52 protein-coding genes (2 of these 52 cut by a window edge) are annotated in these 57,671 nt (G+C 53.2%); 31 read left to right on the top strand and 21 right to left on the bottom strand.

Features of this window, described 5'->3' with window-relative positions; translation table 11 throughout:
- Together B0B12_RS07630 and B0B12_RS07625 are read right to left on the bottom strand one after the other, a co-directional pair.
- Positions 1 to 957: the 5' portion of a cellulose synthase family protein gene (locus B0B12_RS07630; RefSeq protein WP_076667122.1), read on the bottom strand. Its footprint begins 525 nt before the window's first position; 957 of the gene's 1,482 nt are visible here — the first part of the coding sequence; it begins with the start codon at positions 955 to 957; its stop codon lies beyond the left edge, outside the window.
- Between the two features lie 19 nt (positions 958 to 976).
- Positions 977 to 1,669, bottom strand: coding sequence for a glycosyltransferase family 2 protein (locus tag B0B12_RS07625; protein ID WP_076667119.1), 693 nt, complete (start codon positions 1,667 to 1,669; stop codon positions 977 to 979).
- Positions 1,670 to 1,804: 135 nt separating this feature from the next.
- On the opposite strand from B0B12_RS07625, the gene B0B12_RS07620 reads away from it, so the two are divergent.
- Positions 1,805 to 2,293 carry a peroxiredoxin gene (locus tag B0B12_RS07620; protein WP_076667117.1) on the top strand — a complete coding sequence of 163 codons (489 nt, stop codon included), beginning with the start codon at positions 1,805 to 1,807 and terminating at the stop codon, positions 2,291 to 2,293.
- Between the two features lie 63 nt (positions 2,294 to 2,356).
- Here B0B12_RS07620 and B0B12_RS07615 read toward each other — a convergent pair whose 3' ends face one another.
- The 4 genes from B0B12_RS07615 to B0B12_RS07600 form a co-directional block, all read right to left on the bottom strand.
- A complete protein-coding gene (locus tag B0B12_RS07615; RefSeq protein WP_244554627.1) occupies positions 2,357 to 2,944 on the bottom strand; it encodes a hypothetical protein in 588 nt (195 codons plus the stop codon).
- A gap of 143 nt (positions 2,945 to 3,087) precedes the next feature.
- Positions 3,088 to 3,663: a hypothetical protein gene (locus B0B12_RS07610; protein ID WP_244554626.1), complete on the bottom strand. Its 576-nt coding sequence runs from the start codon at positions 3,661 to 3,663 to the stop codon at positions 3,088 to 3,090.
- Between the two features lie 145 nt (positions 3,664 to 3,808).
- Complete coding sequence (locus B0B12_RS07605; protein ID WP_076667115.1) at positions 3,809 to 4,048, bottom strand: hypothetical protein; 240 nt, start codon at positions 4,046 to 4,048, stop codon at positions 3,809 to 3,811.
- A 219-nt stretch (positions 4,049 to 4,267) separates the two neighbouring features.
- Positions 4,268 to 5,611, bottom strand: a complete 1,344-nt coding sequence (locus B0B12_RS07600) for a neutral/alkaline non-lysosomal ceramidase N-terminal domain-containing protein (RefSeq protein WP_076667113.1) — start codon at positions 5,609 to 5,611, stop codon at positions 4,268 to 4,270.
- Positions 5,612 to 5,851: 240 nt separating this feature from the next.
- On the opposite strand from B0B12_RS07600, the gene B0B12_RS07595 reads away from it, so the two are divergent.
- From B0B12_RS07595 to B0B12_RS07540, 12 genes are all read left to right on the top strand, one after another.
- Positions 5,852 to 8,104: a Tex family protein gene (locus tag B0B12_RS07595; RefSeq protein WP_076667111.1), complete on the top strand. Its 2,253-nt coding sequence runs from the start codon at positions 5,852 to 5,854 to the stop codon at positions 8,102 to 8,104.
- Between the two features lie 205 nt (positions 8,105 to 8,309).
- Positions 8,310 to 8,948 carry a porin family protein gene (locus B0B12_RS07590; RefSeq protein WP_076667109.1) on the top strand — a complete coding sequence of 213 codons (639 nt, stop codon included), beginning with the start codon at positions 8,310 to 8,312 and terminating at the stop codon, positions 8,946 to 8,948.
- A 183-nt stretch (positions 8,949 to 9,131) separates the two neighbouring features.
- Entirely contained in the window at positions 9,132 to 9,881 is a 750-nt protein-coding gene (locus tag B0B12_RS07585; RefSeq protein ID WP_076667107.1) for a YgaP-like transmembrane domain, read from the top strand.
- A 141-nt stretch (positions 9,882 to 10,022) separates the two neighbouring features.
- Entirely contained in the window at positions 10,023 to 10,637 is a 615-nt protein-coding gene (locus B0B12_RS07580) for a hypothetical protein (protein ID WP_076667779.1), read from the top strand.
- Positions 10,638 to 10,788: 151 nt separating this feature from the next.
- A complete protein-coding gene (locus B0B12_RS07575; protein WP_076667776.1) occupies positions 10,789 to 11,700 on the top strand; it encodes a M48 family metalloprotease in 912 nt (303 codons plus the stop codon).
- A gap of 104 nt (positions 11,701 to 11,804) precedes the next feature.
- Positions 11,805 to 12,524 (top strand): head GIN domain-containing protein, encoded by a 720-nt coding sequence (locus B0B12_RS07570; protein ID WP_076667105.1) that lies wholly within the window; start codon positions 11,805 to 11,807, stop codon positions 12,522 to 12,524.
- 14 nt (positions 12,525 to 12,538) lie between these two features.
- Positions 12,539 to 13,132, top strand: coding sequence for a hypothetical protein (locus tag B0B12_RS07565; protein WP_076667103.1), 594 nt, complete (start codon positions 12,539 to 12,541; stop codon positions 13,130 to 13,132).
- Positions 13,133 to 13,351: 219 nt separating this feature from the next.
- Positions 13,352 to 13,558, top strand: coding sequence for a hypothetical protein (locus tag B0B12_RS07560; protein ID WP_076667101.1), 207 nt, complete (start codon positions 13,352 to 13,354; stop codon positions 13,556 to 13,558).
- Positions 13,559 to 13,613: 55 nt separating this feature from the next.
- Positions 13,614 to 14,552: a M28 family peptidase gene (locus B0B12_RS07555; RefSeq protein WP_076667100.1), complete on the top strand. Its 939-nt coding sequence runs from the start codon at positions 13,614 to 13,616 to the stop codon at positions 14,550 to 14,552.
- 198 nt (positions 14,553 to 14,750) lie between these two features.
- Positions 14,751 to 15,524 (top strand): outer membrane beta-barrel protein, encoded by a 774-nt coding sequence (locus tag B0B12_RS07550; RefSeq protein ID WP_076667098.1) that lies wholly within the window; start codon positions 14,751 to 14,753, stop codon positions 15,522 to 15,524.
- 125 nt (positions 15,525 to 15,649) lie between these two features.
- Positions 15,650 to 16,669, top strand: a complete 1,020-nt coding sequence (locus tag B0B12_RS07545) for an SDR family NAD(P)-dependent oxidoreductase (RefSeq protein WP_076667096.1) — start codon at positions 15,650 to 15,652, stop codon at positions 16,667 to 16,669.
- A 16-nt stretch (positions 16,670 to 16,685) separates the two neighbouring features.
- Positions 16,686 to 17,237, top strand: a complete 552-nt coding sequence (locus B0B12_RS07540; RefSeq protein WP_244554625.1) for an NUDIX domain-containing protein — start codon at positions 16,686 to 16,688, stop codon at positions 17,235 to 17,237.
- Positions 17,238 to 17,309: 72 nt separating this feature from the next.
- Here B0B12_RS07540 and msrA read toward each other — a convergent pair whose 3' ends face one another.
- From msrA to B0B12_RS07525, 3 genes are all read right to left on the bottom strand, one after another.
- Positions 17,310 to 17,852: a peptide-methionine (S)-S-oxide reductase MsrA gene (gene msrA, locus B0B12_RS07535; protein ID WP_076667095.1), complete on the bottom strand. Its 543-nt coding sequence runs from the start codon at positions 17,850 to 17,852 to the stop codon at positions 17,310 to 17,312.
- A gap of 98 nt (positions 17,853 to 17,950) precedes the next feature.
- The gene (locus B0B12_RS07530; protein WP_076667093.1) at positions 17,951 to 18,649 is read right to left on the bottom strand and encodes a DUF6565 domain-containing protein; all 699 of its coding nucleotides are present in this window, start codon (positions 18,647 to 18,649) and stop codon (positions 17,951 to 17,953) included.
- 84 nt (positions 18,650 to 18,733) lie between these two features.
- On the bottom strand, positions 18,734 to 20,623 hold the full coding sequence (locus B0B12_RS07525) for a glycoside hydrolase family 3 protein (protein ID WP_244554624.1): 1,890 nt from the start codon (positions 20,621 to 20,623) through the stop codon (positions 18,734 to 18,736).
- 225 nt (positions 20,624 to 20,848) lie between these two features.
- On the opposite strand from B0B12_RS07525, the gene B0B12_RS07520 reads away from it, so the two are divergent.
- The 4 genes from B0B12_RS07520 to B0B12_RS07505 all read left to right on the top strand — a co-directional run bounded on the left by B0B12_RS07520 (position 20,849) and on the right by B0B12_RS07505 (position 23,928).
- Entirely contained in the window at positions 20,849 to 21,622 is a 774-nt protein-coding gene (locus tag B0B12_RS07520) for a rhomboid family intramembrane serine protease (protein ID WP_076667092.1), read from the top strand.
- Between the two features lie 43 nt (positions 21,623 to 21,665).
- Entirely contained in the window at positions 21,666 to 22,388 is a 723-nt protein-coding gene (locus B0B12_RS07515; RefSeq protein ID WP_076667090.1) for a TVP38/TMEM64 family protein, read from the top strand.
- A 398-nt stretch (positions 22,389 to 22,786) separates the two neighbouring features.
- On the top strand, positions 22,787 to 23,299 hold the full coding sequence (locus tag B0B12_RS07510) for an RlpA-like double-psi beta-barrel domain-containing protein (protein ID WP_076667768.1): 513 nt from the start codon (positions 22,787 to 22,789) through the stop codon (positions 23,297 to 23,299).
- Between the two features lie 65 nt (positions 23,300 to 23,364).
- Positions 23,365 to 23,928 carry an HD domain-containing protein gene (locus B0B12_RS07505; RefSeq protein WP_076667088.1) on the top strand — a complete coding sequence of 188 codons (564 nt, stop codon included), beginning with the start codon at positions 23,365 to 23,367 and terminating at the stop codon, positions 23,926 to 23,928.
- A 61-nt stretch (positions 23,929 to 23,989) separates the two neighbouring features.
- Here B0B12_RS07505 and B0B12_RS07500 read toward each other — a convergent pair whose 3' ends face one another.
- A complete protein-coding gene (locus B0B12_RS07500) occupies positions 23,990 to 24,181 on the bottom strand; it encodes a hypothetical protein (RefSeq protein WP_076667087.1) in 192 nt (63 codons plus the stop codon).
- 187 nt (positions 24,182 to 24,368) lie between these two features.
- Between B0B12_RS07500 and B0B12_RS07495 the strand changes: the two genes are divergently transcribed.
- Positions 24,369 to 25,370, top strand: a complete 1,002-nt coding sequence (locus tag B0B12_RS07495) for a sterol desaturase family protein (RefSeq protein WP_076667085.1) — start codon at positions 24,369 to 24,371, stop codon at positions 25,368 to 25,370.
- Between the two features lie 54 nt (positions 25,371 to 25,424).
- Here the strand turns inward: B0B12_RS07495 and B0B12_RS07490 are convergent, their stop codons facing one another.
- Together B0B12_RS07490 and B0B12_RS07485 are read right to left on the bottom strand one after the other, a co-directional pair.
- Positions 25,425 to 25,859: a hypothetical protein gene (locus B0B12_RS07490; RefSeq protein ID WP_076667084.1), complete on the bottom strand. Its 435-nt coding sequence runs from the start codon at positions 25,857 to 25,859 to the stop codon at positions 25,425 to 25,427.
- 109 nt (positions 25,860 to 25,968) lie between these two features.
- A complete protein-coding gene (locus tag B0B12_RS07485; RefSeq protein ID WP_076667082.1) occupies positions 25,969 to 27,018 on the bottom strand; it encodes a nucleoid-associated protein in 1,050 nt (349 codons plus the stop codon).
- A 284-nt stretch (positions 27,019 to 27,302) separates the two neighbouring features.
- Here B0B12_RS07485 and B0B12_RS07480 point away from each other — a divergent pair, with 284 nt between their 5' ends.
- Complete coding sequence (locus B0B12_RS07480; RefSeq protein ID WP_076667080.1) at positions 27,303 to 27,983, top strand: porin family protein; 681 nt, start codon at positions 27,303 to 27,305, stop codon at positions 27,981 to 27,983.
- Between the two features lie 76 nt (positions 27,984 to 28,059).
- On the opposite strand, the gene B0B12_RS07475 is transcribed toward B0B12_RS07480, so the two are convergent.
- Together B0B12_RS07475 and B0B12_RS07470 are read right to left on the bottom strand one after the other, a co-directional pair.
- Positions 28,060 to 28,776 (bottom strand): response regulator transcription factor, encoded by a 717-nt coding sequence (locus tag B0B12_RS07475; protein ID WP_076667079.1) that lies wholly within the window; start codon positions 28,774 to 28,776, stop codon positions 28,060 to 28,062.
- Positions 28,777 to 28,852: 76 nt separating this feature from the next.
- Positions 28,853 to 31,024, bottom strand: coding sequence for a sensor histidine kinase (locus B0B12_RS07470; protein WP_076667077.1), 2,172 nt, complete (start codon positions 31,022 to 31,024; stop codon positions 28,853 to 28,855).
- 141 nt (positions 31,025 to 31,165) lie between these two features.
- Here B0B12_RS07470 and B0B12_RS07465 point away from each other — a divergent pair, with 141 nt between their 5' ends.
- A complete protein-coding gene (locus B0B12_RS07465; RefSeq protein WP_076667075.1) occupies positions 31,166 to 32,260 on the top strand; it encodes a T9SS type A sorting domain-containing protein in 1,095 nt (364 codons plus the stop codon).
- Between the two features lie 129 nt (positions 32,261 to 32,389).
- Positions 32,390 to 33,385: an alpha/beta fold hydrolase gene (locus tag B0B12_RS07460; RefSeq protein ID WP_076667073.1), complete on the top strand. Its 996-nt coding sequence runs from the start codon at positions 32,390 to 32,392 to the stop codon at positions 33,383 to 33,385.
- Between the two features lie 84 nt (positions 33,386 to 33,469).
- Here B0B12_RS07460 and B0B12_RS07455 read toward each other — a convergent pair whose 3' ends face one another.
- Positions 33,470 to 33,697 carry a hypothetical protein gene (locus tag B0B12_RS07455; RefSeq protein WP_076667071.1) on the bottom strand — a complete coding sequence of 76 codons (228 nt, stop codon included), beginning with the start codon at positions 33,695 to 33,697 and terminating at the stop codon, positions 33,470 to 33,472.
- 206 nt (positions 33,698 to 33,903) lie between these two features.
- On the opposite strand from B0B12_RS07455, the gene B0B12_RS07450 reads away from it, so the two are divergent.
- The gene (locus B0B12_RS07450) at positions 33,904 to 34,275 is read left to right on the top strand and encodes a hypothetical protein (protein ID WP_076667069.1); all 372 of its coding nucleotides are present in this window, start codon (positions 33,904 to 33,906) and stop codon (positions 34,273 to 34,275) included.
- An 84-nt stretch (positions 34,276 to 34,359) separates the two neighbouring features.
- Here the strand turns inward: B0B12_RS07450 and B0B12_RS07445 are convergent, their stop codons facing one another.
- A complete protein-coding gene (locus tag B0B12_RS07445) occupies positions 34,360 to 35,778 on the bottom strand; it encodes a DEAD/DEAH box helicase (RefSeq protein WP_076667068.1) in 1,419 nt (472 codons plus the stop codon).
- A gap of 279 nt (positions 35,779 to 36,057) precedes the next feature.
- Between B0B12_RS07445 and B0B12_RS07440 the strand changes: the two genes are divergently transcribed.
- Positions 36,058 to 36,636, top strand: coding sequence for a helix-turn-helix domain-containing protein (locus B0B12_RS07440; RefSeq protein ID WP_076667066.1), 579 nt, complete (start codon positions 36,058 to 36,060; stop codon positions 36,634 to 36,636).
- Positions 36,637 to 36,646: 10 nt separating this feature from the next.
- Positions 36,647 to 37,096, top strand: a complete 450-nt coding sequence (locus B0B12_RS07435) for a DUF305 domain-containing protein (RefSeq protein ID WP_076667065.1) — start codon at positions 36,647 to 36,649, stop codon at positions 37,094 to 37,096.
- An 83-nt stretch (positions 37,097 to 37,179) separates the two neighbouring features.
- Here the strand turns inward: B0B12_RS07435 and B0B12_RS07430 are convergent, their stop codons facing one another.
- A complete protein-coding gene (locus B0B12_RS07430; RefSeq protein ID WP_076667063.1) occupies positions 37,180 to 37,596 on the bottom strand; it encodes a response regulator in 417 nt (138 codons plus the stop codon).
- Positions 37,597 to 37,598: 2 nt separating this feature from the next.
- The gene (locus B0B12_RS07425; protein ID WP_076667061.1) at positions 37,599 to 40,946 is read right to left on the bottom strand and encodes a PAS domain S-box protein; all 3,348 of its coding nucleotides are present in this window, start codon (positions 40,944 to 40,946) and stop codon (positions 37,599 to 37,601) included.
- Positions 40,947 to 41,244: 298 nt separating this feature from the next.
- Between B0B12_RS07425 and B0B12_RS07420 the strand changes: the two genes are divergently transcribed.
- Both B0B12_RS07420 and B0B12_RS07415 read left to right on the top strand, forming a co-directional pair.
- Positions 41,245 to 43,479, top strand: a complete 2,235-nt coding sequence (locus B0B12_RS07420; protein WP_076667059.1) for a heavy metal translocating P-type ATPase — start codon at positions 41,245 to 41,247, stop codon at positions 43,477 to 43,479.
- Between the two features lie 34 nt (positions 43,480 to 43,513).
- Complete coding sequence (locus B0B12_RS07415; protein WP_076667058.1) at positions 43,514 to 43,723, top strand: heavy-metal-associated domain-containing protein; 210 nt, start codon at positions 43,514 to 43,516, stop codon at positions 43,721 to 43,723.
- Between the two features lie 65 nt (positions 43,724 to 43,788).
- Here the strand turns inward: B0B12_RS07415 and B0B12_RS07410 are convergent, their stop codons facing one another.
- The 3 genes from B0B12_RS07410 to B0B12_RS07400 form a co-directional block, all read right to left on the bottom strand.
- Positions 43,789 to 44,181: a transmembrane 220 family protein gene (locus B0B12_RS07410; RefSeq protein ID WP_076667056.1), complete on the bottom strand. Its 393-nt coding sequence runs from the start codon at positions 44,179 to 44,181 to the stop codon at positions 43,789 to 43,791.
- 131 nt (positions 44,182 to 44,312) lie between these two features.
- A complete protein-coding gene (locus tag B0B12_RS07405; protein WP_076667054.1) occupies positions 44,313 to 45,329 on the bottom strand; it encodes a PorP/SprF family type IX secretion system membrane protein in 1,017 nt (338 codons plus the stop codon).
- Positions 45,330 to 45,335: 6 nt separating this feature from the next.
- Complete coding sequence (locus B0B12_RS07400; protein WP_076667053.1) at positions 45,336 to 51,872, bottom strand: Ig-like domain-containing protein; 6,537 nt, start codon at positions 51,870 to 51,872, stop codon at positions 45,336 to 45,338.
- 990 nt (positions 51,873 to 52,862) lie between these two features.
- Here B0B12_RS07400 and B0B12_RS07395 point away from each other — a divergent pair.
- The 5 genes from B0B12_RS07395 to rfbC form a co-directional block, all read left to right on the top strand.
- Positions 52,863 to 54,257 (top strand): undecaprenyl-phosphate glucose phosphotransferase, encoded by a 1,395-nt coding sequence (locus tag B0B12_RS07395; RefSeq protein WP_244554623.1) that lies wholly within the window; start codon positions 52,863 to 52,865, stop codon positions 54,255 to 54,257.
- Positions 54,258 to 54,264: 7 nt separating this feature from the next.
- Positions 54,265 to 55,086, top strand: a complete 822-nt coding sequence (locus tag B0B12_RS07390) for a WecB/TagA/CpsF family glycosyltransferase (protein ID WP_244554622.1) — start codon at positions 54,265 to 54,267, stop codon at positions 55,084 to 55,086.
- Positions 55,087 to 55,376: 290 nt separating this feature from the next.
- Entirely contained in the window at positions 55,377 to 56,177 is an 801-nt protein-coding gene (rfbF, locus tag B0B12_RS07385) for a glucose-1-phosphate cytidylyltransferase (RefSeq protein ID WP_076667049.1), read from the top strand.
- Between the two features lie 79 nt (positions 56,178 to 56,256).
- Positions 56,257 to 57,342 carry a CDP-glucose 4,6-dehydratase gene (gene rfbG, locus B0B12_RS07380; RefSeq protein ID WP_076667048.1) on the top strand — a complete coding sequence of 362 codons (1,086 nt, stop codon included), beginning with the start codon at positions 56,257 to 56,259 and terminating at the stop codon, positions 57,340 to 57,342.
- Between the two features lie 82 nt (positions 57,343 to 57,424).
- A protein-coding gene (gene rfbC, locus B0B12_RS07375) for a dTDP-4-dehydrorhamnose 3,5-epimerase (RefSeq protein ID WP_076667762.1) crosses the window boundary here: on the top strand, positions 57,425 to 57,671 show its 5' end (the start). Its footprint extends 308 nt past the window's final position; the window shows 247 of its 555 coding nt (coding positions 1-247); it begins with the start codon at positions 57,425 to 57,427; its stop codon lies off the right edge, out of view.

The raw sequence follows: 57,671 nt of genomic DNA, 5'->3' as shown, positions 1-57,671 counted from the left end.
AAAAATGCCACTGTTGAGCAAGTGAAACACTGCGTGCAGCCGGGTAGAAAAGGGCATGTTTGCATGCAGCACCTTACCCAGATGCTTGCGGGCGGTCTCGGCGGCGCCTTTGGTCCAGCGGTACTGCTGCGACTTTAGCGCCCCCATGGCGGCGGGCAGCTCGGCGGGCGCCTCAACGGCCTGCAGGTACCGGAATTGCCAGCCTCGAAGCTGGGCGCGGTAGCTCAGGTCCAGGTCTTCAGTCAGCGTGTCAGACTGCCAGCCGCCGGCATCCTCGATGCAGCTTTTGCGCCATACCCCGGCCGTGCCGTTAAAATTGATAAAGTGCCCGCCCTTGTTGCGACCCGTTTGCTCCACCGTAAAGTGGGCATCGAGGCCGAAGGCCTGCAGACGGGTAAGGAGCGAATAACTCCGGTTCAGGTGGCCCCATCGGGTCTGCACCACGCCAATGCGTTCGTTTGTAAAAGCAGGAATCGTGCGTTTCAGAAAATCAGGCTGCGGCACGAAATCGGCATCGAATATGGCAATGAACGCGCCCGTGGCCTGCTGCAAACCGTACTGCAGGGCACCCGCTTTATAGCCGCTGCGGTCCGGGCGCCGCACATGCTCCAGTTGCAGACCGCTTCCAGTATAGCGTGCGATCTTCTGTTGAATCAATTCACTCGTATCGTCTGTCGAGTCGTCGAGTAGCTGGATCTGGAGCAGGTGGCGGGGGTAATCGAGGGAGGCCACGGCGTCGATGAGGCGCTCCACTACGTAGCGTTCGTTGTAGAGGGGGAGCTGCACGGTCACGGCTGGCCAGGTATAGCCTGGGTCAGGTATAGCCTCCGGTGCAGATATAGCTCTGCGGCGGGTCCAGTAGAGGTAGGTGAGGTGTAGTTGCACCAAACTGTAGCAACAGATAAAAGCCAGGCAGAAACCATACACGGCAACAAGAAGAAGCTGGAGAATCGTCATGCAGCGGCTCTGGTTAAAGCTAGAGGAGCTTAAATATAGTCAATATAATCTTATAGCCTGCCAGCACCGAGCCCTTTACCGTACCCGACACTTTCGACACGCCGATGCGCTTACGGTAGTTTACGGGCACTTCCGCATAGCGGATCTTTTGTTTCGCCGCCCGCGCCTGCATTTCCACCGTCCAACCGTAGTTGCGGTCGCGCATGCCCAGTTGCTGCAGCGTGCTGAGCCGGATGGCCCGGAATGGTCCGAGGTCTGTATACCGCACGTCGTAGAGCCATCGCAGCAGGGTGGTGGCCAGCCAGTTGCCAAAGATCTGCTGGGGCATCAGGGCGCCTGCCTCCCGCTGCCCCAGCACCCGCGACCCGATCACCAGATCCGCTTTTCCCTCCAGAATGGGCTGTACCACCTGCGGCAGCTCGCCGGGGTAGTCGGAGTAGTCGCCGTCCAGAAACACGATGATATCGGGCTGCTCCGCTGCGGGCTTGCCAGCGACATAGGCTATACCTTTCAGGCAGGCATTTCCGTAACCGGGTCGGGGTTCGTCGAGCACGGTGGCGCCAGCTGCATGGGCCACGGCAGGGGTGTTGTCCGATGAGTTGTTGTTCACCACAATCACTTCCTGTACCAAATAGGCTGGTATGTCGCTGATAACGTGAGCGATAGATTTTTCTTCGTTGTAGGCAGGTATAATAACGCTGATTCGGGGCATGCTGCAATTTGGGCAAAAATATTTTGCTAAGCTATTGAGCTTCAGGTATAGCTTTTGTGGTTATTCGTGTATTAACTTTGCAGATTGAACCTTTCATCAGACGAAAGACTTTAGAAGGTTAGCACTTTTTATATTATGAGCAGAGATGTAGTTAAGATTGGAGACAAGGCCCCTGATTTTGAATTGCAGCGATTGGATGGAGGCTTTTTCCGACTTTACGAGTTGTTGAAGAAGAAAAATGTGGTGTTGTACTTCTATCCGAAGGACAGTTCATCCGATTGTACCAAACAAGCCTGCGAGTTCAGGGATCACTACGATACGTTTCAGGACCTGGAAACTGAAATCGTGTGCATCAGCTACGACAAGGCCGACGCCCACAAGCGCTTCGAGCGGATGTACCGCCTGCCTTTTACGCTGCTGAGCGACTGCGATGCCCAGATCCGGAACCTGTACGGGGTGCCGCGCAAGTTCGGTATCATGCCGGGCCGCTCCATTTATGTGATCGACAAGAAAGGCGAAGTGCAGTATGTGTTCAACTCGCTCTCCAAGCCGGCTGAGCACGTGCAGCAGGTACTCGATGTGTTGTATGACCTCAACCACGACAGTGTAGCCGAGTACGCCTAAGATTTGTAAAAGCCCTATAAAATGAAAAGGCCCGGTGCGAACAACACCGGGCCTTTGCTATGCCTACTGTTTAGGAATCAGTTCCAGTTTCTTGTCGTTGTGAAACTCCAGACTCAGGAAACCATGCTGTTTGTTAAATAGGATGCGCTTCACGTTAGTCACCTTGCTGGCGTCGCTGCGCGACACTTCATACACATCGTTATAAAGCACGCCGTTTACCTCAACCGAGGGGTAAGCTGGCTGGGCAAGGTTCAATTTGTACTCCCCCCGCTGATCCACGGCCAGCGATACTTCCAAACTGTTTTCTCGCTTCAGGAAAAAGGTCATGATGCCTGGATTGCTGTTAGTGCCTGAGCTATTTCTGGCTACATCCTGCATCACACTGTAAGCCTGTACATCAAAATGGCCGATGCAGTTATCAGACACGTTGTAGCCCTCGCCCGGAACTTGCTCGGCTATCAGCGCTGTGTTGGTATACGCGACGGTGTCACCTGCCTCGTTCAAAAAGCGAACGGTGTCTCCCCGGTCGTAAACGAGCCATTCCACATCCTTTTCGTCGAACTGGGTGGTGGTCGTGTCGCAATCTTTGCAAGAGGTAAAGAGCAGGGTGGCCAGCATCACTACACCTGCCAGCTTCATACTGTGTTTCATTGGGTGAAATTTGATTGTAATGGTAAATTGTTCCTTTGACTTAGGTATAACCATACCTAATGGTAAGAGCCGTTTTGGGGGCAAAGCGTTGCAAGGGGTAATAAAAATTATTGTCGCAACTTAAATTTTCGTGCGATTTGAGATCAGAGATCGGTTCGTGTCAGGGTACGGCCATTGGCATAGGCCACCTGCAGAAAACCAAACTCGCGATTGAACAGGATGCGGCTCACGCCAGTCGCGCCGCTGTCTGGGTTCACGACTTTGTACACATCCTGGTAGGTTATTTCTCCTACAGGCAGCGAGGCATAGTCAGGCTTGTTGATGTCAGGTATAGGAAGATCGGCTTGACCGGCTACCACCAGGTTTACGCGGATGGAGTCGGGTGTGCGCACAGCCACTACCGTCAGGGCCGGATAACGTCTCTGAGGGTGCTGCATCACGCTGGTGCGGCGGGTATAGTATTGCTCAATGCAGACGTCGGCCGGGCCAAAGCCATCGCCAGGTATAGGATCGGAATTAATTCGGGTATTCCGAAACACGCGAGTGGTGTCTGTTGTTCTGCTGTCCACCATCAGGAGGGAGTCGCCGGAGTTGTACACGGTCCAGCTGCTGTCGTCGTTTTCAAACTGGGCTACCGTGGTTTCGCAGTCGTTGCAGGAACTCAGTAAAAGCGAGGCTCCGAACAGCGACAGGTATAGGAATAGGCGAATTGACTTCATGCGTTCATCAGGCTATACTGCAAATTAACGAACTTAATTTGGTTGCTAGTCTAAAAAACGCAGATTAGTGCCCGGAGGTATAGCTAAAATGAAAACAGCCGGGCGTATACCCGGCTGTTCTGGTTCAACATTATCATCACATCACCTACTCGCGCACCCTCACCATAACAGGTACTGGTTTCAACTCTGGTCTGAACATCAGCCAAAGCACAACCCCCAGAATGGTTCCGGTCATGAAAGCAGGTATAACCACCAACAGGCCTCTAACGCCGCGGCTTTCAGCGTCGTGGTAAGTCCACACCAGCATGAAGATGACAAGTGCGGCATAGAGGGTCAGGGTTGTAAAAAAGAGTAAACTAGCTATATCAGGCAAAAACGTTTCCATTTTCAATGATTTAAGTAACACATGGTGAGGTATAAAGGCCTCACACTATTTAAACACTTATACCTGAGCTTTTGTTTATAACTATTTCAATACAATCATAGGAATATGGGTGATATGAAATTAGTATATTGTATTTATTCGGCTGGTTTGGTGCTAAAACAGAAAAAGCTGCCAGGGAAGATTGGAAAATATTTGCTCATCTTTGCATGAATCGCCAGGCTACGGTCGCCTATACTGCTTCAGAATCCTGTTGAGGATCTCCGTTAGGTAACTTCCGCTTTGAGGGCCGTAAAAGTTCATGGCGCGGGTTTCGCTTTCGTCAAGATAGTAATGCCGGTCGGGCGTGATATAGCCAGCGTAGCCCCCGTTGAAGCTGGTCACCACGACAGACTGGCCTTGCGGCTTCAGTTCAGGTACCAACTCCCCGGAATAGTCGGCTGGCACGCCCAGCAGCATCACATTGCCAAGCTGCAAGCTGCTAATATAGGTAGGGTATTTGCCGAAGAGCCAATGAAAAAGGGAAGGGGCCAAGCGGTAATTGTCAGTCAGGCGCCATTGGGGCTCAGGTAGGAATAGCTTCTGTCGGGCATAGCCGAGGCGGACCTTATGCTGCATCTCAACAGCTGGCAATTTCCGCTTAATGGCGGCTGCCAACTGCTGTCCGACGGAAGCTGTGCTCTGGTAGGTATCGCCATGGAGCGCCACCACCGCCTGACTGCCAACCGCACCAGCCGAAAACGCAGCGAAGTCCACAGTTTTTTCCAACTGGTCCACCATCTCGCCCGGGTAGTCGCGCGAAAGCACCGGATCCATGGAAGGCAGGATGGTAGCATGCGCTGAAAAAGTAGCTAGCACAGCCGTTTTGCCAGAAGCCTGTGCCATCTTGAAAAACCGGACAGTGGTATCCCGGCCAGCCAGAGAGTCTGTGAGGCGGTTGCGAACCAGGCGGGAGGTATACGCCTCGCCGTAGCCGAGTCGGGCAGGTTGCTTGTTTTGCCGGGCCAGTTGAATGCTCCGCACAATGTGCGCTGCCGTTTGCTTTACAATTTGCTCACTATACCTGCCGGCCATCAGCCAGCCCACCAGGTTCTCCCCCCACCCGCCGAAACTGGTGTGCGTATGGGTGGCGCTCAGGTATACCTGCCCGGGCTGTAGCCCCAGCCCCGCATAGGCTTTCTCCAATTCGGCCGTCACGGTCATAGGCGCGATGAGCATGTCCAGCGAAACAAAAAAGACCTCAGTCTGGCCGTTGTCAAACGCGAAGGTGCGCACCCAGGCGGAGTCATGCACAGCACTATACCTGAGCCCCCTTCGCTTGCCGTAGCCGGCTAGTGGAGAGCCGGCAGGGGGTGTGATGTTCACCTTGGCCCAACCCACCTCCAGCGAGTCGCTCTCAGTGGCAACCGGTGGCTGCTGCCCGAGTTCCTGCAGGGTAGCGCGGTAATAATCGGTCTGCGTGTACGGGGTATGGTCTACGCGTTTCAGCAGGCAGCCCTGCATTGTGCAAAGCAGCAAACTGAGTAGGGTCAGCAGGGTAATATGGCTGTGTTTCCGGGATTTCAAGCATGCGAAGGTATAAAAATATTCAGCAAACAGCAGGCTGGCCTTTCGCCAGCACCGCCAATTTACCTGCGTAAGTTGTTTCGCTTTCAGGCAATATCGCTTAAATTTGACGTTCCTTATCCGAAAAGGGTGTCCCTTGCTGCGAGAGGAAAATAGTGGGGAAGGACTCCTAAAACTGTCTGTATACCTTGTGACCGCATCTTTCCCCACGGCTGTGTTGCTTATTTTTTACCAAAATACATGGAATTAAACGTTGACCACTTAATCAAGATTGCCACCGAGCTCTCTATCACCATCAAACAGGTGGAGGCCACGGCAACCTTGCTGGACGAAGGCGCTACTGTGCCTTTCATCTCCCGTTACCGAAAAGAGGCTACCGGCTCGCTCGACGAAGTGCAGGTAGCGGCCGTGCGCGACCGCCTGGAGCAGCTGCGCGAGCTCGACAAACGCCGCGAAAGCATCCTCAAGTCCATCCGTGATCAGGAAAAGCTTACCCCCGAGCTGGAGGCACAGATCATGGCCGCCGAGACCATGGCCGTACTCGAAGATATTTACCTGCCTTACAAACCAAAGCGCCGTACCCGCGCCACCATCGCACGCGAGAAAGGACTGGAGCCGTTGGCCCAGCGCCTGTTTGAGCAAGAGAACTTCGATGTGGCAGCTGAGGCTGCCAATTTCGTCTCAGAAGAGAAAGAGGTGAAGGATGCCGAAGAGGCCCTGGCCGGTGCCCGCGACATCATGGCCGAGTGGATGAACGAGAACGCGGAGGCACGTTCCACCATGCGCCAGCTTTTCGAGAAGAAGGGCACCTTCAAAAGCCGCGTGATGATGGGCAAGGAAGAGGAAGGCCAGAAGTTCAAGGACTACTTCGATTGGGAAGAGCCGATCGAGAAAGCCCCTTCGCACCGCATTCTGGCCATGCGCCGCGGCGAAACTGAGATGGTGCTGCTGCTAAGCGCCCAGCCGGACGAGGAAGAAGCGCTGGACAAACTCGAGCGCATGTTCGTGAAAGGCAACAACGCCGCCGCAGAGCAGGTGAAGCTCGCCGCTAAGGACTGCTACAAGCGCATGCTCAAGCTCAGCATGGAAACCGAAGTACGCCTTTCCTCCAAGAAACGCGCCGACGAAGAAGCTATCCGTGTGTTCGCCGACAACCTGCGTCAGCTGCTGCTTTCCTCGCCACTTGGTCAGAAAACTGTACTGGCGTTAGACCCGGGTTTCAGAACCGGCGTGAAGTCGGTGGTGCTTGACAAACAGGGCAAACTGCTGCACAACGAAACGATTTACCCGCATACCGGTGCGCACAAGGAAAGCGAAGCCGCGCAGGCCGTCAGGTATATGGTCACCCGCTTTGAGGTAGAGGCCATTGCGATCGGCAACGGCACCGCCAGCCGCGAGACGGAAGCTTTCGTGAAGAGCCTGAAATTGCCAGCTTCGGTGCAGGTGGTAATGGTGAACGAAAGCGGTGCCTCTATCTATTCTGCTTCGGATGTAGCCCGCGAGGAGTTCCCAGACCAGGATGTAACCGTGCGTGGCGCTGTGTCTATTGGCCGTCGTTTGATGGACCCGCTGGCCGAATTGGTGAAGATCGATCCGAAATCGATCGGCGTAGGCCAGTACCAGCACGACGTGGACCAGACGGCTCTGAAACATTCACTTGACGACGTGGTGATGAGCTGCGTGAACGCCGTGGGCGTGGAAGTGAACACCGCCAGCAAGCAGCTGCTGACCTATGTATCTGGTCTCGGACCAGCCCTGGCGCAAAACATCGTGGACTACAGAAACCAGAACGGACCTTTCAAAACCAGAACTGAGCTGAAGAAAGTAGCGCGCCTGGGCGATAAGGCTTTTGAGCAGGCGGCGGGCTTCTTAAGAATCCGTGATGCCAAAAACCCGCTTGACGCATCGGCGGTGCACCCGGAAAGCTACCCGATCGTGGAGCAGATGGCCAAAGACCTGGGCGTAACCGTGCTGGATTTGATGCAGAAAGAAGAGCTGCGCAAGCAGATCAACCTGAAAAGCTACGTGACGGATACTGTTGGTTTGCCGACACTCCAGGACATCCTGAGCGAACTCGCAAAACCAGGCCGTGACCCGCGCCAGACGTTTGAGGCTTTCAGCTTCACTGAAGGTGTGAACGAGATTAAAGACCTGCGCGAAGGCATGAAACTGCCGGGCATCGTGACCAACATCACGGCTTTCGGGGCCTTTGTGGACGTAGGGGTGCACCAGGACGGCTTGGTACACGTAAGCCACCTTTCCGACCGCTTTGTGACCAACCCGCACGACGTGGTGAAGGTAGGGCAGAAAGTGGACGTAACCGTGCTGGAAGTAGACGTGCCGCGCAAGCGCATCTCCCTGAGCATGAAAGGCGACCCAACTGCAGCCCGCCCAGCTGGTGGTGGCGGCAAAAAAGGCGGTGCCAAACGAGAAGAAGAGCCAGCCAACGATTTTGCAGCGAAACTGGCCATGCTGAAAGGTAAATTCAAATAAGCTATACCTGGTTCAGGTATAGAAAAGCCCCGGCGAACAGCCGGGGCTTTTTTTTGTATGAGCCACTTTTTGACGATCTGAAAGCTAGCTAGAACCAGTAAGAACTGAATGGGTTGCAGTCAGTGGATAAACATTGTTTCCTGGTATATTTTGTAAATTGAATATTTATAGTGTGGTTTGCGCATATTTTAACCAAACCACTTTTATGAAAATCAAATTTTTGCTTTCTCTGCTGTTTGTTGTAGGTATGATATCTACATCAATTGCACAATCTGTTTCATTTGGTCCACGTGTGGGCGCTACGTTCTCAAAGCTTAGCCTATCGGACGGTGAGGACGATGAGATGGAGGATGAATTAAAGTATAACCCTGGTTTGCAGTTTGGTGCAGTGGCCAACTTTACTGTAAGCGAATTAGTGTCAATTCAGCCAGAGCTCCTTTTTATACAGAAGGGTTTTAAAATGGGTGACAGCGACGCTTACATTAAGGGCAAAAGTAACTACATCGAAGTACCGGTGCTAGCAAAAGTTAGTTTTGGGTCGGAGCAAGTAAAGGGCTTCGTAACGGGCGGTCCTACAGCCGGCTACCTGGTTAGTGGCAGATCTTCGATCAAGTTTGGCGATAACGAAGTAAACACTGATTATGAGTTTGAAGACGAAGACAACAGAATGGAGTTTGGCGCTAGCTTTGGCGTAGGCTTAGCATATGGCCTTGGTGCAGGAGCACTTAACCTGGATGTGCGCTACGGATTTGGCCTCACTAACCTTTACGAAGTAGAATCAGGTGAGAGCAAATCTAAAAACCGTGTATTGGGAGTTTCTGTAGCTTATCTGTTCGGGAAATAATTATCCTACTGTTAAGATATTGTGAAGGGGCTGCCTTTTAGAGGCCGCCCCTTTTATTTTTAGGATTACCAACGGAGATGCTTGCTTATACCTGATTAGAAGGAGATATAAACTGCACACAGCAACTATAATAGCACCAACCCACGTATCCACTAATACAAAATAGAACAAAACCAATAAGCTATGGATACATACAACCCCAATTATTCGAAGATGCTCCAAACGGAGCATATATTTCCGCCTGCCTCGGGCTCCAGCCATATCAACGTGGGGCGGCCGGAGCGTGTACTCTCCGCCGTAGGCGGCGCAGCAATGGCCCTGGTCGGACTGCGGCGGGCTGATACTGTTGGCTGGCTGACCGCGCTGGCTGGGGGAGCGCTCATATTCAGGGGCATGACGGGCTTCTGCTTCGTGAACAATATGATTGGCCGTGACACGGCCGAGAACGAGGACATTTCAGTGGAAATCATCAAGACCATCACCGTGGAACGGCCCCGCACAGAGGTATACCAATTCTGGCGTATGCTCGAGAACCTACCGAAATTTATGGAACACCTGGAAAGCGTCCGGTCCAACGGTCCGCAGCGCTCGCATTGGGTAGCCAAAATTCCGGGCGGCATGGGCACCATTTCCTGGGATGCGGACATCATTCACGAAAAAGAAAACGAGCTGATCGCCTGGCGCTCCCTGCCTAACTCCGACATCGACAATGCCGGTGAGGTACGATTCTCGGATTCGCCGGATGGTCATGGCACCATTGTGCAGGCAGTAATCTCCTATAGCCCGCCAGTTGGTTCTGTGGGAGGGCTGGCCGCCAAAATGCTCAACCCGATGCTGAAGAGCATGGTAGAAAAAGACCTACGCTACTTTAAGCGCTATATGGAGACAGGCGAGGAGAAGCACAAACACCACCAGCCACTCGGCGCTACCTGATGCGCAGGTAAACAGCGTTAAGTCACATAAACGAAAGCAGGTATGGCGATTAACTATACCTGCTTTTTTTTGCCTCACCTGAACGGCATATAGTAACTATTGCGTTATTTGCATATCAGTATGTATGATAATCTGCTGAAGATGAAGAGACTATCTAACGTGGCTTTGCTCCTGATACTGCTGGTTGCTGGTTTGTCCTGCAGGCAGGCACAGGATATCAAGGCGTTTACCGAAGCAAAGTATAGCCTGCGGAGCGTAAAGGACATCAAACTGAATGGAATTGATGTAGAGGAACGCATCCAGCAGCGGCGCGGCTTTTCGAACGAGGAGCGCGACAGTCTGCTGACAGCCGTCACCAGCAACTCGCTGGAGCTAGGCGCTACGCTGGCATTGCACGTCACCCTGCAGGAGCAAAGCGAGGAAAAGCGAAACCTGACCATTACGCGCCTGAAATGGCTGCTGGAAGTGGAGGGCGAAGATGCGCTGACAGGCACCATCGAAGAAACCATGGTGCTGCAGGAAGGGCTGAATTCGTTGCCGATCTCCACACCAGTGGGGCTTCCCTCGCATGAAAACCTGCCAAAGTACACAGGCCTGTCCCGCCTTATCACCCTACTGGGCCAGCGAACGGACATCAGGGAGCACGTGACGCTCAAGATCAAGCCCACTATCAAAACACCGGTAGGGAACATCGAGTCACCGGCCTTTATCACGGTCAGTAAACCAAGCAGTCTGGTCGCTTTCTTTAAACAGTAACTCGGTCGATTTCTTCCGCTCAGGTATAAGCTCTCTGGAAAAACTAGAAGTGTAATTCTGGCAAAGTAGTTGCATAGCAAGCTATACCAGCCTCCACGCATTTTTCGTTTTGGATATGCTGTGTCTATCCATCACCAGAAAGGGAAAACATATGAACCGATTGAAGATAACGAGCCTGGCCCTGCTATTGGCCCTGTCGCCCTTCTTGGGGGTGCTAGCCGAGCAGCTGCCAGCTCCCGAGCCTTATACCTCCGCCAACGCGGCCCCCCGCGATGTGATCACTGAGATCATAGATGTGATCGGACTGAAGCCACGCTTTGAGGTGCGCTCCGCCAACATCGAAAACGCCGCTGCTGTGATCCACAACGGCAAGCGCTACATCCTTTACAACGAACATTTTCTGGATGCCATCAACAACGCCGTGCACACCGACTGGGCCGGCGTTAGCATCCTGGCCCACGAAATCGGGCATCACCTCAACGGCCATACCTTGTCGCGGCAGGGAAGCAACCATGCCGATGAACTGGAGGCAGACGAGTTTTCGGGCTTCGTGCTCCGCAAAATGGGTGCAAGTTTGGAGGAGGCGCAGGCTGCCATGCAGGTGCTGTCTGATGAAAGGAGCTCTGCCACGCACCCGGGGCGCAGCTACCGGCTGGCGGCAATCAGCAGGGGCTGGGGCAATGCCGATGCCCAACTGCTGGCCAGCGCAAACGGACAGCAGCAACAGCCGGCAGTAACCAGAAGCCGGCCGCCACAGCAGGCAAGAGAGCAAGTACAGCCACCGTCGGCCAGAGCCAACACCGTATCGCAAGGGCTGGATAGCCGGCTAGTGCTGCGGAGGGTCGTGTTCAACAATGCACCCGACGAGCAGTTTTTCCTGACCACAAGATTGCAACTGGTACACATGACCGAGCGCGGTGCCCGCATCATCGGCAAACTGGCCCGCACCAACAACCGCGACTACCCTTTCTATTTCGAGAGCGATTACCTGCAAGGCCTGTTCGTGACAGACAGTGGCGTGCTGGTTAACCAGCGTGGCCAGCGAGTGGGGCATTTCAGCTAAAAAATTAGTGATGGCGGCCAATTATTGAGTAGACAGCGCAGGCGGCTTTGTGCAGCGGTAGCAGGATTCGCTAACTTGCCGGTGTAACCAAGATGCCTAAAACTATGAAATCTATTAACTTTGGCTGTCGGGTGCTCCTGCTGCTCCTGCCAGTGCTGCTGTTCTCTTCCTGCGATGACGAGGATTGTATCCGGGGAAGGGGCGATGTGGAGACCCGGGAGTTTAACCTGGATGCGGTCAGCGGACTGCGCGTGAACGGGGATGCCCGCGTGTTTGTTAGGAGGGGAGCTACGCAGCGAATTGAGGTGCGGGCGCAACCGAATGTGCTGGACGCGATTAACACCAGTGTCTCGAATGGCCTCTGGTATCTCAGTTTCGACAGGTGCCTGCGCAGCCACAAAACCATGGAGGTACACATGACCGTGCAGGAGTTGAACAGTGCCGAAATGATCGGGTCTGGTCGCATAGAGCTGCTGGACGAGTTTGAGACAAACGACTTCCGCGCTGTGCTGGATGGCTCAGGCTCCCTCCGCATAAACGTATCGGCGGATAGAGTCAACAGCAGGCTGACTGGTTCTGGCAACATCGAGCTGATAGGGGAGACGGACGGACAGGAAATCAGCCTGACCGGCTCCGGAAACGTAAAGTCCTTTGGACTGCGCAGCGAAAGCGCCGGCGTGGCGCTGAGCGGCTCCGGCAATGTGGAAGTTCATGCGGCCAATGAGCTGGCTGTTACAATCTCCGGAAGCGGAAATGTGTACTATCAGGGTAGCCCCAATATTAACTCAACTATTTCAGGCTCAGGCAAGGTAATCAAGCGCTGAGCAGCACAAAACAAATGATCAGAAAGACAAATCTCTTACATATCGCCCTACTGCTGGGCATCGTCTTATTTGCCTTTTCGTGCGGCACTAAGAGCGACGTAGATGCTTTTAAGGAAGCAAAGTATAGCCTGTCAGGTATAAACGAAGTGAAGCTGAACGGCGTGAATGTGCTGAACAAGAAAAGGCCTGAGGATTTTTCCTTTACGGAGGCAGCCCTACTGCTTTCAGCCTTCTCAGACAATAACCTGTCCGCCTTCTCGAGCCTGGGGCTAAACGTGGAACTGGGCGAGGGTAACCAGGACCGCAGCATGACGGTGACCAAACTGAAGTGGCAGTTGCTGCTGGATGGCAAGCAAACCCTGAGCGGCATCGTGGACGAACCAGTAGAACTTCGACATGGCCTGAACACCATCAACGTGCGCACGCCCATTAAACTGGCGGAGGAAAACGGCAGCTCCGGACTGAATAACCTGTTGCGGCTCGTTACGATGTTTTCTGAGAAAGATAAGGGCAGCCGACCGGATATTTTACTGCAGATCAAACCCACCATCCAAACCTCTGTAGGGCCGGTAGAGGTACCTGCCTTTATTGATGTGAAGAAAATGTAAAAAACTAGAATACAATTAGTTGCTATACCTGAACGGGCCGGTCTGCAGATCGGCCCGTTCTGTTTTCAGGACTTCAAAAGCCATCCGGGAGCATCTGAGAGGGGTTCTGTAATTTGTTTTAAAATAATTGTAACATTTGTATTTGATGAACGTATGTGGCACGCTCCTTGTTTAAATCACATCTGACAACCATTTGTAAGACCAAAAACAGGAACGAACATGGAATTCGACGTAATTGTGGCAAACGACTTGAAGGCACTTGTATACAGAGTACAGGACTACGTGAAAACTGGATGGGTGCTGAAGGGCGAGGTATTTGAGAAAGACGGAAGCTATACCCAGGAGGTGGAGCGTCGTGTGGCGGACAAGAAGAAGCCTGCTGCACGTCAGAAAAGCTGGGTTTCCTGGCCTGTGCTGGACAACTAATTTTTTGTAAAGGCGTGCTTGCGATTTTGTAGTAAATTCGCTCAAAATAAAACTTATGAAACGCCGTCTCTCTTTTGTCTTCTTACTAATTTGTACTCTTCAGCTGTCAGCACTCGCTCAGAAAGCAGTGCTCAATCCGCAGACCCTGCTGCGCGACGTGAAGGTGCTGTCCGCCGACTCGATGGCCGGCCGGCTGAGCGGCACAGAGGGCAACCGGATGGCGCAGGAGTACATTGAAAAGCGTTTCAGCGAGATCGGGCTGCAAGCCTATAACAACAGCTACCGCCATACCTTCCGCCTCGAAAGTAGGGGCATCGTAGTGGAAGAGGCCATCAACCTGATCGGCTTTATACCTGGCAAAACAGACAAAACCATCGTGCTGACGGCGCACTACGACCACGTAGGCGTGCGAAAGGACGAGATCTATAACGGCGCCGACGACAATGCCTCCGGTGTAGGCGCGCTGCTGGCCGCTGCAACCTATTTCAAAAAGAACAAACCTTATTATACCCTGGTCTTTGCCGCGCTCGACGGTGAGGAGCTGGGTTTGCAGGGCGCTAATGCCTTTCTCGAAAACCCTCCGCTCGCACTGGACCTGATTCAGCTGAATGTGAACATGGACATGCTCAGCCTAAACGACAAAGGGGAGCTCTATGCCAGCGGCGCTTACCACTATCCGGTGCTGTTGCCGTTGCTGCAACAGATCAAACCAAGACCGCAGGCCAGGCTGCTAACAGGGCACGACCGTCCTGAGCAGGGCAAAGATGACTGGACGCGTCAGTCAGACCATTATCAGTTCCACAAGCGCCAGATCCCTTTCATTTACTTCGGCGTAGAAGACCATCCGCACTACCACAAACCAACGGATGTGTACGAAAATATCAACCCCACTTTTTATCCGGATGCAGCCGCACTCGTAATCGATTTTGTGCAGTTGCTGAACAAGAAGCGTCCTGCTTTGCGCGCAACTGCCTCAGCCGTTGAGTCTTATTAAAAGCGACTGCCGTTAGCAGAGCCTATTCCAAATTATAATATGGTATAGCTAAGTTTATCTTATCATGGCTATATTATAATGTATTTATAAATTTTCATGATCCTTTCCGGTGGCCTTGCGTAGATAGGGGAGCAAGCCCGCCATTCCGATACCTGGGCTGCCAACCACACAAACCCTAAAGAGAAACCTGTCTGAAGCATGAACAGGAGCAGATACTTCCTACTACTATTAGTTTTGGTCACCCTTTCTGTTTGCACTACCGCCCAGGCGCAGGATAATGCCATTCGCCGTATGGGTATGAGCAAGATCCCGGAGCGTGGTCTGGTCATTCAAGCTAGCGCAGGTCTGGCCGCTGTGAAAAGCGACATTTGCGGAAGCTACGATTGCAACGATATTGGCCCGGGCTTCGGCATTGGCGCCTTGTTCAAGTATAACCCCTTTTGGTCCATCAGCGGCGAGGTGGAGTACATTAAACTGGGTGCCTCCGAGAAGACTTTTCAGGACAATATCACGTTTGAGTCGAGGGTGATCGAGGTGTCCGGGATGCTGGTGTATAACCTGATGGACAGCTACGCCGGATCCAACAACTACCGCTCGACGCGCAAGCGCTTTGCAGTGCCTTTCGTAAAAGGCGGCGTAGGCTTCGTTTACTACACGCCCAGTTCCTATCCCACTAACAGGGCTCCTAATTCTGACATTACCTACGACCGTCTGCGCTCCTATCCGGCCATTGCCGGAGTTATTCCGTTTGGCGGCGGTATACGCTTCCGCTTTTCCGACCAGATCAGCGTAGCGCCTGAGGCCACCTACCACCTGACCACTACTGATTACCTCGATAATGTTACCCGCGTAGAGAACACCAAAGATCACTATGCGACAGTGTCGGTTAAGCTGCTCTATACCCCGATGCCTAAAAACGAAGTGTTCACAAGCAAACGACAGGGGGTGAGCCCTTTCAAGAAGAAGAAATAAGCGGCGCGTTATACCTGTCCTTTACCGGTTTACGAACCCAGCCCGCACTCCTTCCCGTAGACCCAATAACCGGAACAGTTGCCTGTACGCTGCATCCGGTTATACCTGCTATACCTGTGTAAACTATGAAATCAGAACAGAGAAGAAACCTGTGGTGGCTGGCCGCCGGAGCGGGCGCCTTGCTTGCGGCACGTGCCATCAACCGTAAACTGAATGCCTATAGCTTCCGAAACAAGACAGTGCTGATAACGGGCGGCGCCCGCGGACTGGGCTTCGTGATGGCGCGCCAATTGGCCAATGAGGGCGCCCGGCTGGTGCTATGCTCCCGCGATGAAAGGCAGCTCGAAGACGCCCGCATGGAACTGGCTGGCAATGGTGCCGATGTGATGGTGTTTCCCTGCGACGTGACCCAGCAGGCGCAGGTAGAGGAAATGATTGGGCGGGTGCAGCAGGAATTCGGACAGATCAATGTGCTGATCAACAATGCAGGCATCATCACGGCGGGTCCACTGGAGGAGATGACCGTGAAAGACTTCGAAGAGGCCATGCAGACCCATTTTTGGGGACCCCTCTATACCACGCTGGCCGTATTGCCTTCCATGAAAGCCCGCGGCGGCGGTCGCATCCTCAACATCGCCTCCATTGGCGGAAAGCTAGGTGTTCCGCACCTGGTACCTTATAGTGCCAGTAAGTTTGCCTTGGTGGGTCTATCCGAAGGTTTGCGCGCTGAGCTGAAGCAGTATAATATCACCGTGACCTGCGCCTCTCCGGGCCTGATGCAGACCGGCAGTCCACGGCATGCCAACGTTAAGGGACAGCATGAAGAGGAGTATACCTTGTTCAAGATTGTCGACTCGAGCCCGCTGACATCCATCAGCGCTGAAAGCTCTGCCAAGTCTATCCTGGATGCTTGCCGCCACGGGGATGCTGAAGTGGTGACGTCTATACCTGCTAAGATCGGTGCATTCGTACACGGCATCTCCCCGGAAACCACGACCGATATTTTTGAGCTGCTCAACCGCATGCTACCCGGCCCAACTGGCGAGCAGCGGGCCAAGAAAGGCTACGAGAGCGAAACGCCGCTTTCCATGTCGGGCCTGACGGAGCGCACGCAAAAGGCGGCTTTCCGAAACAACGAACTCTAACTTATACCTATACCTGATGGCAGGCCATACCCTGGCTTTGCCTATATTCGCCCTTATGGAAATCAAGAAAAGAGAAACGGCCTACGACGGCTACTTCAAAATCTATAAACTGACCGTGGCCCAGAACGGCCATACCTTTACGCGGGAGCAATTTGACCGCGGCACCGCAGTAGCTTCCATGGTATACGACACAGAGAAACAACGCTACATCCTGACCCGGCAGTTTCGGGTGGGCTCTGAATCGGAACTGGTGGAAGTGGTGGCCGGTATGGTAGACGAAGGCGAAAACCCCGAAACCAGCATTGCCCGCGAGATAGAGGAAGAAATTGGCTACCGTGTGGACAGCCTGAAGCATCTGCACACCTTTTATTCATCTCCGGGCGGCACCACCGAGAAAGTGCTGCTCTACTACGCTGAGGTATCGCACCAGCATGCCGAAGGGGGTGGCAAGGACGACGAGCACGAACACATTGAGCTGGTGAGCTATACCCGGGAAGAGCTGCTGAAAGAAAGCTTTACCGATGCCAAGACGATCATCGCCCAGCAATGGGTGCAGCTGCAAGGCTAAAGGCAAGGTATACAGGTATAAAAAAGCCTCAGTCACCGTTTTTGGTAGCTGAGGCTTTTAGTTTTAGCAGAATCACCGTGCCACTCCGGGCTTCAGTTTGTCTGCAAACACTTTTTTGAACTTCTCTACTTTCGGTCGGATCACAAAACTGCAGTAAGGCTCGTGCCCGTGCGTGTTGAAGTAGTTTTGATGATAGTCCTCGGCCGGGTAAAATTCCTGCAAAGGTTCAATCGTGGTCACGATTGGGCTGTCATAGGCGCCTGACGCATCAAGCTCCTTTAGGTATCTTTCCGCTTTTTCGCGCTGTTCGTCGTTGTGATAGAGCACGATAGAGCGGTACTGTGGCCCGATGTCGTTGCCCTGTCTGTTCAGGGTGGTCGGGTCGTGGGTGCTCCAGAACACTTCCAGCAGCTCGTCATAGCTGATAGTGTCCGGGTCGTAGGTAATTTGCAGCACCTCAGCGTGGCCGGTGGTGCCGGAGGTAACCTGTTTGTAGGTCGGGTTCTCCATGTGCCCCCCTGCGTAGCCCGACTCCACTTTCTGAACGCCCGCCAGTTCCTGAAACACCGCTTCGGTGCACCAGAAGCATCCTCCTCCAAATGTTGCTTTTTCCATCTTTCTCGCTTTAAAATACGTACAGGCTTTCAGCTAAAAGCCATCGGCTATACCTGTGCAAAGGTATAGGGACTAAACAGAAAAGCCTGCCATAAGTTTTAATTACGCATATTTCGCATTGTGCTTTGGGCGTCGGCGGCCCCCTCCAGCGTCAGGTATTCAGCCTGCAAGGCCCTGATCTTGAGCTTGTCGCTGTTCGAAAGCTGGTTCTCCACTTGCCCGCGGCGCTGGTTAAGTTGGCCGTATACATTGTCTACGTAGTCCCAGTCGTGCTGTGTCCAGTTGCGGCGCTTGGCCCGGATTACGCCCATAAAAGTCAGGTAGGCTTCGCGCATGTCCTGCGGGGCGATGCTTTCGGTGTCTTTGAACTCACGGAGCAGCTGCTCTTCCCACTGGTCGAGCTCGGCGCGGTCGAGCGGTGTGCTCAGACGGCGCTCCTGGCGGTTCTCCCAGCGTTCGTAGCGCTCCTTCAGGCGGGCGTACTCTGCTTTGGAGTCGGCGGAGAGACTATCGAGATTTTCCTCTATCTCCGCGCTTCGCTTCCTGAAATCTTCTTTAATGCCGGGCATTTCGCGCTGTATGGCCGTGTCGCCCCGCTCCACTTTCTCGTTCATCCAGCCCCGCAGCGATTCCAGTCGTTCGCCTACGGTGCGGCCGGTGCGCTCCACGCGGGCCGTGTCGGCAGGCACTTCTACTGTTATTTCTTCGGTTTCCTGGGCGGTGCGGTTTCCTTCGCAGCTCCAAAGCAGCAAAACTGCGAGTAAACCAGTCAGGTATTTGGGTTTGAGGTTAAGCATTTATTTTTCAAATTTTTAGGGTTGGTGCGCTATGGCGATGTCTATACTTGCCATCATACGCAAAGCAACCCGACAAGATGCTTTCTAGGGATTCACGGCCAAAAGGGGCTTGTCTTTGCTGATGCCGTGGCCGTAGGGGTAGTGCCTGTTAACGGTAACGGGTAGCTTGCCGCGCGCCGGTATCTTCCCGAAAAGCAGCTTGGCCGCCGCCACCTGCGCGTGCATGTGGGCCTGATAAGCCATGACGAGCGCGCGACTCTTATGTATGTCCGGGAACTGGTTTAAGGTATAGGGGTTGTCAAAAAGCGTCATGACGGTCCGGTTAGAGCGGGCCAGGTCTGACACAAAGTCGACTGCTTCTTTGGAATAGCCCAGGCGGTTGCTTGGCGCTACACTCGGCCCGTAAAGCCCCACCACCACCAGGTCGTAGCCCCTGAGCTTCTGCTTCATTTTCTTTACCTCTTTGGCATTGGCCTTCCGTGATAGCACAAAGTTGGCATCGATGCGGGCATACTTGTTTACCTCGCGCTGGAAAATGCTGGGACGCACCACACCGAACGAGAGCGTGGCAATGGTTTTTCGCTTCTTCTGGCGGATGGGCAGCAGGTTCTTCCGGTTGTTGAGCAACGTCATGGCGGCCTCGGCCAGTGCGTGATTGGTGCTGTCGGCTATACCTGGGTTCAGGTCTTCATACAGATTCTCCAGTTCGATGGGCTTATACCTGTCCAGCCCCACCCAGGCTTTGGCAGCCAGCATTTTTTTGCAGCGCGCGTCAATCTCTTCTTGTGTGATATAGCCCAGGGCGATAGCTTGCTTGATGGCCTGTATGGCTTTGGGCACGCTGTTGAGGCGCTCCAGTACATCATTTCCCGCAATAAGGGCGCGTGCCTCCGCCTCTCCGGGAGGAAAATACTTGGTCACGCCCTTCATCACCATGGCATCTGTGAAGACCAGTCCTTTGAACTCCAGTTTTTTCTTGAGTAGGTTGGTCACAATGGGCCTGGATAGGGTAGAGGGCAGGTTCATGGTAGTGTCGAGCTCGGGCATGTGCATGTGCGCCACCATGATGCCGCCAATGCCGTGCTTGATTAGTTCCCGGAAAGGGTATAGCTCCAGCGAGTCGAGGCGAGCTCGGTCATGGGGGATGATGGGCAGGTCGTAGTGGGAGTCCACGTCGGTGTCGCCGTGGCCCGGAAAGTGCTTGGCCACCGCAATGATACCGTTCTCCTGCATGCCGCGCATGTAGGCCAGGCTTTTGGCGGTCACGTCCAGTTTGTCCTCCCCAAAGGCCCTGTAGCTGATGATAGGGTTCTGGGGGTTATTGTTGATGTCGGCCACCGGCGCGAAATTGACGTGCATGCCCAGCCGCTTGAACTCCTCGGCCACCTCTGCCCCCATGCGGTAAATCAGGCCATTGTCCTCGATGGCGCCCATCATCATCTGAAACGGATACTGCACGGTGCTGTCAAGTCGCATGCCCACACCCGTCTCGGCGTCCATCGAGATCAGGAGCGGCACTTTGGAGGCGGCCTGCAGGCGGTTGTTCAGAATAGCCTGCCGCACGGGTCCGCCCTGAAAATAGATGATGCCGCCCACTTTATACTTTCTTACCAGGTTCATCACGTCCGCCTCGTACTTTGGGCCTTTGTTGGAGAATGCCTCAATGATGATGAGCTGTGCGATGCGCTCCTCCGGGCTCAGCGTCCGGAAGACAGAGTCCACCCAGGGCGAAGGGCGCTCGATGGCCTCTATCAGGGAACCCGGCCGCGTATAGGGAGCCTCCTTGGGGAAAAACTCCGGATTGTCCTTCTCATCACGCGCATAGGCCTTGCTCGTGTCGGAGCTTTCGCAGGCACTCAACAGCAGGATACTGCAGAGCAACCAGATGCAAAGTGCTGGCAGACGGCTGGCTATCGGGTGAGGCAGGTTGGCGTGCATGGTACTCTTGGTGAAATCACCTCTGTTACTTCTCAATTTTATTCGGTTTAGGACGACAGGCCTTATACGCTACAGTGCATGGCCGAAATGGAACTGATACGATATAGAACGTGAAAAGTACGGATTACGCATGCGAATTGTGACCGGTAGCCCTTATCTTGCTGCTGTGCGGGTGTAATTGGTGCACGACCAGACACCACCCCGCTACGTATAGCCTGACCACGACTAAAAGAGGAATCGCCTTCTCTCCGACAAAGCCCAATGATACAAGCAACGCCCACGCAGATGAAAGCCGAACACGAGCGCTTTGCCTACAGTTTTCTGCCGGGCACCTTGTTTGTAGGACTCATCTGGCTGGTGGCCTTGCTTTCGTACCTAAACGATGTGAATCTGGCTTGGCTGGGCATCCACCCCCGCGACTTCCTGGGACTGATCGGGGTATTCCTGGGGCCACTTATCCATTCTGGTCTCATTCACCTGCTCTCCAACTCATTTCCGTTGGTGCTGCTTTCGGGCTTTATCCTGTTTCTGCACCGGCCAGTGGCGCTGCGCGTGTTCGTGCTCGTATACCTGCTAAGCGGACTTTTTACCTGGTTCATAGGTCGGGATGCCTACCATGTGGGGGCAAGCGGCGTGGTATACGGCCTGGCCGGCTACCTGCTGTTCAACGGGGTTATGCGTCGCGACAGGGCAGGCTTGGCTGTTTCGCTGGCCATTCTGTTTTTGTACAGCGGCCTGTTTTATGGCTTGTTTCCTTCTGAGGAACGTATCTCTTGGGAAGGCCACTTGGGCGGGCTGCTCACAGGGCTAGTGGCAGCCCTGTTTTACGGGGAGCACGTCGATATAAAACAGCCTGCTATACCTGTTGCACCGCCGCTCAGTCAGGCAGAGCAGAGGGCACAGCAGCTTCACCAGAGCAGCACGCTTATGGGCCAGCAATATACATGGCGCTATACCTTGGTGAGCGATGAACCGCCCAAAAAGTTTGATCAGAAAGCCAGCCTGAATGCCAAATCAGGTATGCTGGAAACCTAACCCAAAGGTTAAAACCTGCGTCTAATCACGAAAACAGATACTTATGTCTCAAAACACCGCCGCAGAACAGCAGGATATAAAACAAAGCAAATGGCCCTTGGCCGTCACAGCCGGTATTATTGGCCTGTTGGTCCTCTCTTATTTTGTATTCCCCGCTTTTCAGGCTACTATCAAAGAAGGCTGGGATGTGCTGACGAGCGAGGATGAAGCGCGTATTTCCAGCTGGGTAGAGCAATTTGGTTTTTGGGGACCGATCTTCATTATACTGGCCATGGTCGCGCAGATGTTCCTGGTGGTGGTGAATGTAGTGGCCCTGATGCTGGTGGCCATTATCGCGTACGGTCCTGTTTGGGGTTCAATTATAGCGCTGGTTGCCGTGTTGGTCGCCTCTACCGTGGGCTATTTTATAGGTAGGGGATTGGGGGAAGCTGGCGTGAGTAAGATCATTGGACACAAGGCCGAAAAGAAGGTATGCGGCTTTGTGTCGGACTACGGGATCTGGGCTGTGATCGTGGCACGTATCTCTCCCTTTTTGTCTAACGACGCGGTTAGCTTTGTAGCCGGCCTCACCAGAATGAGCTATTTTAAATTCATCGGCGCCACTTTAGCAGGTATTACGCCGCTCACCGTACTGTTGGCTTGGCTAGGCGAAGAAAATGACCGCCTCATGAATGGTTTGATCTGGGTAGGAGGGCTGAGTTTGTTGCTCTTCATAGGCTATGTGGTGTATGACAAATACATCAAGAAGACGCATAGCGGACACTAGGTAATTGCCATCAAAAGTGCCTGGTTTGGTCAGCTTTATAAATTACAATTTGAGGGGCGTTTAGACAGTGAAAAGTCGAAATTGCTAAGACATATTTCTGATATGTTTTTAATTTTAATTATTGTTTTTTAGTGAAAATTTTAAATTTATATATAGACTGAGCTGTTCGGCCAGAACGTCAAATTTTAAATACCTGGCCTTTATATAGCGCTTTTGGTAAGCTTAATTTACACTTTTTATCGGTCCTAATTTCGTCTGGGTTGCAAAACCTAATTTCTATAGCCGCCGTTTAAGCGGTTTGTTATTATAGAAATGATGTTTCACGAAATGGACTGAATATGTTTAGAGTCAAAATGCTCGCAGTAGTGATTTCCATTTTTGTAACTTTTTTCGATGAAATGGCTGTCACAGAACCTGAAAATTCAAACCCTCCAAATGAGGTAAAGCAGCAAGAACTGATCTCTCCCCGAATCATAGAAAAAGTACAAAAATACCCTGATTACCCTCCTTACCCGGAAACTTTTACCGTAACGGCCACCGTCTATTACCCTGAGAAAAACCAGACGGACAGAAACCCGCTCATCACGGCCGACGGCTCCCGCATCAACCCCAAAAACCCGAAACAACACCGCTGGATTGCCCTCTCACGCGACATGCTGGCACGCTGGGGCGGTGATATTCAATATGGCGATACCGTGTGGTTGCGCGGTGTCTCAGACGACCTGGACGGACAGTACATTGTCCGCGATACCATGAACCGCCGCTTCACAAACCGTGTCGATATACTCGTAGGCCGCAAAGACAACATTTACGGCAGGTGGGACAATGTCAAAATTGCCAGATCTGAGTTCCCAGATGAAAGCGAGTTCGACTTCCAACCAAGCTATTACGGCTTTGCGATGCGGGATTAAGTTTGCCTGATGTGCAGGTATGGGTTGAATTTGCTACATTCGGTTTGTAAAATCCTGAACTAGCTATGACAAGACAAGAAGCCCGCACGATATTGGAGCAAATGACTACCAGCGAGAGCCTGCTGCGCCACGCCCGCACCGTAGAATTGGTAATGGAGGCCTACGCCAACAAACTGGGAGAGAACACGGACGAATGGGCCATTGCCGGCCTGCTGCACGATGCCGACTACCAGGCCTACCCCGATCAACACCCGAACGTGATCGTAGACCTGCTGCACGAGAAAGGGGAGGAGCGCATCGCACACGCCATCTCGGCGCATTACACTCACTGGGGCGTCCCCTACGAAACCACCCTCGACAAAGCCCTGATCGCCTGCGATGAGATAACCGGCTTTATTGTAGCCTGCGCGCAGGTGCGGCCACAGCGCCTGGAGGGGCTGGAGGCAAAGTCGGTCATGAAAAAGCTGAAGACCAGCGGATTTGCCGCCTCCGTGGACCGGGAAGAAGTGCGCAAGGGCGCTGAGCTTTTCGGCGTGGATATCAAAGAGCACATCGACTTTATCATCAGCGTGCTGCAACAGCACCAGGCTGAACTGCAGCTCGAGCCCATCGCCCAGGGCGAGGTATAGAACATACTCCAACTATTATGAAAGCCGTGTGGGTGCATTCGCTGTGCCTGCACGGCTTTTTTTACGCCAGGTAATATTGCAGCGCCTCCAGTCCTTTGGCGTTGTCGTCAGCCTCTACCACTTCGTCTATCACAAACTGAATTTCCTGTTCGCTCCAGTTCTCCTTCTCGGCGGCTTTCACAAAGAGGTCGATGGCAGCGTAACGGTTAGTGCCAGTAGGGATGTTCATTCTTACTTTCTTGCGGATGTTCATGTCGTTTATCTTTTAGGCAAGATTACGCAGGTATTTTCATAAAACCAATGTCGGCGACCTCCCACTTCTCCAGCAACTCTTAGCCCTTCTGGATAATATAATAGGATATTGGTTATATTTTCTTGCTCAACCCTTTGCTAAAAGCCTCCGTTACTTAAGGCTATACCTCTGCACGAACTGGAAGCTTATGGAGAAGGAAGTCTTTACGATAGATCACATCGCTGAGCTGGATAACCTGACCATCATGCATCTGGCAGCGCCCATTATTGTAGCCTCCGTCCTGATTGAGTGGTACGTGGGTGTGCGAAAGAAGCGCCATTATTATGAAAAAAGGGACTTTATGGCGGCGCTCTGGATCGGAGCAGGAAGCGCCCTGGTGGGAGCAAGTTTAAAAATCGTGTTCTTCACCGCTTCCATGATGGTGTACAACGCCGTTCCCTGGGCTATACCTAGGTCCTGGTGGGGTTTTGTAGTCGGGTTTGTGGCGGTTGACTTCTGCAGGTACTGGGCGCACCGCATCTCGCACGAGCAGCGGTTCTGGTGGGCAACGCACGTGACGCATCACTCATCCGAAAAAATGAATTTCGCGATCTCGCTCCGCACCGGCTGGACCTCACCCATCAAGTTTTTGTTTTTCCTTCCAGTGCCTTTCCTTGGCTTTGACCCGTTCACGTTTTTTGTCTGCCACCAACTGGCGGTGCTCTACCAGTTCTGGGTTCACACGGAGCTTATCCGAAAGTTGCCGGCACCGGTAGAGTATCTGTTCGTGACTCCCTCGCACCACCGCGTGCACCATGGCTCCAACCCCAAGTACATTGATAAAAACTACGGCTCTACCTTCATTATCTGGGACAGGATGTTCGGCACTTTCCAGAAAGAAGAGGAAAAACCCACCTACGGCCTTACCACACCGGTCAGCTCCTATAATCCAATCTACCTGGTCTTTCACGAATGGGTGGACATTGGCAAAGATCTGAGGCACGCGCGGTCATTCAGGGAAGCCTGGGATATCCTGTTTAAACCGCCTGGAACGGTTGTGACAGCCCATCAGCGGGAGCAGGAGACTGTGGACGAGCAGGAAGAGACGCTGTTACAAGTAACGCCTTCCCTGCAAATGGGCACGGCTATACCTGCCGAAATGGAGTTGGAAGAGCAGGTAAGCGAACCCGGCGACCGGCAGGCGGGTTAACGAAAAAGCATGGCGACTACCATGCTTTTCTGATTTTATTCTCTCTTCTATTGCCTAGTAGTTGTTATCGTATTGTTGGGACTGACTCTGGGCTGGGTTGCTTCTGGCTTCGCGCGGCACCCCCATCTTCTCTTCGCGACGGGACTGGTATTGGGCAAACTGTTGCTCGGTCAGGATGTCCTTGATCTGCGAAAGCCTTGTCTGGCTGATCATGTCCATCTGCTGAGCTAGTTTAGGCGGGTTGTCGCGGTGCTTTTTGCGGGCCTCCTCGGCAAACTTCATGCTGCTGCGGTTCACTTCTTTCAACTCAGCGGCCTGCTTCGGGCTCAGGCGCAGGTTCTTCACCATGCCGGCCGTTATCTCGTCAGCACGCTGCTCTACGGTAGGCGGGGCACTTTGCGTGGTACGGGCCTTTTGAGCGGGTGCTTGTGCCAACGCTGCGGTGGTGGCAAAGGCAAAAAGTAAGGCGGCAAGAACTGATTTTTTCATATCTCTTTTAAAGCTTATCATCGGTGCTTTCTTCTCTATCAAATACTGTTCCGGTCTTTCTGCAACATGGCCGGGTCAGGTATAGTTTCTATACCTCAGCTAGCTAACGCTACGACTCCGAGTGGAAGTATACCTTATAGAAGTGCATGCCGCGCTCCTGGTCGAAGCCACGCTCCACGTATTGCTCGCTCTGCTCCGGGTTATACCCACTGAACTTGATCTCGATCTGGGTGTCGAGCTTGATGAAGTTGCGGAACTTACGCTTCATGTTCTTCACCGTGTTTTTGTTGATGGCAAAATCCGTGAAGCCCTCGATGTCGCGCTCCTCGGCAAAGGCCTGGGTATAGTTCTTAAAGCGCTCGGCCGTCTCCGGCTCGTCGATCACGCTGCTGGTGAATTCTTCCAGGTCAAAAGTTTCGCTTTTAGAAAAGTAGTCCACGGAGCGGCTGATGAAGTCCACTTGCGCTTTTTTGCTGTCGGTTTGGGCGAACACTTCTTCCGAGAAATCCTTGCAGAGGTTGAGGGCCGTCTTGGTGTTGAAGTTGGTGTCCTTCAGCTCGGTCACGTGCAGGAAATCCTCTTTCCAGAACACGGCGTCGGTGCTGTTGGCGTCCACTAGCTTCACCCGGAAACCGTCTTCAGCCTCGGTGTTGAAGATCAGGCAACCTTTGTCCACGCTCTTGATGTTCACCCCAAAGTGGTAGTTCATGCTCAGGTCGTCGTCCTCTTCCTGAAAGGTCAGGAACGTGTCCTTGTTCTCAGACTTGAAAATACCGATCGCATCCACAATGTCGTCCTCCATCAGGCAGCCCGACAAATGCACCACGTACAGTTCGCCGCTCTTCACTTTGGGGTGGTCCGACTGTTCATACAAGTGGTTGAGCACGTGCACGGAGTACTCCAGAAATTTCTGGGGCTCTGTAAACATCAGCGCCGCGTAAGCGAACATCTCGTTCAGGGCGAGGTCGGAGGTATGGTGGAAGCGGAAGAACTCCTCCTGCTTAAAGGGGGCCAGGAAATAATTCGTCAGCAAATCCATCAGCTGTTCGTCGCGCAAGTCGACCAGTTCTTTCGACGCGATCACGCCTTCTTCCTTCGCCTTGTTGCCTACCCGGTGCACGGCCAGCCTGTTCAGCCGTACCTGTCTTTTGTCGTTCATCTGGCTATACCTTATACCTGACCCAGTTGCGGGCCAGGGGCTGCAAAGGTAGGCGCAAGGATGCCTATGGGCAAATAAGAAACATGAATTAGCGAGCTTTATTTTGTGGCAATTTCAGCCTTTATAAAATATTTTACAGGTATAAAATATTGATTATTAATTATTTGTACCTAAGCGTGAACTTTTTTAGATATTCTCGATCATAATTTGGCACGGTTCTTTCATTTCACCCATCAAGCAGCGCAGCTTAGAGTTTTAGTTTTCAATATTTAAGGATAGGTGAGATGAAAAAGGTATTTCTACTACTGGCCGTCGTTCTGGGAATGGCGGTAACTCAGGCAAGTGCGCAGCAAAAAAGTCCCGTGCGCATCGGTATTAAAGCGGGTGTGAACATGGCCGAATGGCAGGGGCAAACCATCAACAGTGCCCAGGATTTAATGGATATGACCAATGGCTCTCTGAACCGCAAGATGCGCGAGGGTTTCCATGTGGGCGGGGTGGTGTCTATACCTGTACTCCCGGGCTTCGAGATTGAGCCGGGCCTGTTGTACTCTCAGAAAGGGATGCGCCTGACAGGCAAGATCCCGATGGAGCAATTTGACTTTCTCAACGCCGGCGTGACAGTCACCAACAAGGCAGAGTACCTTGACATGCCGATTCTGGCGAAGATCTTTATAGGCGACGGCTTCCATATTTTTGCAGGTCCTCAGTTCTCATACCTGCTCTCCAACAAGGTACAGGTACAGGCAGGAGCCCTGGGCTTCAACGCCCTGAACCGCGAGTGGGACGTGAACAATGGCTTCCGCGAACTGGATGTGGCGGCCACCGGAGGTATAGGCTATCGTTTTGCCAGTGGCTTTAACGTAAGCGCCGGCTACGACTACGGCCTGACCACCGTAGATGCCAACCGCAACTTCGACACCTTCAACCGGGTGATCAAGGCCTCTGTAGGATTTACCTTCTAAGAAAAGAGTTTAAAGTTTGTAATAGTGTTTTGGTGAAGCACACAGGCCGCTACTTTTGGTAGCGGCCTGTTTCGTTTCAGAGCATGACGCCGTTGTGGGCACACAGCCGGTAGCCTTGCCCGTGTATGTTGATGATCTCGACTGCAGGGTCGTGGCGCAGGTATTTGCGGAGTTTGGCGATGTAGACGTCCATGCTGCGGCCTGTAAAGTAACTGTCTTCGTGCCAGATGCGCAGCAGCGCCTCCTCGCGCGGCATCACATCGTTCAGGTGCTGGCAGAGCAGGCGCAGCAGGTCGGCCTCCTTCGGCGAGAGCTTCTGGATGTCGCCATTGTAGTGCAGCAGGCGCAGCTTGTACTGAAAGCGATACTGCCCGATGTTATACTCAGTCACTTCCGGCTTTTCCGCGGCTGCGTTGCCGCCTTTGCGGTGCATGATCGCCTTTATCTTGTAAAGCAGCACCTCCGAGTCGAAGGGCTTGGTGATGTAGTCGTCAGCGCCGATCTTAAAGCCTTCCAGCATGTCCTCGCGCATGGCTTTGGCCGTCAGGAAAATCAGGGGCATCTCAGGCTGCAGCTTCTTGATTTCGCGGGCCAGCGTGAAACCGTCCTTTTGCGGCATCATCACATCGAGGATGCACAGGTCAAAATCCTGTTTCCGGAAAGCCGTAATCGCCTGGCAGCCGTCGGGGCAGAGCGTCACCTCGTAGTCATGCAGCTCCAAATAGTCTTTCAGCACGATTCCGAAATTGGGGTCGTCTTCGGCAAGCAGTATGTTCAGTCCTTTGTCGCTCATGTGGTGACGGATTTTAGGTATAGCCTTTTGGTTAAAGATGCCGGGTGAGGCACTTGGGTTGCATGGCGGGGCGCAATTAGGCGCGGGCCGGTAAAAGAATCTCGAATCGACTGCCCTTGCCCGGTTCGCTCTGCAGTTTAATGGTTCCATCGTGGGCTTTTACGATGGCTTTCACGTAGCTGAGGCCCAGGCCGAAACCCTTCACATTGTGCAGGTTGCCTGTCGGCACCCGGTAAAATTTATCGAACACGCGCAACTGTGCATCGCGCGTCATGCCCATCCCTTTGTCCTCCACTGCCAACACGATGCCGCCCGCCGTGTTGTACGTTTGTATGCGAATAACCGGGCGGTCCGGGGAATATTTGTTCGCATTGTCCAGCAGGTTGCAGATCACATTGTAAAAGTGCACTTCGTCCAGTTCGAGGTCGGGGGCTGTGGCATGCAAATCGGTCGTGATAGTGCCCTCTCTCTCCGCCACCTGCAGGTATACGCTCTCAACGGCCTTGCACACCAGGGCATGCAGGTCGGTGCGGGTCAGGTTCATCTGGTAGTCGTCCTTTTCGAGGCGGGCTATCTGCAGCACATTTTCTACCTGTGCGTTCATGCGTTTGTTTTCCTGCCGGATGATGCCTGTGTAGTACTGCACCTTTTCCGGGCGGGCGTATACCTTGGGGTTGGAGATGGCGTCGGTGGCAAGCGAAATGGTCGCGATCGGCGTCTTGAACTCGTGCGTCATGTTGTTGATGAAGTCGTTCTTCATGTCGGAGAGCTTCTTCTGCCGGAATATAATGTGGATCGTCGTGCCAAAGGTGGCGACCATGATCAGGGTGAAGAGCGCCGAAAAGGCCAGCATCATCCACAGCGATTGGATGGCATAGGCCCGGCTGTCAGGGAAATACACAGCCAGGTAATCGGACTTGTCGAAAATATCGTTGGGGAACAGGCTGGCTTTGTAGGTGGCAAAATTGCGGGTGCTGTTGGTTGCCAAGTGGGCTGCTGCAATGGTGTCCTGCTGATTCGAAAGCACCCAGTAACCAAAGTCCAGGCAAATGCCTCTGTCCTGCAGCTCGCCTTGCAGCAAGGGCTTTATTTCCTCCAGGTTGAGTCGCTGCTCTAAAGGAAGATCCTTGGCCACATACTCCACCACCATCTTTTCCACCACATGGTTCAGTTTTTCCTTCTTCGCCTCTATCTTGGCAGGGTCCGGGGTGCTGGCTGCTGCCACTTGTGCGACGCTGCGCTTTTCGGCTTTTTCAGGTATAGCAAGGGACGATGTACTGGCTTTTTGTACTGTAGCTGTTGGCGGTGTGTGCTGTGGCGACCTTGGCTCTTCCGGCCGTTTTATGCTCCGTACAGAAAATTTACTGCCAGCCACCACCGTCACAGGTTCTGCCGCCATCGCCTCTGAAAGGTTTTTGCGGGTTGCGTTCGCTTTCTTGTAAATGAAAACGCTGTCTTGAAGCACGTTGATGGAGGCGATTTCAGCGGCACTGATGGCCCGGTCTATGAAATTGCTGCGACGCAGGCTATCCAAGTGCAGGGCGATGTACTGCAGCGTGTCCACTGAAAAGTGCAGGCTGCGGCCGTTTACTTGTCGGCTATACCTGACGGTGCTCTCCGGGAGGCGGTGAATGCGGAACGTGTTGTTTTGGCTCATGCGTTGCGCACGGGCCTGCATAGAGTCAGCCTGCGCCTGCCAGGCCGCCATGTATCGGATGTGTTCAGCCGGTAGCGCGGGCATCCGTACGCCTGTGGCAATTAAGTGCTGCATGGCAGAGTCCAGGGCATGGAACTCCACCTGAAAATTTTGAAGCCCGGGATTCAGGAAGGCGTGTCCTTTTGGAGTTCGGGAAAGTGAAGGCCTTTCTAACTGTCTTTCTGTAATAGCTATACCTGGTGGAGCTGGTGGAGCCTGGGGGGCAGGAGGGTTGCTGGCGCGGGCTTGTTCCTTTGCCGCCGGTTGGGTGTTGCTGGTAAAAGACATGGCAGCAGGGGGCTGCAGTTCCTCAACGTGTTCGGGCTCAGGTGAGGGCTGCTGCAGCGTGGCCATGCCGTTGGCCACGGCCGATACGGCCTCCTGCGTCTCCAGCTTTTCGACCACGCGGGCCAGGGCCTCGTGCACGCTGCGGTCAAACTGCTCCTGCTTCACCTGTATGGCATCAGAAATCCAATACAGCTGAAGTCCGACCATACCGAGTAACGATATGCTCATCAGCACGATAACACCTATGATAGTCAGCTTGCTCACATAACAAATTTACGTAATTCGCCGGGCATGTCCATTACTTTAACTTTTCCTTAACAGACTTTAACCTGGCTTTAACGCTTGGGGCCTCTGCGATAGCGTACATTTGTAGAAACGATCCTCTAACCTCTATACCTTATCACTATGAACCTCTTCATCAATCTTCAAACCTTGCTCCGACTGGCCCTGGCCTTGCTGATGGGGCTTCTCCCCCTGTACGGTGCCCTGGCGCAGGAATCAGGCAAGCAAAAGCACAAAGCCCACATCAAGATGGTGCGCACCGTGGATGGCAAGACGGTGGTGGTTGATACCACTTTCTCGGCCGAAACAGAAGAGGCCATTGCCAAAGCCCTGAAAGCCGCCAGGCTGGACACGGGCCACATGCGCCTGCTGGATGGGAAAATAAGGGCCTATACCTTTAGCAAAGAAGGAGAGGCGGCGCTCAAGGCAGGAGTGCACAGCCTGAAGGCCGACAGCGCGATGAGGCGGGCCATGAAAGAAGTGCGTGTGCTCAGCATTCAGGCCGATAGCCTGAGCAAAGATATGGTGAAGCGCTTCAAAATAGTGCAGGGTGACTCGCTGCTGATAGGCGAGGGACCACGGGTGTTTGTGCGCACCCTCGTCGATTCTTCCATTGTCCATCTTGGCGAACCTGGCAAGGCCTTCTCCATCAACCCGAAAGAAATCGAGCGCATCATCGTGAAAGCGATGCCCAGCCACGAGCGCATGGACTCGCTGATGAGGCTGCACGAGCAGATGAACTTTAAAGTCATCGTAAAAGACGGCGACAAGAAGGTATACCGCATACACGAAGATGGCCGGGAAGAAGAAATACCCCACACTGATTTTAATTTCGGGGAAGGGAAAAGAGGCCGCGCCATCTTTATCGCACGCAAAGTGAAAGTGGAGGAGATCACAAAGGCCGACAAAGAACAGCTAAAGGCTACCGGCGCTCCTGTTGAAATGAAGTCCCGCGAGGAGCTGAAAATGGAAGAGATCAATTTCCATCCGAACCCGAACAATGGACGCTTCAAACTGAATTTTTCACTTAAGAACAAAGGCACCACGGTAGTGCGCGTGATGGATGACAAGGGCCAGGAAGTGTTTGTGGACACCGTTGAGGACCTATCGGGTAGCTATGAACGCAACATCGACCTGTCGCCTTTTGGCCGTGGCCTTTACTTCCTGCAAGTAGCGCAGGGAAACCGCTATCACACCAAAAAGATACTGGTACAATAAATCAGCAGGTTTGCGTTTAAATAATATGGTTCAGTAAAGAAAAGCCCGGTGCCTGCAGCGCCGGGCTTTCTGCATCATAACTCTTCGTGCCCGCTGCAAGTAAAAAGAGCAGCACCTATACCTGAACCAATGAAAAGACTCCTCTACCCCCTTCTGATTCTGTTGCTTTTTGAGATTCCTGCCACAGCACAGTCGCAGCGGGTTTACAACGCCACGCTGAGCGACTATGCCTACCGCTACCCGGTAAACTACCTGGAGGTGGAGCAGGAGGGGCAGCAATACAAAATGGCCTACATGGATGTGTCGCCGCCTGCTACTTTCAAGAATCCGCAAACGGTGGTACTGCTGCACGGGAAAAACTTTCTGGGAGCTTACTGGCAGCAGACGATCAACTTTCTGGCAGGGCAAGGCTACCGGGTGGTGGTGCCCGATCAGTTGGGCTTTGGCAAGTCGGACAAGGCGGAAGTACATTACAGCTTCCATCAGCTGGCGCAGCACACGCGGAACTTGCTGGAGCATCTCAAAATAAACCAGGCCGTGGTGGTGGGGCATTCCATGGGCGGGATGCTGGCCACGCGCTTTGCCCTCATGTACCCGGAAACCACTACCAAACTGGTACTCGAAAACCCGATCGGGCTGGAGGACTACCGCCGCATCGTGCCCTACAAGAGCCTGGAGGAGCTGTACCAGGAAGAGCTGAAGCGAACCGAGACCGGCATCCGGGACTATCACAAGACCTACTATACCTCATGGAAGCCTGCCTACGACGAGTGGGTGCGTATACCTGCCGCGCAACTCCGCAGTCCCGATTACCCGCTGGTGGCACGCGTGTCGGCGTATACCTATGCCATGATCTATGAACAGCCGGTGGTGTATGAGTTCAGCGACCTGAAGATGCCTGCCTTGCTGGTCATCGGGCTGGAGGACCGCACGGTGGTGGGCAAGGCTTACATTAAAAGTGAGGAGGAAAGGAAAAAATACGGGCAATACCCGCTGTTGGGTCAGCAGACGGCAGGTGCTATACCTAACGCAAAATTGGTGGAGTTAACCGGCGTAGGGCATATTCCGCACATCGAAGCGCCGGACCAGTTTCACAAAGCCCTGCTGGAGTTTCTGAAGCAATAAGTTATACCTGATGCAGGCCAATTACATATGCCAGGGTGGCTGCTGGATTTTAATAAAACAGTGCGCTACACCTGATGGGTGGGATTAATGATGGTGGTGATGGTCGTGGTCGTCGGGTTTGCTGTTGAAATTGGCGATGGTGCCTAACCCAAAGAAAACGAACCAGCACAGGTAGAGCGCATTGAAGTTCTCCACCGTTTTACCGATGAACAGGAGAATCACGTTCGCCAGAATGGTCATCACCAGACCCGTCATGGCCACAAACTGGTAGGAGTTCATCTCCCGCGGGTCGTATATTTTTGATAGTTTCATAAGCGTTTTAGCTGCCGGTTCTTTCTGTAACGCAATCGGGGCGCCATGCGTGCCATCCACTCACCTAAATTTCGCTCAAAGATAATTGAAAGAAACGGGAGATGTGTAAAAGTGTATGGTTGTTAAATTATGTTAAGTAATAAAGGCTATACCTAACTGAACTCCTGACGGAGCGTATACACTCAGGTAAACAAACGAATTGAATTATGGCAACCAGAGATGAAGATATACAGAACACGCCCAACAGGCCGAAGAATATAAACGAAGAGCACCGCAAAGGCCAGACCATGGGCAACAAACCCGACCCAAGCGCCAAGCGCAATGTGGGGCAGGGGGGAGCGCTGGAGCGCGGCGACCAGAAGGACAGCCTGGAAAACCTGCACATCCGGGGCAATGAAACGACCGGCTATGGGGCCAACAACCCGAAGAGCACCGAAGAATTCGCACAGGGGCCGGGTTTTGAGTACGAAGGCAGCGATACTGCCATGGACGATGATGTGAACGGCATCCGCAGCCGCCAACAGCCTTTCGGCGGTGATGACACGGAGCAGAACGACAGCGACCAAAGCCGTATTTAAGGTATAGCCTCTATACCTGACACTAAGTAAAAAGCCCTGCTACTCAACTGAGTGGCAGGGCTTTTTTTTAGGTATAGTTACAGGTTAAGCTTCGCGTTTGGCAGACGAGTTGCTCTGGCCGCTCCCTTTCTTGTTACGCCAGTTTCTGCGGCCTCCGCCGTTTGATGAGCGACCCGAATTGCCGTTGCTAGCTGCAGTGCGGTTGCTTCCTTCGTTTCCGCCAGCACGGCTATTGCCATTGCGGTTGCCAGATGGTCTGTTGCCAGCAGAAGCTGAGCGGTTGCCGTTGTTGGCTGCATCGCGGTTGCGGGGCTCTCTGCCGGCTGGTCCTTTCGGCTTTTTGGCCAGTTCCAGGTTCACCGACAAGTGCTCGGGCAGGGCGAATGGATGGTCCGCATTGACTTTGATCTTCTTGTTGATCAGCTTCTGGATGTCGTTCAGGTAGTAGCGTTCTTCCACGTCGCAGAACGACAGGGCTATACCTGCGTTGCCGGCTCGGCCAGTACGGCCAATGCGGTGAACGTACGTCTCAGGCTCGTTTGGCAGTTCGTAGTTGATCACGTGCGATAGTTCCTCCACGTCAATGCCGCGTGCGGCGATGTCCGTTGCCACCAGCACACGGGTGCTGCCAGCCTTAAAGTTACTCAGCGCACGCTGACGCGCGTTCTGCGATTTGTTGCCATGGATGGCCTCGGCCTGGATGTTCGCTTTGTTGAGGTCCTTCACCACCCGGTCGGCACCGTGCTTGGTTCTCGTAAACACCAGCACGCGCTCAATATCCCGATCAGATAGCAGGTGGCGCAGCAAGTCGCGCTTGTCGTTTTTCTCCACAAAGTACACGGCCTGGCCCACTTTCTCGGCCGTAGACGACACGGGTGTCACCTCCACCTTCACCGGGTTAACCAAAATGGTATCGGCCAGTGCCTGGATAACGGGAGGCATGGTAGCGGAGAAGAACAGCGACTGCCGCTGCTTCGGCAACATGGGTATAATGCGCTTGATGTCGTGGATAAAACCCATGTCGAGCATGCGGTCTGCTTCGTCGAGCACAAAAAACTCCACGTGCTTCAGGGAGATGAATCCCTGTCCGATCAGATCGAGCAGGCGGCCCGGCGTTGCGATAAGCACGTCAATGCCGCGCTTTAGCTCCTGCACCTGGGCATGCTGCGACACACCGCCGAAAATAACGGTATGGCGCACGTCGGTGTTTTTGCCGTAGGCGGCAAAGCTTTCGTTGATCTGTATAGCCAGCTCCCGGGTAGGAGTCAGGATAAGCGTCTTGATAGTTCTTGGGGCTCTGTTTTTCTGGTTGTGCAGCATTTGCAACACAGGTATGGCAAAGGCTGCTGTCTTGCCTGTGCCCGTCTGAGCGCAGCCAAGCACGTCGGTGCCTGCCAAAAGGTGTGGTATAGCACGTTCCTGTATAGGCGTAGGTTGTGTATAGCCCTCCGCCTGAAGCGCCTTCAGGATCGGTTCAATTAAATTTAATTCGCTAAATGTCATGTATGATTGGTTATTGCAAGCTACAAAGGTAAGTCTATTATTCGGGCTTGCTCTTATTTATTTAATACCCTCTGTACTGCCTCGCAGCAGGTATAGGAAGGCTGAATATGGGTACAACAGGAAGCTTATCGGAATAATTCAAAGAGCGCAAGGTGCTGTAAAAAGTGCCGGGAGCGTTTGGGCGAAATGTTTTGTTAGATTTGCATAGGTATAGGCGTGCATGCAAAGGATTATCTTGATGCACAACCGCCGTAAACCACGACCCTCCATATATTGAACATGAAAAAGCCCCATACATTGCATATCCGCAACATGGTATGCCCCCGCTGCCTGAAGGTGGTGAACCAGGAACTTGACAAACTTGATCTACAGCCGCTGGCCATCCAGCTGGGCGAGGTGAAGCTAGAGCAGGAGCCCACAGCCGTCCAACTTCAGCAACTGCGGGAATCACTGCAGGAAAATGGCTTTGAGCTGATCGAAGACAAGAAGGCCGAGCTGGTCGAGAAGATCAAGATCGCCCTCATTGGCCTCATCCGCTCAGGGGAGGTGGAGCACCTGAACGTCAACGTGTCGGATTACCTGGCGCAGGAACTTGGCCGCGACTACCATACCTTAAGTACGCTCTTCTCGGCGGAGGAAGGCCTGACGATAGCGCGCTATGTGGTGCTGCAGAAAGTGGAACGGGCGAAGGAGCTGTTGGCTTACAATGAGCTAAGCCTGAGTGAGATCAGTTTTAAGCTAGGGTATAGCAGCGTGGCGCACCTGTCGGCACAGTTCAAGCAGGTAACCGGCATGTCGCCATCCGAGTATAAGAAAGCGGCGGCTCCGTTGCGCAAGCCGCTCGATAACGTTAACTGAAAAAGTGCTTATGGAGAAGGGGAACTATGGAAAGTTTATGCTGATGTTAGGCCTTTCCTTTGTGGTAATGTATGCCGTCATGTTCAGCAACATAGCCGAAATCAGCCACTTTGACCTCAACCTTAACCGCCTGTACATGACCATCCTGATGGTAGCACCCATGGCTTTGATCATGTTGCTGGTAATGCGGCCGATGTACAGGGATAAAAAGCTCAACGCCATTATCACCGTCATGAGTATTATCGCAATCGTTGGTTCATTCATTACGCTGCGCAACCAGTCCTTTGTCGGTGACAAGGCTTTCATCAACTCCATGATCCCACACCACTCTTCGGCCATACTGGTAAGCGAAGAAGCCAGAATCCATGATCCGGAGCTGAAGAAGCTGGCAGAGGAGATCATCCGGTCGCAGAAAGAAGAGATAGCAGAGATGGAGAAGATACGCCAGCGAATGGACTAGGTAACCAGGGCCTCAAAAAGCCAGGAGCGCATGCTACGTCGGTACAGACGGGGCATGCGCTCCTGGCTTTTTGAGAGGCAGGGTTACTCTACCCGCACCAGATATTCTTCTTTGATGAATTCGAGGATTTCAGGGGAAAGCGGCTTCGAGAAGAATTCTTTTACTTCTTTGTGGCTACGGGCGTACTGAATGTCTTTGCGGTCCACGGCCGAGGACAGCATGAACAGGCTGCACTTCTGCGTGGCATACTCCGGCAGTTTGCGGTACTCCTCAATAAAATTCCAGCCGTCCATACCTGGCATGTTGATGTCCAGGAAGATCAGGTCAGGAAACTTCTCGCCGGATGGCTCTACAGAAGACTTCAGAAAATCAAGCGCCTCTTCCGCTCCCTGGAAGCTGTAAACGTCTTCGGCAAAGTTCTCATTTCGTATGATGCTCTCGCAAACGAAATTATTCACTTCATCATCATCAATCAAAACTACTCTTCTCAATGTATTCATTACTACAGGGTGTGTCTAAAATAAATAATAAAAGTAGTGCCTACGTTCACCTGGCTTTCCACTTCCACTTTGCCGCCGAGCAGCTCAGCCTGGGTTTTGACAAGGTGCAGCCCCAAACCCCGGCCTTCTCCGTGGGAGTGGAATCTCTTGTATAACCCAAAGACTTTTTCTTTCTCTTTTTTCAGATCGATCCCGAGACCATTGTCTGATATGCTGAGACAAATATAATTAGGAATAGTGAAAGTTTTAAGCCGCAGATGCAAATTTCTGTCCGGCGATCTGTATTTCAACGCATTTGTAATAAGATTATGCATAATACTATGCACGTAACTCCGAACCCCGTTTACCTCGGGCGCCTCCTCAAAGTCACAGTCAAGCTCTATGTGCTCATACAGCCACTCTGAAGGCAGGTTGTCGTATATTTCCTTGAACACGTCCTCGAACTTAATCTGTTCCCGCACATTGTTAAGCTCGCTCCGGATAGTGAGGATGTCATTCAGGTCGCGGATCGTCGTGTCGAGGAGCTTTGCCGACTTGAACAGGTTCTCAATCACGCGCGGGTTCATGGGCGAGTCCGGCTTGTGCTTGTTGTATATGGTGGTCAGGCCCAGGATGTTCGCAATAGGAGCCCTGAGGTTGTGCGACACGATATAGGCAAACTGCTGCAGGTTCTGGTTCTGCTTCAGCAACTGGTCGGTGAGCTCATCGCGTTTCTGCTGCGCAACTTTGTAAGACGTCATATCGGAGGCAGAGCCGTCAAAGCGGTACACAACCCCGTTTTCATCTTTTCGGGGCGAAACCCGGAACATCAGCCACCTGCACTGTCCATCTTTTGTTAGAAACCGGACTTCGTAATGCTGCCGCTCCCCTCTCTTCAGGGCGGGCAGAATATGCTGGTCCAGGTATTCCCGGTCTTCCGGATGGGTGATGTTGTACCAGAGGTTGTGCTGGCTTGTAAATTCCTCTTCGGTATAGCCCGTCAGTTCGCGACACTGCGGACTGACGTAGAGCATGGTAAGAGACGTGTCGGCAGAGAAGATTATTTCCGGGATGTTCTCCAGCGTGGATTGCAGCAGGTTTTTCGCTTTCAGGGCTTCCTGCTCGGTTCTTTTTCGATCTGTGATATCCTGCACGGAGCCATGGAACCGAACCAGCCTGTCCTGCCCGTCATATTCCGGCTGCCCTATCTCATAAACCGTGCGCATCTGGCCGTCAGGCCGCACAATGGAGTGCTCAATGGATAAAAGCGTGTGGTTTTTAGAAGCTTCCTGTATAGCTGTCTGCAAAATCTCCTGCTCAGACTCCGGAACAAAGTGCATGACACTGGTGCGTGAAGGTATAAAGGACATCTTGCTGACGCCATAAATGTCGTACACGCTGTCAGACCAGGTCACCAGGTCCTGTTCTACGTCCAGCTCCCAGTTGCCCAGATGTGCCAGCTTCTGAGCCCGGGCCAGTTGCTCTTCGTTGCGCTTAATAGTCTCCAGAGCCAGTTTGCGTTGTGATATATTGAGCACGCTCAGGGCAACGGCGAGTACGCGGTTGTCAGACCCAAGCACCGGACGGAGTGACATTTCATGCCAGTAATCGCCGTGGCCGTCTTCGCACAGGACCGTTTCGCCGTTCATGGCCCGTCTATGCTGCTCCCGGAACTGCTGTGCTTTTTCCTTGCTCACCAGATCCAGAAAGTTCATGCCTGCCTTCAGGTCCATTATCAGCAGCTTTTGTGCGTCTTGCCGCGCCACCGCGTTGCACATCATCAGGCGCATCGATTTGTCGAGCAGGTAGATTGCCTGGGGCGAACTATCGAGCAGGGCTCTCAGATTTGCCTCGCTGGCCATCAGTTTGTCCTGCGCTGTGATCTGGTCGGTGATGTCGATGATGGTGCCGTTCCAGATTACGTTTCCAGACTCGGTTCTGGAAGGCAGCCCGTGGGTCTGCACCCATTTCCATTTACCGTCCTGCGGCTGCCTGATCCGGAAGCGTACTATCAGAGGAGAAAGATTTAGGAAGGAGTCGCCAATAGCCTGGCGCACCTGCGCTACATCATCAGGTTCAATGTGCCGGTATAATGCCGAGGGGCTGTTGTAAATCTCTTCAGGGCTTACCTGGAAAAGGTTCCGGATGCCATCGCTCACAAAGGTAAAGGCGTAGTGGGACTGGCTCCTTATCTCCAGCTGGAAAACGGCGCCCGGTATGCTGGAGCTTATCTCCCGCAGTTGTTTTTCGCTTGCCTGCAGCTTTTTGATCATCTCCAGTCGCTCGTCCACGTTTATGGCAACAACCAAACGGGACATGCTTTCCCCAATGCGTGGTAGGGCATAGGAGATCGCCTCGACCTCAAACGTGCTGCCATCGCTGCGTTTGTGGCGCACGTTGCTCTGGTGCGACTCCAGCTTGTCTACCTGGTCCAGTTTCATTTTCAGAAGCGGCACATCCTCCTCTGGCCGGATGTCGAACATGTTCAGTTTCAAAAAAGCCTCCCGGCTGTAAACGTACTCGCGCAGGGCGGCCTCGTTCACGTCCAGAAACTGCATCGTGAGTCGGTCATACACCCACATGGGCATCGGGTTCAGGTCAAAAAGCATCTTATACTGCAACTGGCTGTCGAAGAGGGCTTTTTGCAGTTCCTGTCGTTTCTGCATTTCTCCGTTGAGCAGCTTGTTGTCGTGCCGGAGCCGCTGGATGACGTGACGGAGCAGGAGTAGCGCTGCGATGCTGGTCAGGACGATAATAACCAGAATAAGCCTGTGGTTGTCGATAAACGAGGAAAAAGACCGGGATGCCTGCCGGACGCTTTGTCGGGTAGACTGGCGTATACTCTCACTCAGCTCTTCGAGGTGGTTTTGGTGCTGCTGGTACTCCGGCGTGATCACATTGCGGTTATAGGCAAGTGCCTCCGCTATGTCCCCACTGCGGCTCAGTTGCAGCAAATGATTGACCAGCGTATCGTGAGCGGCTGTCTCGTTTTCGAAGTGGCGGAGTATGTTACGGCGCTCATCATTCAGGATCATGTCCATCAACTGGCGGGTGATGGCGGCGTTCTGCGCCTGTGTGGCCTGGATTTCCTTTTCGTATTGGGCTTTCTCGGCTACGCTGGCTGACGTAAGGTGCAGGAGCACCGCCTTGTGCACGGCATCGTCATTGGCCTGCAGCTCATCGATCAGTTCGAGCTCCTGCAGGGCCAGCACCACATAGGCGTCGTGACTGCGCTGTACCTGGCGTGCCTGCCAGAACGTGTAGGAGATAAGGGCAAGGAGGGTAATCAGCAAACCCGCGAACGCAAACAGCACAAGATAAGTCGTGCGCGATGCTGCATGCAGATGCGTAGGCTGGTTTGTTTTCAACATAGTAAAGGTACAGGCGCTAACTGAGTTAAACAGCGCGGATGTTCGGGTAGCGAAATTTGCACCGATTGTGATCAGTGTTTATCCCCGAACATAAACATTTATAATGCTAAAAACAAAACTACCCACCTTAATTAGTTCCAGCTATTTGAATTTCAGATAAGTATAATGCTGCCAAACGTTGTGATTCCTCAGCAGGCCATCAAGAATATGTAAACAATTGCAGGGATTTCATAACACTTTGGGCTTTGAACGGGAGTACCTTTGTATAGTTGAATGGGAGATAAACCAGTAACACGACATGGAAACGTTAACTAAAAAAGACTATAAAAAGGACACTTTCCCGGTAGAAGGGATGACGTGTGCCTCTTGTGCTTCCAGCATCGAGAGCATGCTGCGCACTGTCGATGGCGTGCAGGAAGCCAACGTGAACTTCGCAGGCAAAACGGTGCAAGTAGCCTATGCCCCGAACCAGGTGAGGCCGGACCAACTGCGCGACACCCTGCACGAGATTGGCTTCGAACTGCTCATTGGCCAACACACCGAAGAAGAACTGGAGGAGAGGCAGGAGAAGGCGCTGGCTATACTCAGAACCAAAACCATTGCGGCAGCGGTACTGGCGTTCCCGGTGTTTGTACTGGGCATGTTCTTTCACAATACCTTCAGTTGGGGCAACTGGGCCATGCTGGCCTTCACCACCCCAATCCTGTTCTGGGCCGGACGTCGCTTTTTCGTGAACGCCTGGGGACAGGCCAAGTACCTGCGCGCCAATATGGATACGCTGGTGGCCCTGAGTACAGGTATAGCCTTCGCCTTCAGTCTGTTCAACACCGTATACCCACAGTTTTTCCTGAGCCGGGGCCTGGAGCCGCATGTGTACTATGAAGCCGTCGCTGTAATCATTGCCTTTATTTTGCTGGGCAAATACCTGGAGGAGGGCGCTAAAAGCCGAAGCTCGGAGGCCATTAAGAAGCTGATGGGACTGCAGCCTAAAACCGTGCGCGTGCTGCGCGATGGCGTGGAGGCCGAAATCCGCATCGAAGAAGTCCGGATAGGGGACGCGGTGCTGCTGTTGCCCGGCGATCGGGTGCCGGTGGACGGCGAGGTGCTATCCGGTGGGTCTTATGTAGATGAAAGCATGCTGAGCGGCGAGCCGCTGCCTGTGCAGAAGCAGGTGGGCGACATGCTCTTTGCCGGTACCATCAACCAGAAAGGCAGTCTGCAACTGGTTGCCCGCAAAACCGGTGGGGAAACGATGCTGGCCCATATCATCAAAATGGTGCAGGAGGCGCAGGGCAGCAAAGCGCCGGTGCAGAAGCTGGTTGACAAGATCGCAGGTATCTTCGTTCCGGTTGTGCTGCTGATCGCGATCCTGACCTTTGCGGCTTGGGTAGTATTTGGCGGTGAGGCGTACTTGTCTCAGGCGTTGGTGTCGATGATTTCGGTGCTGGTAATTGCCTGTCCGTGTGCCTTGGGTCTGGCTACGCCGACCGCCATTATGGTGGGTGTGGGCAAGGGTGCTGAGAACGGTATTCTGATCAAAGATGCGCAAAGCCTGGAGGACGCCTACAAAGCCAACGTCATCCTGCTGGATAAAACGGGCACCATCACGCTGGGCAAGCCTTCTGTTACGGATGTGGTATGGGCCGAAGGGGTGACCGAGCAGGAGCGATTGGAGCAGCTTTTCTTTTCGATCGAGGCCAAGTCCGAACACCCGATTGCACAGGCCATCTATACCTATTACAAAGAACAAGGCATTGCTACCCTGGAGCCGGACTACTTTAACAGTGTGACAGGTATGGGCGTGGAAGCATCTTTTGGCGGAGAGAAGTTCTTTGCCGGAAACAAAAAGCTGCTGCGCCAGGAAGGTATAAGACTCGACAATCAGTTGGAAGAAGCGGCCCGACAACTGCAGGAAAACGCTAAAACAGCCGTATACTTTGCCAATGGGCAAAAGGCACTGGGGGTGTTCGCGGTCAGCGACCCCATAAAACCTGCTGCCGCCGAAGGTATAGTCCGCATGAAGAAAGCGGGTCTGGAGGTATACATGCTCACCGGCGATAACGCCCAGACGGCAGCGGCCGTGTCACGACAGGTTGGCATCACGCACTACGAAGCCGAACTGCTGCCTGGCGACAAGGCCGACTTTGTGAAGAAACTGCAGGAGCAGGGCAAGGTGGTAGCTATGGTGGGAGACGGCATCAACGATGCGCAGGCACTGGCCACGGCCGACGTCAGCATTGCGATGGGGCACGGTACAGATGTGGCCATGGACGTGGCGGGCATCACGCTGATGCGCTCTGACCTGATGCAGGTGGCCGCTGCCATTCGACTTTCGCAGGCAACAGTACGCACGATCCGTCAGAATCTGTTCTGGGCCTTTATCTACAACGTAATCTGTATACCTGTGGCAGCGGGTTTGTTGTTTCCCTTCACCGGTTTCCTGCTCAACCCGATGGTGGCCGGCGCTGCCATGGCCCTTAGCTCAGTTTCGGTGGTAGGCAACAGCCTGCGCCTGCGCGGAAAGAAATTGTAAATTGTTTTTAATTAGTTTATAAATTATGTTAAATATGAAGACCTATAAATTTAAGACGACCATTAACTGCGGAAGCTGTGTGAGAGCCGTGACGCCTCACCTGAACAAACTGGAAGGAGTGCAGGACTGGAAAGTGGACACCGACAACCCGGACAAGATCCTGGAGGTGAACACCGACAGCCTGGATGCTCAGGCTATCAAGAGCACAGTGGAGAAAGCCGGTTTTAAGGCAGAGCAGGTATAGCTGTAATTAATAAAGCAACTGGAATAAAAGCTGCTACTATTGTGAAGAATGGGCAGGCTGAGTTATCAGTTTGCCCATTTTCCTTTTCGGTAGATTGGATTTCGGGGATGCAGGCGGGCTTTGCTTCGGTTGAGCAGGGCGAAGGTCAGCATCGAAAGGCTGGTAAAGATCAAGCCCAGAAACTCGCGCGCTTCTTCAATGTTTTTGATGTCGCCCCCGCCAATGGCTATACCTTCCCATTTGGCGGGCCAGAAGAATACGGCTCCAACAGCATAGGCAGCGAAAGCAGCTAGCAGTACGCCTTGGTTGATCCTGTTAAAAGTGACCAGGAAACTAAAGATGGCTGCCAGCAGGTAAATGGCTATCCAGATAACTGCGTCCGGGTCGTTGTATTGCATAGCGGCGAACACAATGAACACTATACCTAGAAAAGTTGACAGAAGCTGTTTGGGTACCATAATTGAAAAGGATTAGCACCTAAATATACTGTAATAATTTTTAAAAGTTTTGTAATTAATTTATACTATTGAAAGCAAAAGAGCAGCCATTGGCTGCTCTTTAAAGTGTCTGTAAATCTTATCTGTTGAGCTTACCAGGCCCATTGCGGGCAGATGATCTTAGCAGCATTTCGGAGTTTAAGGCCCAGCACCACTTCGTGGCTACCTGAGTTGGAGCTTCCCAGTGGGGATACACTCGCATCATAGGAATAGCTTAAGTCCATCAGGTAGCTGATGTTTATACCTGCCATCACCGCCAATGACTCGTTGTGGCGGTAAGAGGCTGCCGCCCAGATGCGGTCGCTGTAGATCGCCTTCAGGGTAGCATCGACGGAAACCGGGCTAGGCTGTGCCATCTTCACCATCACCGAAGGTATAAGTGCCAGGCCAGGCGACACATCCAGGCGGTATCCGCCCGTCAGGAAGTAATGCTTTTGTAGTCGGCCGCTGTTATCAGTGGCAGTGCCCGTGGTCAGGTGCTCGCGCTTGCTGGGTACCAGCTGCGCACCGGCTATACCTACATAATAGTTATATGAGTAAAGCCACAGGCCCATGTTCAGGTCAAACTTCATCTCGTTGATCCGTCCGTCGTTAATGGCTTTGTCGTTCGGGTTGATAACACGCACAGCCGTGGGGTCCAGGCTGTACTGTATCAAACCCGGCGCCACGCCGGCTGCCACCCGCAGGGTACGGGTAAGGGGCTGGTGATAGGCATAGCTCACGTTAAAGCTGCTGCGCTTGAGCGGGCCCGTAGCTGTCGTCATGGCCATGGCGCCCAGACCGTGGTGCGGCCGGATGCGACGGTAGGAGGTAGGTTTTTTGGTGGTGGCCTCCTTGGCGGGCGAGCTGTTGCGTTGAGCCGCTGTTACCGGAGTCGGCTCTTTCATTAAAGGCGCATGGATCGTGGCGTAGTACGACACGGGTGCCCCCTCCAGTCCGGACCACTGCTGCCGGGTACCGATCTTGACGTCAGCGTAATCCTCTATACCTGCTATGGCTGGGTTAAGCAGGTAGTTGTTGAGGGTGTACTGCGAATACTGCGGCTTTTGCTGCGCCATGGCCTGGGTAGCCATCAAAAGCACACATCCTAAAGCTAAAAGTTTGTTCATAGACGGTTATTTAACAATTGTCACACTTCCTGAAAGCGGTTTTTCCTGGTTATCTAGCTGAATAAGGTAGTAATAAGTGGCGATCGGCAGTTCTTTGCCGTTCTGGCGTCCGTCCCAAGGCAGTTTATAGCCTTGTGAGCTGAACACCACATTGCCCCACTGGTTGAACACCTGCACCTTGCAGTTCGGGTACTGCTCAATGTTGAGGATCTCCCACACATCGTTCACCCCATCCTGATTCGGCGTGAAGGTGTTCGGCACGTAGACCAGCTGCTGCACCGTAATCGTCACTTGGTCCGTAGACACGCAGCCTGCTGCGTTCGTCACCGTCACGGTATAAGTTGTGGTTTTCTCTGGTTTGGCGTATGGATTGGCGATGTTCGGGTTGTTTAGTCCCTCGGCCGGAGACCAGCTGTAAGTTTCACCGCCTTTAGCCTCCAACTGAACTGTTCTGCCGAGCATCAGGGTCTGGTCTATACCTGCGTTGGCACTAGGAGCAGGCACTGTTACCGTTACCGGACGACGCTCACTGGCGCATGATGAGGCCACTTCCTGCACATAATACGTGGTAGTGCTGGTCAGTACAGGCGTTGTGAAGCTGGCTCCCACCTGAATCGGGTCTCCGCCTCTTGCCTGGCTATACCACTCCAGTCGGCCGCCTTTACCTGTTGCAGTCAGCGTTGTTTTAGTGCTGTGGCAGATCGTCTGGCCGCTTGCTGTTGGCATATCCGGCAGTGGCGTCACCGTGATCTTCACCGCTTCGCCCACCAGTCGCTCACAAGACTCAGAGGTTACTACTCTTCTGAACCAGGTGGTTTGGGTGAGCGCAGCAGACTGGTAATCTTTACCACTGTTCACACCACTGGCGGTTGTAAAGCCATTGTCCGCACCGCTGGTGCTGCTTTCCCAACTATAGGTATAGCTACCACTGCCGCCTGTTGGCAGTGTGCCCACCAACAAAGCAGGTGCCGTGCCGAAGCAGATCGTTTGGCTGGTACTGATGCGGTTGTTCGCCATCGGCGGACGCACGTTGATAAACACGGCTGCACTGGTGTCAGGTGTTGGGCCGGAAAGCACCACACGACGGAACCAGGTAGACTGCGTGAGCGCAGCCGGGCTGTAATCTTTGCCCGTGCTCTGGCCTGTTGCCGTCATGAAGCCCGTTTTAGCACCTTTCGTGCTGGCCAGCCACAGGTAAAGGAAGTCCCCGTCGCCACCTACTGGTACAGAGCCCTGGAGGGTGGCCGGTTTGTTGCCCACACAAATCACTTGATCACTGTGAATGTTGTTGTTCGTCACGCCTTTGTGAACTTCGATCAGCACCGGATCTGACACCGTTTCGCAACCACCCGAGAACACGCGGCGACGGAACCAGGTTGATTCATGGAGCGCTTCTGGCGTATAGTGGCGACCGTTGTTTATACCTGCAGCCGGCTGGTAGCCACCCTGCTGGGTATGGCTGCTTTCCCACAGGTAGGTATAGCTGCCCGCGCCTGCGCCCCCGCTCGGGTTCGTGCCCGAAAGTGGAGCCGGTGTCTGGCCACGGAAAATGCTCTGGTTCAAGCCAATTGTGTTGTTGCTGATAACCGGCGAAACCGTGATCGTCACCACATTTGACACCATCTGGCACGGACCGGACTCCACCACACGGCGGAAAGAGGTCGTGGTGGTGAGGATGCCCACGGTTAAGTCGGCCGAAGCACTGTTGTTCACTTTGCGGAACACGCCATCGTTGCCTGCGGCCTCCCAGTAATAGGTATAGCTGCCGGTGCCTCCGGTTGGCTGTGAACCCGTTAGTTTGGCTGGCGCTGTGCCTGTACAGATCACCTGATCCGCTGAGATCGTGTTGTTTGCGATCACGGCGTTTACCAATATGCGTACCTCTGCTGAGGTGTTGAAGCACTCACCGGCCACCACTTTGCGGCGGAACCAAGTGGTTTCGGTCAGCTGGCCTGGCTGGTAGTTCGTGCCCGTGTTGTTACCTGCGGCAGGCGTAAACTCAGTGCCTTCGGTGCGGCTTTCCCACAGGTATACCGGCTGCTCGTTGCCACCTGTCGGTCGGGTACCTTTCAATTCGTCCGGCGTGTCACCTGCGCAAACAGCATGGGCCTGAGTGGTGATGGTGTTATTGGTGATCACTGGTTGCACCACGATCTGCAGCACCGGGCTCACCGACTGCTGGCAAGGAGCCGAGTACACCACTCTTCTGTACCACATGCGCTCGGTCAGTGGGGCAGGGGCCTGGTAGTCCGGTTGGTTGTTAGTACCCGCTGCGGTTGTGAAGTGCTGGCCATCGCGGCTGCTTTCCCACAGATAGGTATAGGTGCCATTTCCACCGGCCGGGGCCGTACCTTTTAGCTGCTGCAGTACATCACCCGCACAAATCGTGCTCTTTTCTACTGTGATGTTATTGTTGCTGATCGCTGGCAGTACGTCCACTTTCACGGCAGGGCTGGTATGTGCCTGGCACGGACCAGACAGCACGATTCTTCTGAACCAGGTCGTCTTCTCCAAGGCCTCTGGCTGGTAAGAAGCGCCCGTGGCACCCGCTACCGGGCTGAAGCCTGCCTCAGCGCCCGTCACGCTGGCCTCCCACTGGTAGGTATAGCTACCGTTACCGCCAGTTGGTGTCGTGCCTGTCAGTGTATTCGGACGCTGCCCGGCGCAGATGGACGCAGTTGGAGCTGTCAGGCTGTTGTTGTCAATGCGCTTGTTCACCGTCACGGTTACCGGGCGGCGCTCGCTGCTGCCGCAACCGTTCACATTCACTGCCTCTACAAAGAAGGTGGTCGTTTCCTGCAATGCGACTGTCTCAAAGCTATAGCCTTCGTACAGGTGGCTCTGTGCAGTCGCGCTGGCATACCAACGGAAAGTGTTGGTGGTATGGCTATTTACAGTCAGAGTTGCAGTGCTGCCCTCGCAAACGGTAACAGGGGCCACTTCCGGCGCAGCCGGCAAGCCTACGACTGTCACCTCTATCATCTCCGAGTTGCTGATACACTCCCCTGACACGACTTCGCGCATGTACCAGGCAGTCTGGGTGAGGTTGGCCGGGCTCGTATAATTTTGGCCCGTGTTGTTGCCGGCAGCCGGGCTAAAGGTGGCGTTCGGGCCGCTTGTATTCTGTAACCAACGATAGGTATAGCTGCCATTGCCGCCGGTAGGCTGCGCGCCCGTAAGCGTAGCTGCGGCAGTGCCTTCGCAGAGAACAGGCTGTCCGGCAATCTGGATGGTGTTCTGCTCGATGGCCGGCTGCACCAGGATCTGAATCTCGTTACTCACACTTTCGCCGCAAGGGCCACCTGCTACCACACGGCGGTACCACATGGTTTTGTCTTTGATCTGCGGGGTATAGTTCAAACCCGTGTTGGTGCCCAGCGCTGGCTCAAAGCTGCCGTTCTCGCTGCGCATCTCCCAACGGTAGGTCTTCTGGTCGGTGCCGCCTTGTGGCATGCTGCCGATGATAACGGATGGCATGCTGCCGCTGCAGATGGTATTCTGCTGCACGGACACAAAGTTCATCGTGATCGGTTTCACCACTGTCACTTTCACAGCCTCGCTCACATGCACCTGGCAGGTACCGGAAGTTACTTTGCGGCGGAACCAGGTGGTGGTGTTAAGCGTGCCTGGCTCGTAGTGTTGCTCGCGATTGTTGCCGCCGGCTGCTTTGAAGCTGTTGCTGGCGCCAGTCGTGCTGAACTCCCAGGTATAGGTATAGCTGCCCGTGCCGCCAGTCGGATCGCTGCCCATCAAAGTCGGAGCTTCTGCGCCCTCGCAAATAGGAGCGATGGCGGTAATCGTGTTTTGGTCGATGACAGGCGTAACCGTAACGGCAACCGGAGCGGAGGTATGGGAGCAACCAGCTGACAATACGGTCCTTCTGAACCAGGTCGTGCGGTTGAGCGTGCTCGGCTGGTAAGTAGCCGCAGTAGCACCGGCTATTACTTCAAAACCTGCCTCAGCGCCTGTCACACTAGCCTCCCAGCGGTAGGTATAGCTGCCGTTGCCGCCGATAGGGGCCGTGCCAGTGAGCCGGGCAGGGGACTGCCCGGCACAGATCGCCGGCACTTCATTCAGGGTATTGCGGTCGAGCGCAGGCAGGATGGTAACCGTCGCGGTTACCACAGGGCTGTAGCAACCGTTGGTCACGCCGCGAACATAAAAAGTACTCACGCCTTCCGGCAGGTTCTGAGCCGTAAAGCTTCTTCCGGTCTCCAAACGTTGTGTGGCTGCTGCATCGGCGAACCATTCATACGCGCCGGCATTGCCTTCTGCTGCCAATGTCGCGCTGCTGCCGGCACCGCACAGGGTAACAGGAGCTACCACAGGAGCCGGGGTGGCCGGGTAAACCTCCACTTTAACAGGAGTGCGCACGCTGGAACAGCCGCCCTCCACTGTGGTCTGGGCATAGAATGTTGTTGTTTTGTCAAGAGCAGCTGTCTGGAATGTAGCCCCTTCGTGTAGCAGGTTGCCCCCTGTTGGCTGGTCGTACCACTGTACGCTGCCTTCGGCCTTCAGTATCTGCAGCATTGCCGGACTGCCTGGACAAAGCGTTGCCACCGGCTGCAGGGTGGGCGCAACAGGCAGGTCGTTTACCGTTATTGTGATTTCCTCAGCCACCTCGCACACGCCGGAACGGTAGGTATAGGTCAGGGTATAGGTGCCAACCGAGGCAGGATTAAACTGACCGTCAGCCGATACATAGTCAGAGCCGCTCCATTTGCCGCCCTCGTGCGAGGCTTGCAACTGCATGATGCCACTGTTCAGGCAGACAACTTCTTTCGGAGCGCTCAGTAGGAGTTCAGGTATAGCATCGATCTTGATTTGCTGCGTAGCTGTTTCTGAGTCGCCGCATTCGTTTGTGGCTGTCACTTTTACTTCGTAAGTGCCCGGCTCTGTGAAACGGATCGTTGGATAGGCTGAAGCGGCGTTGGTACCTGCTTCAAAAGCTGCCTGGCCCGGACCGCTCACCTCCCAACGGTAGGCGCTGATGGTGCCGGATTGGGCATCGTACACAGGGCGGTGGGCAGCGTTGTTTTCTGAAAAGGCAATGGATTGCGGGCCGCAATAGGTTTGCGCCTCCGGCAGAGTCGCCAGCGGTTTGTGAATGACAACGATATTTGTCTCCTGCGTGCTCACGGCTGAACAGAAACTGCTGGCCAGCAGGGACACGGTGTAGGTGCCGGATTTATCGAAGCTGAAGACCGGATTCACGGAGTTGGCATCAGTGCCCTCGGCAAAGCTCCAGCCTTCCTCTGCCGACACGGTCCAGGTATACTTCAGGTCAGCGCCTGTAGAGTTGTTCTGAGCCCGGAAGATGGAAGGGGCGCACACACCGCCGTCCGGTGTCAGATCAAAAGCGGCTTTGGGCACATCGTTTACCACAATCATCTGCTCCATTACCGTTGGCAAACAGGTCGAGTTTGGGTCAAGCGGATAAGCCGTGAGGCGCACCATGTACTCACCCAGTTCGTTGAACACCACGTTAGGCGAAAGCGTCGTGCCGTTGCCGGAAGAGAATCTCCAGCCGGTCTCCGGGAAGATCTCCCACTTAACACGGTAGCGATCGTTTCGGGCAGAGGCGTCGTAGCCGTTCTTGGTCTTGTCCTGGAAGCGTACCGGTTCGTTCAAACACACATTGCCGATCGCAAAATCGGCGATCGGACCTTTGGAAATGCGAATACCGGTGAAGGTCGCGATGGACACGTTACACTGGTTGGTGGCGGTGCCTTTCAGGGTAAAGCCGTTGGGCTTGTCTTTGGAGGACTCCAGGAACTCGTGACGGAGGACGCGGTCGGCGGGCAGCTCGTTGTGCTTAAAAACATAGGCTGGCGTGCCATCGTCGAACTGGAAGGTATAGACGGTGTGCGGGGAGTTGCCTTCCACACCTGTGATTCTGAAACCATAGGAAACCGGCGCACAGTCGATGTTATTGCCATCGCTGGTAATGCCGAGGCCCGGGTTGCTGCCGATAAAAAGTTTTTCGGTGAAGGTGCCCTCGCAGCCGCTGGCGTCGGTGGCAGTTACAGAAATGGTATAAAGGCCTGCAGCCGTATAGGTATGGCTTGTTTTTTCGAACTCGGGTCCGAAAGTATCACTTTTGCCATCGCCCCAGTTAATGGTATAGCCCGTGTTAGTGGCCGCGGTTTTGGAGGCGTTCTCTATTTCCAGTTTGAAAGAGTTGGCGCTGCCGGTATAGCTACAATAAGTAAAATCGTAAAGCGGGTCTTTGATGGTGGCATCGGGCCGCTCGCTTATCTGGACAGGAGCAGAGGTAGCGGTGCACCCATCTACGTTGGTGGTGGTAACAGTGTAAGTACCTGCCGCCGTAACGGTAATGCGCTGGGTGGTAGCGCCGTTCGACCACTTGTAACTAGCTGCTTCTGTGGCAGTAAGTACAGTTTCACCTTCCGCACAGAGCGAGGGAGAGCCCGAAACAGTTATAAGAGGAGTGCAACTTTGCGCCAAGGTTTTTGTACCAAAACACAGCACATAAAGCAGGGTGAGCACAACTAACGCGAGGCTCTTTTGTACCAGTTGCATAAGGGGTTCTGTATAAGTTTGCTATAGAAAATTGCTTTTTTATCAAAAGGGCGATGGCCGGAAAATTCAATTCAGTCAAAGGGGAGAACTAGAGAGAAAAAGCAGTGCTACCGGCTATTTTCTATAACATTCCATTCGTTATCAGGGTGATGGAAAAATGAATTCCAAGGCCTGAAAACTTTTATCACCTTTGGCCGAACATTTTCGTGGTCTGTCCGTATTGTGCAAAATGTTTTTTGAGATTAGTTGGTTCAAATAATTGTAAAATTTTTATGAACCGGATTTTAAAGTCTTAACCTTTGGGTCATTGCCACCATCGACAAATGCCTCTCACTAGCATAAAATCTGCCTTATTTTGCTGTATAGGCCATTTATGATACCCCTCAATAAAGGATGTAGTAAATTAATTGTATTATTTTAATATGTTATTAAACCGTGCTTGAGCAAGCCAAAGCACGCTGCCTTGCTTTATTCTCCTATAAATTAATCCTCTTTTTCGTGGGGGTGATCGTAAAAGCCTCCCTCTCCATAACTCTTAATCAACAGCTGATATTTTTTTCAATGGAAGAATTGGTGAGGGAAGCACGTTTGTAGGGACAATAGTACTAGTTGATATGAATTTTATTGGAATAGTTATGTATTACATATATAAGTTATTATTTATAATCCAATCTATTTAAAAATATAAATATGTTAATATTATCGATTCAAAATTTATTCACCATTTAGCGATAAATTAATAAACCTTAATATAAATGCAGTCGTATTTCAGTCTAAATTCTGGGTGCTAGATAAAAGTCAATTTTCAAAAAGCGCCAGGATCTCCAGAAACAGAAATAGAATTTAAAGGCTAAAGGAAAACACACATAGTAAAGTTGTCATCGCTCCCAGCGCAACGTGGGGATTGACAAAGTGATTGAATGCGAGAGGCGTAAGAAAGTCAATTAAGGGAAAAAGGGAATTATGATTCAATAAGTACAATTACAGGTTATGCACAAATACAGACACTATAATAGTTTTAATAGAATACTCTTATTAATACTAGACATCACACTGATCGCTTTCGCGTTTAAGCTTTCTAACCTCTTCCGGTATGGCGATCTGGAACTCACACACCAATACAGCATCTTCTTTGTACTGTTTGCACTCGTGTGGTGGATCGTTTCGGGGTTCAAGAACTTTGTTTTCAGAATAGATGGCTTCCTGCCGGTGGGCAGAAGAACTGGCAACCTGTTGAATGCCTTTGCGATACACGCCGTGATATTGGCCAGCTGTATCGTAATCTTCAACCTGGAGCACCTGTCGCGCCTCTTGCTGCTGTACACTTACCTGTTTACAGCCTTGCTGATCGGGGTTAGCCGCATTGTGCTTTTCCTGGCCCAGCGCTACTTCTCCAAATCAGACATGGCCTACAGCCGCTACGTGATTGTGGGCATGGGACCGGCTGCCATCAACCTGCACCAGACCTTCAGCAATGACGAGGCACCAGGCCGTAAGTTCATGGGATTCTTCACAGACAAGGCCGAGGAACTGAGCAAGCATAGCAGCATGGTAAAAGGTACAGTGGCTGATCTGCAGGATTTCTGCCTCCAGAATAACATCGATGAAGTTTACTATACCCTGCCGGTAAATGACAAAGAGCACATCGACGAATTGACAGAGTTTGCGGACGAGAACTTCATCTACTTCCGCATTGTGCCTGACTTTAGCGCCATTGTGCAGCGCGAAGTGAACATGTACTTCTACCAGAACATCCCGATGATCAGCGTGCGTAAGGAGCCGCTGGAGCAAGTGACTAACCGCGTGGTGAAGCGCGTTTTCGATATCGCCTTTTCGTCTGCCGTTATCCTGCTGCTGTTCCCGATCATCATGCCAATCATCGCACTGGCCATCAAGATCAGCTCACCAGGGCCTATCTTCTTCAAGCAGCTGCGCCCTGGTAAAAAGAACCGCCTGTTTGTGTGCTATAAGTTCAGAACCATGCGTGTGAACAACAACACAGAGCTGCAGGCTACGAAGAACGATCCGCGCGTGACCAGAGTGGGTGCCTTCCTGCGCAAGACGAACCTCGACGAACTGCCGCAATTCTTCAACGTACTGCTCGGTGACATGTCGGTGGTAGGACCACGTCCGAACCTGGTGTCGCAGCTGGACCACTACTCAAAAGTGATCAACAAGTACAAAATGCGCCACTTCGTAACACCAGGCATCACAGGTTATGCGCAGGTGAGTGGTTACCGTGGAGAAACCAAAGAGGTGCACCTGATGGAAAAACGAGTGGAGTACGATGTGAAGTACATGGAAAACTGGAGCTTCATGATGGACATGAAGATCATCTTCCTGACTGTATGGAACATGGTGAAAGGCGAGAAAAATGCATACTAACGATATAATGGAACCAAGCACCCTGCGCAAAACCGCAGCACCCCTGCAGCAAAAGCGTCGCTTACTGAATTCCTACATTACCACCGGCCGCTTCGACGAGTTTGTGGAGCAGGTCTTCTGGATGACCGAAAACAGGGAATCCTCTTACGTGTGCTTTGCCAACGTGCATATGCTGGTGGAGGCTTACCAGGATCCGGGATTCAATAAAATTCTGAACGAGGCGGATGTGGCCTCGCCGGACGGCGGACCTCTCTCAAAGCTGATGAAGCTGAAGTACGGCCACAGCCAGGACCGCGTGCCGGGTATGGACCTGATGCCGCGCCTGATCGAGGAGGCCGCTGCCAGAGGCAAGTCGGTTTTCTTCTACGGTTCCACAGACGATGTGCTGGAGGAGGTAGTGAAAACAGCGAAAGCCAAGCACCCCGCTATAAAAATAGCCGGTCATTATTCACCGCCTTTCCGCAAGCTAACGGATGCCGAGGACCAGTCGATTGTGGATATGATCAATGATTCGGGCGCGGACCTGGTGTTTGTGGCCCTGGGTTGTCCGAAGCAGGAGCGCTGGATGGCCGAGCACAAAGGCCGCGTAAAAGCCTGTATGTTAGGCGTCGGACAGGCCTATATGACCTATGCCGGACTGGAGAAACGTTTGCCGAAGTGGGCGCGTGACTTGTCGCTGGAGTGGACATACCGCTTGTACCAGGAGCCGAAGCGCCTCTGGAAGCGCTACCTGGTCACCAACAGCATCTTCGTATACCTGACGTTGAAAGACGCACTCTGGCCCAAAGATAAACATAGCAAAGCCACTGCCGTAACGGTAGGCTATTAACAGAAAATGCGCTGTGCAGGTATAAGAGCCCGCAGCGCATTTTTTTCGTGCCCCTGATTTAAAGCTGACCCTGTAATTTTATCTTCTCTTAACAACCTATACCTGCGTTTCAGGTATAAGTGCATGGGAACAGAACTATCGCATTGGCGATGTTATAACATTACCCAATCAGGTATGCCGGCCACACCACAAGCAAAGGCACGAAAATCTGCATTAGCAACATCAAAATATAGTAATTGTCGTATAGAGGACAGATTTAAATTGAAATTCACCTCAAACCCTTATAATTAATGAAAGCTGTAATACTGGCAGGCGGATACGGAACCCGCATCAGTGAGGAGAGTGGTATCAGACCAAAGCCGATGGTAGAAATCGGCGGAAAACCCATCCTCTGGCATATCATGAAAATATACTCAGCCCACGGCATCAACGATTTTGTGATCTGCTGCGGCTACAAAGGTCATATGATCAAAGAGTATTTCGCCAACTACTTCCTTTACAATTCCGACGTGACCTTCGATATGAGCAACAACAGCATGGAGGTGCACCAGAACAAGACCGAATCCTGGAAAGTGACGCTGGTGGACACCGGCGAAGGCACTTTGACAGGCGGCCGCCTGAAGCGCGTGCGCGACTACATCGGCGACGAAACCTTCTGCCTGACCTATGGCGACGGTGTGAGCGACGTAGACATCAGCGCCTCTATCGAGTTCCACAGACAGCAGGGCACCAAAGCTACCCTTACTGCCGTGCAGCAGCCTGGCCGATTTGGCGTTTTCACGCTTTCCGGAGAAGACACGCATGTGCGCCATTTCCAGGAAAAGCCGGAGGGAGGCGAGCAGCCTTGGATAAACGGCGGTTTCTTTGTGCTGGAGCCTTCTGTAATTGACTATATTGACGGCGACCATACCACCTGGGAGCGCGAACCAATGGAGCGACTGGCCCGCGAAGGCGAGATGTCGGCTTACAAGCACACCGGCTTCTGGCAACCAATGGACACCCTGCGCGACAAGAATTACCTGGAGGAATTGATCCAGGCTGGCAAGGCGCCGTGGTATAAAGTGATTCAAAACCAACCTGTAAATGTCTAAATGGCCTAAGGTATAGCAGATTGTTCTGCGCCTTCGTATAACATACCCTATACCTGACCTTTTAGCGAAACATAAGCTGATGAAGAGAGAATTTCTGCAGCAAACCTATCAAAACAAAAAAGTATTTCTGACAGGTCATACCGGCTTCAAAGGTTCCTGGATGCTGCAAATGCTGCACTCCCTGGGCGCTGAAGTGATGGGCTACGCCCTGGCTCCCGAAACCGAAGAGGACCTGTACCACCTGATCGACGGCGACAATTTGTGCGAGTCCGTGATCGCGGACATCCGTGACAAAGAAGCCGTAGAAGAGGCGGTGCTGCGTTTTCAGCCGGACTTTATCTTCCACCTGGCCGCGCAGCCGCTCGTGCGTTTGTCCTATGAGTTTCCTTCCGAAACCTTCGCCGTGAATGCTGTGGGAACGGCCCATGTACTGGATGCAGTGCGCAAACTCGAAAAGCCCTGCACAGTAGTGCTGATCACGACTGACAAGGTATACGAGAACAAGGAATGGGTCTACCCTTACCGCGAAAGCGACCAGTTGGGTGGCTATGACCCGTACAGCGCCAGCAAGGCTTGCGCGGAGCTCGTGATCTCGTCCTATACCCGTTCATTTTTCCATCCGGAGGTATACGACAAGCACCAAAAGGCCATAGCCAGCACCCGCGCCGGTAACGTGATCGGTGGTGGCGATTGGGCGAAGGACCGTATTATACCCGACATTGTGCGGGCACTGCGGGTAGGCGAGCCGGTAACGGTGCGCAACCCCAATGCCGTGCGTCCGTGGCAGCACGTGCTGGAGCCGCTGGGCGGTTACCTCTTGCTCGGCGCGAAAATGGCGGAAGATCCGAAAACCTTCGGCGGCGCCTGGAACTTCGGTCCGCAGGCTGGTGACAACAGCCCGGTGGAGGACCTGGTGCAGAAGGCCCTACAGGTATGGGGCTCTGGCAATTACGACAAGCCGGAGCTCAATAACCAGCCACACGAGGCAGGCCTGCTCAAACTCGACATCAGTAAGGCGCTGGTGGAGTTGGGCTGGACTCCCAAGTATAACTCGGCCCAGGCGATTGAGCGCACGATCGGCTGGTATAAGACCTACCACGAAGGTATAACGGACATCAAGGAATTTACAATCGGGCAAATTGCTGAATACCTGGGCGAAGAGTAACCCGTATACCTGCCCTCTTAATTTGAACGAAGAACACCTGCAGAGCCTGGCCTGGCAGGTGTTTTCCAATACAACCCATCACATGATTTTTACAGAAACCAAACTAAAAGGGGCTTACATCATCGACATCAAAAAGCTGGAGGATGAGCGTGGTTTTTTCGGCCGGGCTTATTGTCAGAAAGAGTTTGAGGAGCATGGGCTAAACACTAACCTGGTGCAGGCCAACGTAAGCTATAACTACAAAAAAGGCACCCTGCGCGGCATGCACATGCAGCTGGCCCCGCACGCCGAAACCAAGCTCGTGCGCTGCACCCGTGGCGCCATTTTTG

It is taken from the genome of Pontibacter indicus, assembly GCF_900156345.1.
In the GTDB taxonomy this organism is placed as follows: domain Bacteria; phylum Bacteroidota; class Bacteroidia; order Cytophagales; family Hymenobacteraceae; genus Pontibacter; species Pontibacter indicus.
This window is presented reverse-complemented; position numbering and strand designations above follow the sequence as displayed.

Coding starts and splice junctions, on each gene's coding strand:
- B0B12_RS07420 (WP_076667059.1), top strand. CDS start 41,245: ATGGAAACGTTAACTAAAAAAGACTATAAAAAGGACACTTTCCCGGTA.
- B0B12_RS07560 (WP_076667101.1), top strand. CDS start 13,352: ATGGAATTCGACGTAATTGTGGCAAACGACTTGAAGGCACTTGTATAC.
- B0B12_RS07575 (WP_076667776.1), top strand. CDS start 10,789: ATGAACCGATTGAAGATAACGAGCCTGGCCCTGCTATTGGCCCTGTCG.
- B0B12_RS07425 (WP_076667061.1), bottom strand. CDS start 40,946: ATGTTGAAAACAAACCAGCCTACGCATCTGCATGCAGCATCGCGCACG.
- B0B12_RS07530 (WP_076667093.1), bottom strand. CDS start 18,649: ATGCTTAACCTCAAACCCAAATACCTGACTGGTTTACTCGCAGTTTTG.
- B0B12_RS07555 (WP_076667100.1), top strand. CDS start 13,614: ATGAAACGCCGTCTCTCTTTTGTCTTCTTACTAATTTGTACTCTTCAG.
- B0B12_RS07510 (WP_076667768.1), top strand. CDS start 22,787: ATGGCTGTCACAGAACCTGAAAATTCAAACCCTCCAAATGAGGTAAAG.
- B0B12_RS07565 (WP_076667103.1), top strand. CDS start 12,539: ATGATCAGAAAGACAAATCTCTTACATATCGCCCTACTGCTGGGCATC.
- B0B12_RS07485 (WP_076667082.1), bottom strand. CDS start 27,018: ATGAACGACAAAAGACAGGTACGGCTGAACAGGCTGGCCGTGCACCGG.
- B0B12_RS07435 (WP_076667065.1), top strand. CDS start 36,647: ATGGAGAAGGGGAACTATGGAAAGTTTATGCTGATGTTAGGCCTTTCC.
- B0B12_RS07445 (WP_076667068.1), bottom strand. CDS start 35,778: ATGACATTTAGCGAATTAAATTTAATTGAACCGATCCTGAAGGCGCTT.
- B0B12_RS07450 (WP_076667069.1), top strand. CDS start 33,904: ATGGCAACCAGAGATGAAGATATACAGAACACGCCCAACAGGCCGAAG.
- B0B12_RS07460 (WP_076667073.1), top strand. CDS start 32,390: ATGAAAAGACTCCTCTACCCCCTTCTGATTCTGTTGCTTTTTGAGATT.
- msrA (WP_076667095.1), bottom strand. CDS start 17,852: ATGGAAAAAGCAACATTTGGAGGAGGATGCTTCTGGTGCACCGAAGCG.
- B0B12_RS07515 (WP_076667090.1), top strand. CDS start 21,666: ATGTCTCAAAACACCGCCGCAGAACAGCAGGATATAAAACAAAGCAAA.
- B0B12_RS07610 (WP_244554626.1), bottom strand. CDS start 3,663: ATGAAGTCAATTCGCCTATTCCTATACCTGTCGCTGTTCGGAGCCTCG.
- B0B12_RS07410 (WP_076667056.1), bottom strand. CDS start 44,181: ATGGTACCCAAACAGCTTCTGTCAACTTTTCTAGGTATAGTGTTCATT.
- B0B12_RS07430 (WP_076667063.1), bottom strand. CDS start 37,596: ATGAATACATTGAGAAGAGTAGTTTTGATTGATGATGATGAAGTGAAT.
- B0B12_RS07595 (WP_076667111.1), top strand. CDS start 5,852: ATGGAATTAAACGTTGACCACTTAATCAAGATTGCCACCGAGCTCTCT.
- B0B12_RS07625 (WP_076667119.1), bottom strand. CDS start 1,669: ATGCCCCGAATCAGCGTTATTATACCTGCCTACAACGAAGAAAAATCT.
- B0B12_RS07580 (WP_076667779.1), top strand. CDS start 10,023: ATGAAGAGACTATCTAACGTGGCTTTGCTCCTGATACTGCTGGTTGCT.
- rfbG (WP_076667048.1), top strand. CDS start 56,257: ATGAAGAGAGAATTTCTGCAGCAAACCTATCAAAACAAAAAAGTATTT.
- B0B12_RS07490 (WP_076667084.1), bottom strand. CDS start 25,859: ATGAAAAAATCAGTTCTTGCCGCCTTACTTTTTGCCTTTGCCACCACC.
- B0B12_RS07495 (WP_076667085.1), top strand. CDS start 24,369: ATGGAGAAGGAAGTCTTTACGATAGATCACATCGCTGAGCTGGATAAC.
- B0B12_RS07540 (WP_244554625.1), top strand. CDS start 16,686: ATGGCAGGCCATACCCTGGCTTTGCCTATATTCGCCCTTATGGAAATC.
- rfbF (WP_076667049.1), top strand. CDS start 55,377: ATGAAAGCTGTAATACTGGCAGGCGGATACGGAACCCGCATCAGTGAG.
- B0B12_RS07415 (WP_076667058.1), top strand. CDS start 43,514: ATGAAGACCTATAAATTTAAGACGACCATTAACTGCGGAAGCTGTGTG.
- B0B12_RS07440 (WP_076667066.1), top strand. CDS start 36,058: ATGAAAAAGCCCCATACATTGCATATCCGCAACATGGTATGCCCCCGC.
- B0B12_RS07605 (WP_076667115.1), bottom strand. CDS start 4,048: ATGGAAACGTTTTTGCCTGATATAGCTAGTTTACTCTTTTTTACAACC.
- B0B12_RS07500 (WP_076667087.1), bottom strand. CDS start 24,181: ATGAACATCCGCAAGAAAGTAAGAATGAACATCCCTACTGGCACTAAC.
- B0B12_RS07465 (WP_076667075.1), top strand. CDS start 31,166: ATGAACCTCTTCATCAATCTTCAAACCTTGCTCCGACTGGCCCTGGCC.
- B0B12_RS07390 (WP_244554622.1), top strand. CDS start 54,265: ATGGAACCAAGCACCCTGCGCAAAACCGCAGCACCCCTGCAGCAAAAG.
- B0B12_RS07620 (WP_076667117.1), top strand. CDS start 1,805: ATGAGCAGAGATGTAGTTAAGATTGGAGACAAGGCCCCTGATTTTGAA.
- B0B12_RS07520 (WP_076667092.1), top strand. CDS start 20,849: ATGATACAAGCAACGCCCACGCAGATGAAAGCCGAACACGAGCGCTTT.
- B0B12_RS07475 (WP_076667079.1), bottom strand. CDS start 28,776: ATGAGCGACAAAGGACTGAACATACTGCTTGCCGAAGACGACCCCAAT.
- B0B12_RS07615 (WP_244554627.1), bottom strand. CDS start 2,944: ATGAAACACAGTATGAAGCTGGCAGGTGTAGTGATGCTGGCCACCCTG.
- B0B12_RS07400 (WP_076667053.1), bottom strand. CDS start 51,872: ATGCAACTGGTACAAAAGAGCCTCGCGTTAGTTGTGCTCACCCTGCTT.
- B0B12_RS07455 (WP_076667071.1), bottom strand. CDS start 33,697: ATGAAACTATCAAAAATATACGACCCGCGGGAGATGAACTCCTACCAG.
- B0B12_RS07545 (WP_076667096.1), top strand. CDS start 15,650: ATGAAATCAGAACAGAGAAGAAACCTGTGGTGGCTGGCCGCCGGAGCG.
- B0B12_RS07590 (WP_076667109.1), top strand. CDS start 8,310: ATGAAAATCAAATTTTTGCTTTCTCTGCTGTTTGTTGTAGGTATGATA.
- B0B12_RS07585 (WP_076667107.1), top strand. CDS start 9,132: ATGGATACATACAACCCCAATTATTCGAAGATGCTCCAAACGGAGCAT.
- B0B12_RS07570 (WP_076667105.1), top strand. CDS start 11,805: ATGAAATCTATTAACTTTGGCTGTCGGGTGCTCCTGCTGCTCCTGCCA.
- B0B12_RS07395 (WP_244554623.1), top strand. CDS start 52,863: ATGCACAAATACAGACACTATAATAGTTTTAATAGAATACTCTTATTA.
- B0B12_RS07550 (WP_076667098.1), top strand. CDS start 14,751: ATGAACAGGAGCAGATACTTCCTACTACTATTAGTTTTGGTCACCCTT.
- B0B12_RS07480 (WP_076667080.1), top strand. CDS start 27,303: ATGAAAAAGGTATTTCTACTACTGGCCGTCGTTCTGGGAATGGCGGTA.
- B0B12_RS07505 (WP_076667088.1), top strand. CDS start 23,365: ATGACAAGACAAGAAGCCCGCACGATATTGGAGCAAATGACTACCAGC.
- B0B12_RS07405 (WP_076667054.1), bottom strand. CDS start 45,329: ATGAACAAACTTTTAGCTTTAGGATGTGTGCTTTTGATGGCTACCCAG.